This is a genomic window from Paenibacillus sp. 01T431 (genome assembly GCF_056398625.1).
In genome coordinates this window covers 1-57671 of record NZ_JBFTPT010000021.1, presented here as the reverse complement: position 1 = coordinate 57671, position 57671 = coordinate 1, and the positions used below count along the sequence as shown (strand labels likewise).

Here is a 57671-nt window from a genome sequence, read left to right as displayed (position 1 = left end):
GTATTTAGCGGGTCTTTATTTCGGAAACGAGCTGACCATATTGCCGCTGGAGCTGCAAAAATTTACGGACAGCTACAATAAGGTGTACCCGCCGGGCACTCCTGGCAGTCAGTTGAATGAAGCGATCAAGCTGGCTGGAACGCTGCTGACGATTGCACCGCTGCTCATTCTCTACTTTGTGCTTCAGCGCTGGTTTGTAGAAGGCGTTGATCGGGCTGGTATTACCGGYGAGTAAGAGGAGGAGCTTGGGTGAAGAGACTTTTCAAGATTTCGAGTGTTTTTATAGCAATTATCTTATTAATAATGGGGTGCAGCATGGAAAATAAAAAAGAAGCTCCGCAGCAGAAAAATGGGTGGAAGCTCGTATGGAACGATGAGTTTGATGGCAAAGAAATCGATCGGAGCAAGTGGAAGCATGTAACCGGAGGATCAGGCTTTGGGAATAATGAAGATCAGTTTTATACAGAGGATGCGGCCAACTCTTATATTGAAGATGGCAAGCTAGTCATCAAAGCGTTGAAGCAGGAGCATGGGGGCAAGCCGTATACGTCCGCGAAATTAATTACGGAGGGCCATGCAGATTGGACGTACGGTCGGTTCGAGTTCCGGGCTAAGATGCCGCTTGGCAAAGGAATGTGGCCTGCCATATGGATGATGCCGACGGACATGGAGAAATACGGCGGCTGGCCAAGCAGCGGCGAGATTGACATTATGGAGTATCTTGGACACGAGCCTGAGCAGGTGCACGGTACTTTGCATATGGGTAATCCTCACATTTATAGAGGCGGGAAAGTAAGTCTGGAAGATGGAACGTTCGCAGAAGCGTTTCATGACTTTGCTCTGGAATGGACGCCAAGCGGGATGAAGTGGTACGTCGACGATAAGGAGTTTTATCAGACGACGACATGGTTCACGCGCAAGGATGAGGCAGCGGATAACGAGCCATTCCCTGCACCTTTCGATCGTGCGTTTTTCTTGCAGCTGAATTTGGCCGTTGGCGGCAATTGGCCGGGTTATCCAGATGAGACGACGGTTTTCCCGCAAACATTCGAGCTGGAGTACGTTCGGGTGTATCAGCCGGCAGACGGAAATTATGAGACGGCAAACGATACGGCAAAATAGGAATGATAAATGTGAAATGGAGGAGAAACCGATGGATCTTCGTTTGGTACAGCAAGAAAAGATGAACATGATTCAAACGACGATGGAACTGCGCGAGGTAAGCGGAGTGGCAGTCCCGTTTCAAAATGGCATTCCTGTACCGTCATTTGATGCACAGCAGCGTTTGAAGCTTGACTTGAAGGGCATGTGGAAGAAGGAAAGATTTGCTGCGGATCATGATTTCTCATTGTCTGAGCGCAATGATCGGTGGTTCGAGCACGCCCTCCTTGAAGCTGGCGGCCGTACTGAAGTCGACTTTGATGATTCTGCTTGGGCGCAGCGTCAGCTGCCCTTTCCGGAAAATGAAATTCGCGGGAAAGAGGAAGCCAATTCCAGTGAAACGTATCAAGACGGCGTATGGTATCGTCGTACGTTCTGTCTCGATGCAGCATGGGCAAATAAAGCAGTTACACTGCATGCGCTCGCGATCAGCTATGTAGCTGACGTTTGGGTCAATGGGCAGTGGGTTGGCTATCATGAAGGAGGCTTTACCCCTTTTGCACTTGATTTGACCCCTTTTGTGAAGATTGGTGAAGTGAACACAATTGCGCTTCGAATCGATAATCCGCCTTGGGGAAGCCGAGCAGATATCATACCGGCGACACCAGGAACTGATTTTTTTAACTACACCGGTGTGATTCATGACCTATACATTAGCGGAACTACCAAATGCCATATACCAAGAGTAAACATCGTACCGCTTGATATTGAGGGGCGTGTGAAGTTTAGTGTCGTTCTGGAAAACCGTGGAGCTGATGCTGTAGAGGTGAGCGTTAGCGGGCAAATTTTTGATGCGGATCATGAAGCCGATGCATTCTTAAATTCACCTCTCGCAGCGGATATTAAAGGCAAGCAAACAAGATGGACGGGCGATTTAAATTGGACGGAAGCACTAGCTCCTTATGAGACGAGGGTGATGGAAGCGATTGTCCATATTCAAGAGCCTCGCTTATGGGCATTTTGGCAGCCAGAGCTGTATGTAGCGGAATTTGCAGTTGTATATGGGGACCGTACTGCCCAGTTGGATCGTTATGCGTCGCAGTTTGGCGTACGTACAGTTACGACGGAAGGTACAAAGCTGTTGTTGAACGGACGTCCAGCATTTCTTGCCGGTGTTGCTCGCCATGAAGAATGGCCGGATACAGGGCGGTCTGCGACTTGGAAGCAAATTCGAGATGATTTGGTTCAAATGAGGCAGTCCATGCATGTCAATTTTGTTAGAACGGCACATTACCCAAACCATGTATACACGTCGTTATTGACGGATCGGCTCGGCCTTGCAACTGTCAGTGAAATTCCGCTTTGGCAATTCACTCGTGAGCATTTTGAGGCACAGGAGCAAAAACGGCTATCCGATCAAATGTGGAGGGAGATGATTTTCTCCCAATACAACTCTCCTTCCGTTCTGATGTGGAGCACGCAAAATGAATCCGTTGAGGTAGAGCTGCGAACGGTTTACAACAAACGTTTAGTGAAGGACCTGAAACAAAATTATGCGGATGGGCGTCTCACGACCCAAAGTGCGGCAGCAGACCAGCCAGGTGCGCATGATCCTTCCATGGAGCCGCTGGATGTGGCGGGCTGGACGATGTATTTTGGCATATTCCATGGCAGTACGTATTATGAAGGCACAAAAGATTTTCTGCAAAAAGCGCATGAGCTTTGGCCGGACAAGCCGATATGGAATACCGAGTTTGGGCACTGGTCCTCTGATCAGGATACGATGGCGGCAGAGCAGCTGAAAACCTATAAGGAAACGCTGCAGGCGCTGATGGAAAGAGCGGTCATATCTGAAGATGGAGAGGCTCAGCTGAGAAGTGATGGTTTTCTCGTTGGCATCGATTTCTGGATTATGTATGACTGGTACGTGAACCATAACAATTGGATTGATACGTTCGGGATCTATCATATGGATAGAATGACGATGAAGCCGGTTGGAGAAGCGCTGAGTCAGGATTATGCTAGGTACACCGCATTCGAGGGTGGGTTTATTCATCAACCAAATCGTGAATCGCAATAGATATAAGAAGCAATTTTTCTAATATAGGGCGTTATCCTTTCAGCCAAAACCTCATAAAACGAGCCATAGTAATCATTCTATAGGCTCGTTTTGTTTTGCTGATTGGTCTGTTAGTATGGCATACTGAGCAAGACAGATGTGAATCTTTTTTACCAGCAGTCACGTACCTAAGTAAGACGGAAAGAACAAATGGACGACGGAGGCATTCGATGAATAAAGAACAACTTATAGCATTGTTTAATACGGAACAACGGATAGATCAGATCATTGCGGGCTTTCGTCGTGAAGAAGAAGGTGGAATGATTAGGCAGGTTTCCCTTACAGGAGGGGAAGGATATGTAACCTACTCAGCATTAACAAATGAAACGGTTCAACATGCGATTAATGAGCAGCTATCTTACTTTGAGCAATTGGATCAGCGGTTTGAGTGGAAGCTATATGACTACGACCAGCCCGCTAATTTAAAGGATAAACTTCTTGAGCATGGATTTACGATTGGAGATCCCGAGGGATTGCTTGTTATGCAGCTAACAGAAGGAGATTTTATGTTATCCTGTGAAATTCCTTCCTCTATCATACGAATCACAGATGAAGCAGGAATCAATGACATCGTCTTACTGGAAGAAGAAATATGGGGAGAATCACATCGCGAGCTTGGTGAGGAATTAATACGAAATCTGAAAAATGATCCAGATAGCCTGTTCATCTATGCAGCTTATGAAGATGGAAAAGCGGTCAGTGCGGCTTGGATGTATTTGCATAATGGAACATCCTTTGGAAGCTTATGGGGTGGTTCAACCTTGTCGGCTTATCGAAACAAAGGGTTGTATACTTCTTTACTTGCTGTACGAGCACAGGCAGCTTGGGAAAATGGATTCCGCTTGCTAACGGTAGATGCTAGTCCGATGAGTCTTCCTATTCTGAAGAAAAAGGGCTTTGATCTTCTGGCTTATTCTTATCCATGTGTATCGCCAAGTAAAGAGGAAAGGAAGGAGATAGCTTTTGAATAAAATGTTGGAAATACGCAAGGCGGTCGAGGAGCTTTCTACAGATGATGTGAGACAGGCTCTAAAGCTAGTTATGCTTCAAATTGAGATAGCGGAGCAGAATTTAGAGGCTCGAGAAGATCTTTTTAATAATTTGAAAGAACTTTACGATTCATTGCTGAATTCCCAAAACAATAATAAGAGAGAGCTGGATTCGGCTGTCACGAAAATTCATATTGTGTTTGGAGACTCTATTGCAGGCAGTTTGAAACTGGCTATTAAACAGCTTGGGTTAGCGGATTCCAATAAGGTCATGACTCTTAATGAAAGCTTCTCTATAGGCCCAATATGGCAGCTGCATACGGAAGAGGGATGGCATAAGAGAAAGGAGTGGTTTAGAAATCATATTAATGTTGGTTATGACGAATCATATTTTGATATGGAAGAGGAAGCCTTCTCTCACCAAAGCTTATTAGCTCAAATTCCAGAGCAAGCTTCAATTGTCATATGGTGTGGCAACAATGCTCATGAACAGACTGGTATGCGTTATGCGCTTTATTTGCTCAGACACCATTTAAATGGTATTTACGTGTTTAATGCAGAAGAGGCATGCAGCAGAAGGTATAATACACCCGAAACATTCATTAACTATTTGCAATTAGGAGAGGTTCCGGTAGATAAGTTAAAGGCTGTTATAGGTGAAGCAGAGGAAAATGGGCAGACAACTGGCGACATAAGGCAGCAACTGGAGAAGGAATGGCTAGCGCTTGCAGAGTATGATAAGGTGCTGCGTATTTGGAATCAAAGTAAAATTCAACATGTAGATGAAGATTACTTGGATGATTATTTGTTTGAAACGGTAGAGTCGCTGCTGCAGCATAAACCAAAAGATGAATTTATAAAGGCGGCCAGAGTAGTTGGCCAAGCTTTGGGCTATTATGAGCAATGTATTGGAGACAGCTATTTCGAATATAGACTGCGCGAGCTTATTTACGCAGGCAAATTAGAAATCAAGGGAGTGCCTCGTGCAATGAGGTTTTATAGTGTAAGGCTGAAATAAGCCTGCATGCTCTCCCTTTTATTTATCCAGATGGAGCTTTCCCGTCATGTCGACGGGAAGGCTTCTTTGGGCTGTGTATCAGAGCAAAAGTCATGTATTTATTTATAGATTAGATTTTGTAGATTGGCGATAGAGAGTTGGCGTTTGCCCTGTAAATCGTTTGAAAAATATGCTAAACGTATGAATGGATGAGAATTGCAGCTCTTCTGCGATTTGCGAGATCGCTTTCGACGTGCTTCGAAGCTCGGACTTCGCTTTATCCAAGCATAAGTGACGAACATATTCTCCGAGGGGAATGCCAACGGCATTTTTGAATTCCCTTGCGAGATGCGAGCGGCTAATATGGATAGACTTTGCTAGCTGCTCGGGATCATAGTTATAGCGTACCTCACGATGCAGCTGATTCATTACTTCAGTAATCGCATCGTTAAGCGGCCTTGGAGGGGCCTCTGCTGCTAATGCTGGATCAAGAAAATGACGGAGCGTCGTCACAAGCAGCTGTTGAAATAACCCCTCCACCATGGGCAAGCTTAGATAAGCTTTATTTTTAATTTCGGTTATTATATGCTCGAAAAGTGCTTTTACTCTGCTATCTTGATCATGAGCGATTCGTTGAAGCCCAATGCGATAAAATTCAGGATACAAATGGTGGAGCCTCTCCAGCCTAAACCCGATGTAATAGAGCTTGAAAGGCTTATGTTTTCCTGCTAATCCAAAATGGATTTCTTCAGGCTTAGTAAGCAGGAGCTGTCCTTTCTCAATTTCATAAACCGTTTTATCAATTTTGTATTGGCTGTACCCTTCATCCACGTAGCACAATTCGAAATGATCATGATAATGAATCGATGTGCTCCAGTTTTCATAATGGTTCACTCCGAGATAATAAATATGGCTCGCATCAGAATCGAAGGGCAATTCGATTCGAAACTCACCATCGTTTTCAATAACAAGGTGCTGTTTGGGCACCTCGTTCTTCAATGATTTATTTTCACTCATTCGCGTATCCCTTCTCCTCATCATAACAATTACCTTCGATTATACCTTTTCAGCACAAAATCTCAACAAGCAATAATGATCAAAAACTTTAAATCTATGCATGGGATTAAAAAATACAACGTAATTTAACCGGTTTATAATGATCATATGTTTAAAATATGAATGCATGAGGTGCTTAATATGTCTATGAATGGTCAACTCCGTAAAGATTGTCTCCCTGCACAAGAAGATGTCACATTTTTTGCTGAAAATGGTTACTGGATTTCGCCTATTATTTTCTCTGAGGATGAGCTAGCGGAAATCGTTGCGCATCAGGATCGTCTATATCGCGGCGAATACGAGACTGGAAAAGCACCGGTATGCAATTGGCTGGAAGGACAGGATAATCCGCGGGCTCTTAGGAAAACAGATAATTCGCATTGGTCAGATCTGACACTTCGTAACGTAGCAGTAAACGCTACAATCGGAGGAATTGCCGCTGCTTTGATGGAGACGGAAACGATAAGGTTGTTTCATGATCAGCTGCTGTATAAGCCAGGAAGAGGTACAGGTAAGGAAACAGCAAATGTAGGCTGGCACCAAGATTACGCTTACTGGCAATGCTGCGCGGGTCCTACGCTCATTACAGCTTGGGTTGCATTTACGGATGTGGATCTATCGAATGGCTGTATGCAGATGGTGCCGCGCAGCCACCAGTGGGGCTTGTTGAATGTAAATGATTTCTTTGAGCAAAATTTGGAGAAGCAGCAGCAAGCAATGGACATCCCAGAAAACGAAAAGTTTTCAACAGTACCTGTTATTATGAAAGCCGGGCAAGTAAGCTTTCATCATGCATTGACCATCCATGGAAGCGGGCCTAATACGAGTGATCAAGCACGCCGCTCGATGGCGGTTCATCTCATGACGGGTGAAACCAAATATAAATACGATGCAAAGGGCAATAATCATTTTAATGCACAGATGATGAACGGCAGAGAGGGAGAAATATACGAGGGCGAAGCTTGGCCTGTATTGTATACTGCAAAAAGCGAATTGTAAGGCAAGGGAGGCGCTTTTTAACGGCTGCCTGCCTATACTTTTATAGTAGAGTAAGTATATAATCAATACTATAAACTTCGTTAATAAGATGATAAAAATACGCCATTTATGGCGTATTTTTGTTTTTTGCTAATACTTGGCTGCATATAACACTTGGTTTTTGTTCGCGTTTGACAATAGGCAACAATATGAATTAATTTTAATAAAAAGAGCGTGAGTTTTGATCACCCTATCAGGCTGAGATTGGAGAATTTCAAATGTATCGMAATTTAGAAGAATGTGTCATTGATTTAGAGAAAAACGGACATTTGGTTCGTATAACAGAAGAAGTTGACCCGTATCTTGAGATGGCTGCTATCCATATGAAAGTATATGAGGCTGGTGGTCCAGCGCTGCTATTCGAGAATGTAAAAGGCTCTAAATTTCGGGCAGTTTCTAATTTGTTCGGAACGGTAGAGCGCAGCAAATTCATATTCCGCAACACTTGGGAATCGGTGCAAAGTGTGATGGAGCTGCGCAATGATCCCATGAAGGCATTAAAAAATCCGTTTAAGCATGTCAGAACCGGTTTGGCCGCTTGGAAAGCTCTTCCGGTTAAGAAGTCGGGTAGTCTGCCAGTAACCGCGCAGGAAATACAAATTTCGGATTTGCCGCTTATTCAAAGCTGGCCAATGGATGGCGGTGCATTTGTAACCCTGCCTCAAGTCTATACGGAAGATCCGGACAAGCCAGGAATTATGAATTCAAATTTAGGTATGTATCGTGTACAGCTGAGCGGCAATGATTATGAAATGAACAAAGAAATTGGCGTGCATTATCAGATTCATCGCGGCATCGGCGTGCATCAAGATAAAACGAATAAAAAGGGTATCCCTTTAAAAGTAAGCTGTTTTGTAGGCGGCCCTCCAGCACATACGCTGGCAGCTGTTATGCCGCTGCCGGAAGGGCTGACAGAGATGACTGTTGCCGGAATGCTGTCAGGGCACCGTTTCCGCTACAGTTATTTGGATGGTTTCTGTATTAGCAACGATGCTGATTTTGTTATAACCGGAGAAATTCATCAAGGCGAGACGAAGCCAGAGGGACCATTTGGTGATCATTTGGGGTATTACAGTCTTACTCATCCTTTCCCTGTCATGAAAGTTCATAAAGTGTACGCGAAGCCGGGAGCGATTTGGCCATTTACCGTTGTTGGCCGTCCGCCGCAGGAGGATACTGCGTTTGGAGAGCTCATTCATGAGCTGACAGGTGATGCGATTAGACAAGAAATTCCTGGTGTAAAGGAAGTGCATGCTGTAGATGCAGCGGGTGTGCATCCTCTGCTTTTTGCAATAGGGAGCGAACGGTACACCCCTTATCAGCAAGTGAAACAGCCGGCAGAGCTGCTCACCATTGCTAATCGGATTTTGGGTACGGGACAACTAAGTTTGGCCAAATACCTTTTTATTACAGCTGAAGATCAAAGGCCGTTAGATTCACATGATGAAGTGGATTTTTTAACGTATATACTAGAACGTATCGATCTTAGCCGAGACATTCATTTCCATACAAATACGACGATTGATACACTCGATTATTCGGGTACGGGATTAAACAGCGGCAGTAAAGTAGTCATCGCAGCATATGGGGACAAAAAGAGAGACTTATGTACAGAAGTGCCCGATGTTTTAAAAGAAATAAGCGGATTTGAGCATGCGCGTATGGTCATGCCGGGAGTTGTAGTCATCCAAGGCTCTACATTTATGAGTTATGATAGTGCTAAGCAGGAAATGCAATCGTTATGTGATGCTATACAAGAAAAGGGTGCTCTTTCTTCATGCCCTATGATTATAGTAGGTGATGATAGTGATTTCATTAGCGAGACGATTAAAAACTTCCTATGGGTTACCTTTACGCGCAGCAATCCATCACACGATATGTATGGCGTGAATAGTCATTATGAGAACAAGCATTGGGCTTGTGACAATTTGATTATTGACGCTCGTATTAAACCGCATCAAGCACCGCCATTAATTCCAGATCCTTCGGTACTGAAGAGCATCGAGCGATTATTTGTTAAAGGTGCCAGCTTGGGTGGATTGAACATATAGCTTTACAATACACGACACGCCTTTTAAGGCGTGTTTTTTTTGTCATTTTAAGGCCATTTTTGAAATCATCCTCACCTATTTTGTTTGCGAAAATCAATAAAATGATCGAATTTATCATAAAAGCCTGTGAAAGTATAAAAAATCGGGTTTTTATTATATAGTTTCAACATTTTGACAGAGTTAGAATGTAAATGAGCCTAATGAACGGCATTTGCTGCTGAAGATGCAGGACGCTTCAGTGCTAGTTTGCAAAAATTATATCAATTTATTATGGGAGGATGAGCATGTCGCAAGCAACAACGAAGGTAAAGTACACAGCGACTCCGCCGGAGAACAGCCCGAGAAAAAAAACCTTTTTCAACCGCCTGATGAAGCAAATGGATGTGCAATTGATGGTGTGGCCGGGTATTTTGCTGATATTCGTATTTGCCTATATACCTATGTATGGTGTATTGACGGCGTTTATGGATTACAACCTTTTTACGGGATCGAGAATATTCGATAACCCTTGGGTGGGCTTTAAACATTTTGAAGCGTTCCTTACTGCACCTGATATCGCTACGGTCATGAGAAATACACTTGTGATCAGCCTTTTAAAGCTATTAATAGGTTTTCCAGCACCGATTATATTGGCGCTAATGCTTAATGAAGTCAGGCATATGGTGTTTAAGAGAGTCGTACAAACGATTACATATCTACCGTATTTCATGTCATGGGTTATTGTAGGCGGCATGGTTATGGCGTTGCTTTCAACTGAAAACGGCAGTGTCAATATGCTGCTTGAAGGTGTTGGAGCGATAGATGAACCGGTCAACTTCCTGTCCCTAAAGGAATACTTCTGGGGCATACTGGTTTCGACCACGGTATGGAAGGAAATCGGCTTTGGCTCGATTATTTACCTTGCTGCAATCGCAGGTGTAGATCCGCATTTGTATGAAGCGGCAGATATTGATGGAGCCAGCAAGTTTAAGCAAATTTATCTCATTACGATACCAACGATTATGCCGGTTATTATCATCTTTATGATTCTAGCAATGGGGAATTTATTGAGTGCTGGTTTTGAAGATATTTTGATCCTTGCCCAGAATCCAATTCTAAGACCGGTGTCGGATGTTATTGATACTTATGTATATCGGGTCGGCCTGCAGAATGGGAAATTTTCTTACGGTGTTGCAGTTGGTTTATTTAGAGCAGTGATCAGCGTATTGCTCTTGACGGCGGCTAACTACCTAGCCCGTAGGTCCGGCAACGGCTTATGGTAGAACATTACTTCATAACTGGGGGCGAAATCAATTGACTTTCAAGCGTTTGAGCTATAACGACCGAGCTATGGTTGTATGCATATATGTATTCCTCATTCTGTTAGCTTTCTCCGCATTATATCCGTTCTGGAATACACTCGTTGTATCGTTAAATGAGGGAACAGATACAGCCAAAGGCGGCATTACATTTTGGCCAAGGATGTTTACATTTGCAAATTATGAAATTGTTTTTCAAGATGACAAAATTTTAAATGCATTTTACATTTCCTTTAGCCGAACGATCATTGGAACCATATCAGCAACATTTTTGACTGCATTGCTCGCGTATGGCATGTCCAAAAACTATTTAATGGGTCGTGGCTATTATTCCTTTTATTTCATCTTTACGATGTACTTTGGCGGCGGGTTGATTCCAACTTTTCTATTGATTAAATCACTCGGTTTGATGAACAGTTTCCTTGTTTACATTATTCCCGGTCTAATCAGTGTATGGAATATGATCGTTTTCCGAACCTTCTTCAAAAGCTTGCCCGTGGGATTAGAAGAGTCGGCTCAAATTGACGGCTGCAGCAACTGGGGAATATTTTTCAAAATGGCGCTCCCGCTGTCTATGCCAGTAATCGCCACACTTGGTTTGTTTACAGCCATTGCCCATTGGAATGATTGGTTTGCGCCATCGATCTATGTTTCTAATCAAGATTTGCTGCCTATTCAAACGATATTGCGGAAAGTATTGAACTCTAATGTTCTAACGGATGCGATCGGAAATGACAGTATTGCTAGTGAGAAAATGGCATCGAAAGCCCTTACCTCCAAATCTCTTATTAGTGCAATGATTATGATTGTGTCTCTTCCCATTATCGCTGTATATCCTTTTCTTCAAAGATTTTTTATGAAGGGTGTTATGGTTGGATCTCTAAAAGAATAGCTTGTTGACCAGCGGTTTAAGGCGAATGTCGCTTTGGACATATATATTAATCATGAGAGGGGTAAAATCAGCATGAAGAAAATGAAAAAGCCGCTGTTAATGGTAGTCTCTGCGGTGTTTCTACTGGTAACTGTACTTGCAGGATGCAGCAATTCGGGGGGCAATGATCCAAAACCAGCAGCAACAGATTCAGCAACGAACACAAATAAAGGGAGTGAGGCTACAGACGCTCCAGCAGATCAAGCATGGGTATTTGGTTCTAGCCCGATTGAATTCTCAGCTTATACGCACTACAGCTGGCAAGATTTTCCTGACACCATGGATGCAAACCCTTTTTGGAAATACCTGAAAGAAAATAAACAAGTAACGATCAAACCGATTCACGCAAAAGGGAACTCTGCACAGCTGATGCAGACCTTTATGGCTGACTCTAGTCAAATGCCAGATGTTATTTATGGTGATCGTTACAATCCGGATATTGAAAGACTTATTGCAAATGATCAGCTCGTAGCGCTTGATCCTTATCTTGATAAGTATCCGAATTTGAAGAAATATCTTAATCCTAAGTCCATGGAACTTCTTCGTTCCGCGGATGGCAAGCTGTACAAATTCCCTAACTGGTACACAGATAAACCAACTAGTACAGCTGGTTATGTAGTGAACAAAAAAGTGTATGCTGAGCTTGGATCGCCAGCACTTGAAACATTTGATGATTTGTACGCATACCTAAAATTAGTAAAAGAGAAATACACTGATATGATTCCATTGGAACTGGATCGTGGTTCTGAAATTCAAGGACAAGGCGTTGTTTACGCAGGATTTGGTGAAAACAACCTCTACAAATCATTGAGCAGCGATGTACAAGGCGTAATCAAAGAGGATAAGCTCGTTTCATTCTTTACAGATCCTTCTTTCCGTGAGTCTCAAAAATACCTTGCAAAATTGTACCGTGAGAAGCTAATCGCACAAGATTGGTGGACACAAACAAGAGATGTCGTTGCGGAAAAAATCGTAACTGGTAAAGTAGCTGTTTATGCAGGATCAGGCGTTACTACGTTTGCTTCACGCGGAGATTCTGAGCTTAGAAAGGCAGATCCAAATGCTGGTTATTTCATGATTTGGCCTGTTCGCAAAGCTGGACTTGATAAGAACAAAATCTTTGCAGGTGGTTACGATGCACTTGGTTGGAACGTTGTGACGATTACTAAACATGCAAAAGATCCAGAAAAAATCTTCGCAGCACTTGATTGGATGACAGGACCTGAAGGCATGACAATCTCATTCTTCGGACCTGAGGGCGGCAACTGGAAAGGTTTCGATGAAAATGAACAACCAATCTTTACTGAAAACTACAATGAAGAGGAAGTAACAGCAATTCAGGCTGCAAACGATGTTGTTCACATCGTAGGAAACGTATCGTATATCGACCCAGCAAAATTGAAATACGTTAATTCACTGCCATTAGAAAAACAAAACTGGGCAGCACGTTGGCAGAGAGATATTACTTGGCCTTCATCTAATGATACAACAGCGCTTACCAACATTAATATTGAGCCGGATTCTCCATACGGTGATACCAGACAACAAATTGTTGATCTTACTCTTGAGACTCTAGCAGAATCAACTACAGCTAAGAGTGATGCAGATGTTGATCGTATTCTAGATGCAGCTGAGAAGAAAGCTAATTCGTATAAATACAAAGAGCTTCTAGAATGGCGTACTGAAAGATGGCATGCTAACAGAACTATTCTTGGAGAATAATAAGGTTTAATAGTGAAAGAGATCATCCCAAGGGATCCATTTGGATCACTTGGGATATCTCTGTATTTTTGGTTATACTTAACTTTTATATATATAGCTTGCATTTATTTTGATATTATTAAAGGGAGATTTTTCAAAAAATGCTGCTCATATAAGGGGTGCTTGGTCAGTGTACGCGAAGAAAGAGAGGTTCCTGCGGTTCATGTTGGTCTATTTCATTGTTAGTATGCTTGTCGCCTGCAGTGGAGTAGACAGTAAACCAGTTCCAACAACTGATGAGGGAACAACGGAAGAAATACAAATAAATCTACCTCCCGATCAGCTCTATGAACTAGGCAAAGAAAGGCTTGATATTTCTTTTTATGGTCACTACAGTTATTATTCGATGCCGCAGTGGGGCGCAGATCCCTCTTCGAAGTGGATTAAGGATAATCTTAATATTCACATCAAAGGAATCGACGTAGAAGGAAACGGAAAGCAGAAGCTTCGAAAGATGATTGCCAGCAAGCAGCTGCCGGATATCATTTGGGGTGATCGCGGTTATGATCTGGAACGTTTGCGTGAAGCGGGCTTACTCGTACCGCTCGATAACTATATAGATAAATATCCAAATTTAAAAAAATGGGCAGGCACTAAAATTTTAGATTTGCTTCGAGCACCAGATGGACATATTTATTATTTTCCAAATTATTACACTAATAAACCGTACGGCAACGCAGGTTATGTCGTTAATAAACGAATATATCGGGAATTAGGTTCCCCTAAGCTATCTACGACAAATGAGCTTTATGATTACCTCAATAAAGTAAAAGCCAACTATCCTGACGTCGTACCTTTTGAAACAGGAATTGCCAGTGAGGGGCAAGGAATTGATCAATTATTTTCCGCTTTCAAGGAAAATAATTATAGCTTTACTCGCTACTACGCTGTAACGAGTGGAGATAAGATGACATCGATCTATAAAGATGAAGGATTTCGCGAGTCGGCATTATTTGTAGCAAAGCTTGTGCGTGAAGGATTGATTACCTCGGATGCTTGGACCCAAACGGATGATCAGGTAAGTGAGAAGCTTATGAGCGGTAAAGTGGCGGTTTATGCCAGTGCGGACCCTATGCGTCAAGTGATGTTGGCTAATGCAGAGCTTGTAAGGAAAAATCCGGAGGATGGTTATATCTTTATCGATCCTATTTATAAGGAAGGATTGGATCCGAATAAGATTTATCCTGGCACATACAATGTGCTTGGCTGGAATGTCTCTACAATAACGACAAGCGCAAAAAATCCAGAAGCGATATTCGCTATGCTGGATTGGATGACAGGGCCGGAAGGTTCTGCTGTTCAGATGTGGGGCCCGCCGGGGCCAAACGGGTACTGGGATGGCTTCAAAGAAGATGGAATAACGCCAAAATTTACGAGCAAATACACATCAGACCCGGATGGGCTGAGTGAAATACAAGCAATCTCTGGCGAGTTGATTTGGGTTGGCAACACGGTATATCTCGATCAAACCAAAAGCGATTATGAAAAAACATTGCCTGAGGACAAGCGAAACTGGTCTACATATTGGCAGCAAAAGGTAACTTGGGAATCTCAGGGGGATGCAACACCGTTTATCAATTTGCAACCGACTCCAAATTCTGACGAAGGCAGAATTTTTGCCCGGGTGAAAGAAATATGGTTAAGCGCGCGCTCATATGCGATGTACGGGCAAACGGATGAAGAGGTATTAGAGATTTTGGATTTAGCGCATAAGGATTCGATGGAATCAGGTTTTCAAGATTATTTAGATTTTATTACGTCGAAGTGGCAAGAAAACTTAAAAGTATTAAATCAAGAGTAACGTAAATTTGTTAACTTGAAGGAGCTGCTCTTATGTATAAGGTATTGTTAGTCGATGACGAAGAACTCGATCTGGAAGGAATGAAACGGTTTATTCCTTGGTCTGAGCTTGGAATGGAAGTGAAGGGCAGCGTAAATAATGCATTATCAGCATGCGAAATCATAGATGAGCAGCCCATCGATATATTAGTCAGCGATGTTAATATGCCTTATATGTCAGGACTTGAGCTTGCCCGAATTGCACTCGAACGCAAGCCTAATATGCGTATTATATTCGTTAGCGGCTATCAGGAGTTCAGCTACGTACAGCAGGCGTTATCTTTAAAGGCTTACAATTATGTGCTAAAGCCAATGGATGACAATGAATTGGTGTCGTCTTTGTTAAAGGTGAAGCAGGATCTTGATGAGGAGAACAAGCAGCGTGAAGTGGAAGAAGCCTATCAACAAATGATTCCGATTGCCAAAAGCGACTTTTTGATTCATGTGTTGGAAGGATTGGAAACGACGGAGGGCGTTTCCATGTCCAAGCTGATTTTACACTATGGCTTCGATCAATTGAACTGGCCTATCCGTGTTGCGATTATGGAACTGGATAATCAGTCGTTGAGACAAACCGAGAACGCATCTTCACAGAGAGAATGGTCGCGCAACTCTCTTCAAATTGTACATGAAACAATTCAAAAGATAGGCATGCTTCCATACTGCAAGCTGTCATCTCAACGCATTGCTATATTACTGGAAGACAAAGCTATTGGTCAAACCGTCAAAACGTTATGCGATGCGCTTTCGCAGCATCTAACGGTATCGATAACAACCGGCCTCGGTGAAGCAGTTCATTCGATAGAAAAGCTGCAAGTATCGTACCGACAAGCGATAGAAGCTGTTGAAGGCAAGATGTTTCTTGGAAAAGGGGATATCATCAAATATGAAGAAGTCAGAGCGGAACCAGGCATGCTGGACGCTCGGATTCTGGATACACGAATGAAAGCACTATTAAAGGCCATGGAAGGATATGAGCTTGTTCGGATTTACGACGAATTCGAGAACTTGTTTGCATCAGCTTCTAGTCTTCGCTCCAGATTTACTGTTCATCATATGACCAGCTATATTATATGGAAGCTGGATCAATATTTAAGTGAAATGAATGAGGATTTATTTGAACTGCTAGGCATTGATATTCACCATCTCGAAGTTTTAATGCAATTCGAAACGATTAACGATATACGTTCATGGCTTGTAAAGCTCTTATATGAAATTTCTGAACGACTGCAGAAGAAAAACGTCATGAAAGACAGCAAGTTTATACGCAGCGTCACGAAGTCAATTAAGGAGAGGATGAGTGAAAATATTACCCTCAAAGATATGGCGCTGCAGTTTTCTTTCTCGCCTAGCTATATGGGGTTTTTAATAAAAGAAAAGTCAGGTCATACCTTCAATGAACTGCTCGTGCATCTGCGTATGGAGAAAGCATGTGAACTGCTCAATCAACCCGGGATAAAAATTTATGAAGTTGCCGATCAGGTTGGTTATCGTTATCTTCCCTATTTCAGCCGACAATTTAAGGAGAAGTTTGGCATGACACCTATGGAATATCGGAAGAGAGAGAATTGATCAATAATGGGGGAGCTTTAGATGAAAATAGTCCGGGAGAATAGAAAGAGACTCGGATATATGCCGATCGGATACAAGCTTATGCTGTCCTATATGATCTTTATCGTTATTTTGGTCGTTGTCAATTTCTATGTGTCTCATTCGATGTATGACTCTTCCATGCGTAAGCAGACGCGTATGAATATTGAAGGAACGATGGAGCAAATGCGCGACAACGTGAAGTATAAACTAGATGATATTGTCCGAATATCGTCTACACTCTATGATGATTATAATCTGGTTCAGAGCATTCGAGTTGATGAAATAGGCATTGCCAATTTAAATCGAATGAATCAGATCATTAGCCCAAAGCTGGAAAGCGCCTCGAAATCTATTGGGATGAATTTAAGGTTGTCTGTCTACTTTCATAATAAAACGGTGAACCAAATTTATGAGAATAGATGGAAGAAAGACAATGCTGCCGATAACGATGAATCCAAAGAGCAAACCTATGATATTTATCATATGAGCCGCATTCAGGATAAGTTATGGTACACATCCATTCCAAAAGAAGAATACGGCGTGACTATGGAGTGGAAACAGGTTGAAGAGGATGTACGAGATCATCGTATTTCAATGATACGACGTATCGTCGACACCGATAATCCATTGGAAGTTGAAGAGCTGGCTATTATGCGGTTTAGCGTTCAGATGAAGGAGCTGTTTAATAGCGTTGACTTCTCGAAGCTTGGCGACGGCAGCATGCTGTCAGTCGTGGATTCTACGGGGTACGTTATTTTCTCCTCTGGGCAGCTTCCGGAAGGCTCAACCAAACCAGTTTCGAAAATAAACAAAAATGTATCGACAAATGAAAATAGCGATAAGCAAGAATACTTAAGAATAGAAGAAAAATTGCTCAATCAGAATTGGACATTAGTGGCGCAAGTTCCACTTACCATTATCGAGCAGGAAGCTGCGAAGGTACGGGCATTTATTATTTTCATCTGCGTACTAAGCTTTGTTTTGTTAACGTTTGCGGGTGTCTTTATTTCACGTTATTTCTCCAAACGAATTTTGAAATTTGTATCGGTGTTGAATGCTTTCCGCGAGGGGGATTTGCATAAGCGAATTGCCTACAGAGGGAAGGATGAATTCTCTCAAATTGCAACGGCGCTAAACGGAATGGGCGAGGATGTAGAGGCATTAATTAATAAGGTATATTTGACGCAGCTTCAGAAAAAAGAGGCTGAGCTGGAAATGCTGCAGCTTCAGATCAATCCGCACTTTTTATACAATACCCTTTCATCGATCAACCAGCTGGCAAAATTCGGGGAAAATGAAAAACTGCAAAAAATGGTGTTGGAGCTCGCGAAGTTTTATAGACTTACGCTGAATTCAGGCCGTACGATGATTCCAATCGCAGCGGAGATGGAGCAGGCCAACGCATATGTAAGCATACAGAAGGTGAAGTACGGGAAACGTCTGGAAGTATTATTCGAGATTGATGAGAATATATGGCCTTTTGAGACGGTGAAGCTTATTTTGCAGCCTTTCATTGAAAATACGCTTAAGCACGCATGGAGCGGAGATCGCATTCATATTCGGATTGTTACCTATATGGAAGAAAACACAGTGCATTATAAGATAATCGACGACGGGTTCGGAATGCCGCAGGAGCGAATTGATGAAATATTCAGCGGGCTAGATAAAGGGAACATTGGATATGGGATTCGAAATATCGATCAGAGAATCAAGCTTCACTATGGTTCAGAATATGGGGTTTCCATATTCAGTCGTATAGGTATTGGAACAACTGTCCATATAAGGATTCCAGCAAGGAAAAGGAATCTTATTATTCAAGAATGCATTCCAAATATTGCAGGATAAACAACGAAAAAGCCGCGTCCATTAGGAAGCGGCTTTTTGCTTATTAAATTTATTTTCTGGATAAGCGAGCAGTTGGATCAGAAGATATGCATACTTTTGCCGATGGGATAAGAAGTAAGTTTGCTCTTGCTCCGTTATGATCATTTCATAGCAATACACCATTTTATTGGAGGCGATATTGATGTCGATATCTACATTGACGGAGCAAGAAGTACAGTTTTATAAGGAAAATGGTTATGCGCTGCATAAGAAACAGTTGTTTAGCGCAGATAAGATGACAGAGCTGACTAATATTTTTGAGGAGCAATGGGAGCTTGTGGGCCGGAAGCTGAACAGCGAGCTCGATACCCCGCATTTCCGTGATGAGCGTCTACTTAAGTTTCTATTAAGCGATGAAGTGCTTGATCTGGTAGAGCCTTTAATTGGTCCTAACATTGGCTTGTGGTCTAGTCATTTCATCTGCAAAGAGCCGCTTATTGGCAAGCAAACGCCATGGCATGAAGACTCCGCATATTGGAACGGACGACTTAGCCGATTTGATAACATTGTGACCGTATGGCTGGCTATTGACCGCAGCTCTAAGGAAAATGGCTGTATGCGCGTCATCCCGGGAACGCATAACAATGGTTTCTCGGAGTACGAGCAGGTGGATGGCAATGACAACATTTTTGATACGGAAATTCGCAATAAGGATGAGTCAAAGGCCGTTTATTTCGAGCTTGAGCCAGGCGAGTGCTCTGTCCATGATTCTCGCATCATACATGGTGCAGCTCCTAACAAAAGTGAATTCCGCCGCTGTGGTTATACGATGCGTTATTTCTCAACGGATGCGCAAGTCTATACTGAAAAGAACCGTGGTCATAAAATCTGGCTAGCGCGTGGAAAAGATTTAGCCGGCAATCCTTTTGTCAATGTATAATAGGCTTAACAAAAGGGGGGGACAGGTATTGGAATTGAGACGAATAAAAGCGTTGTGGGGAATGCAGGGTAGCTATGAGGAGCTTTTGACATATGCAGCAGAAGCAGGTTACTTTGGAATAGAAGCGCCGCTGCCGCCTGCCTCTGAAGAAAAGTCCTTTAAAGCGGCATTGGAAACAAATAAGCTGGCCTTCATCGCGCAGGTAAGTACACATGATGACCATCTCGATAGCTTCGAGAAACAAGTCATGCGAGCAACGGATTTTAATCCGCTGTTTATTAACTCGCAAAGCGCTAGAGACAGCATGTCAGAAGCGGAGCAGGATCGTTTTTTTGAAGGAGCACTTACAATTGAACAAAGGTCTGGCCTTCAGGTCGGGCATGAAACCCATCGCAGCCGAGCGATGTTTACACCATGGACAACTGCAAGATTGCTGAAGCGTTTTCCTGACTTGCGCATCACTGCAGACTTCAGCCATTGGGTGAACGTATGTGAGTCGCATCTGGATAATCATGCGGATGAGCTTGCTCTTGCTATTGATCGCAGCATACATGTTCATGGCCGTGTCGGATTTCCGCAGGGACCTCAAGTGCCACATCCTGGCGCGCCTGAATACGCATCGGAGCTTGCTTTATTTACAGGCTGGTGGCAGCGGATATTTATGAAGCAAGCTGCGCAGGAAAGAACTTGGACAACTTTTACAGCAGAGTTCGGTCCACCGAATTATATGCCAACGGTGCCCTTTACCAATAAGCCTATTGTTGATTTAATAGAAGTAAATCAATGGATGACCGATTATATGGCTGCCAAATATGCCGAATGGTTTGACCAATAAAAGTCTGATAGGGGGAAATCGACATGAAGTATGAATTAACACCTGAGAGATTGCTTGGTAAAAACTTTATGACCTTGTCATCCCCCTATAAGATTTTCAAACATGTGATCGATAACAAAATTACTGCCCATTGGCATGATTTTTTTGAAATGGGCTTTGTAGTGTCTGGTACAGGAACTCATGTTATAAACGGAGAGCCTTTTCCTTTAGAGAAAGGAATGACTTTTCTGCTGACAACGGCAGATTTCCATGAGATCATCCCAGATGAAGGACAAACGATTCATTTGTTTAATCTTATTTTTGATGAATCATTTATCCGCCCAGAGCTGACAGAAATGTTATTTGAACAGGTATCGCTTCATTTGCATACTTTTCGTGACGAAAGTGCTTGTGAAATTGAAATGGAATTTACTCGGATTTGGAATGAATCACAAATGTGGCAGCTAGGCAGCAGCATGCTGGTGCAGGGAAGTTTTGAGAGAATACTCATCCATCTCTATAGAAATAACGGGCATCAGCGCTTGCTTGACGACTATGTAGCCATTAGCACAATCCCTTCTTCCATTAGAAAGTCGATCATCTATATTCAACACCATTTTCGAGAGCCGCTTTCATTAGATGAAATAGCGAGATATGCTGGAATATCAGCCAATTATTTTAGTGAATGCTTCAAAAAGCATACAGGTACATCATTTCAAGAGCATCTACAAGGAAAAAGGCTTCATTTCGCCTCTGCATTGCTCAGCAGTTCAATCTTGCCGATAACGGAAGTATGTTATGCCGCGGGCTTTAATACATTGCCTAACTTTGAACGAGCGTTTAAAAAAAAGTATGAGAAATCACCTCGAGAGTTTCGGAGAAAATATATTCGGCCATAAATGTGACGTGTAAACCAATATGCCATGTTAGGAGGGTACAGCAGTGAGAAGGAGACTTATACAAGGCACAGCAATTGCTGTGCTTTTATGTTTTGTGTATATTCTCTATGCAGTATGGAGCATTATTTCGTTTGCTAAGGTGAATGAGCTCATTTACACAGATGCCGCAATTGTGCTTGGGGCAGCAGTCTGGGACGATAAACCGTCGACAGTTCTAAAGAACAGATTGAATCATGCCATTTGGCTCTATAACAATGGATACATAAAGAAAATAATCGTTACTGGAGGCACAGGTAAGGGAGATTCCTTGTCTGAAGCGGAAGTGTCAAAACGATATGTTATGCAGTATAAGGTTCCAGGTGAGGATATTGTTCTTGAAGAGCATTCAAAAATCACGGAACAAAATTTAGCTAATGCCCATGCGATAGCACAACAACAACAAATCAATACCTTTACCATCGTCAGCGATCCTTTGCATATGAAGCGTGCTCTTCTTATGACTAGACACTTAGGGATGGATGCTTACTCTTCACCAACTCAGACGTCAGCCTACAAGAGTTTGGGTACTAAGCTTCCTTTTCTTTTAAGAGAAACGTTCTTCTTAACAGGTTATCAGCTGAAAATATTATTTTTAAAGTAAGAGAATAAAAGAAGTCACTTATGATAAATAAACTGCTGTTTCACAGCTCATCTTTTTTGCAGCCCGAAAGTTAAACACTCAATTGGATGAGTTTAACATTCGGGATTTTGTATTTTATTAAGGGTATCGTTTCAGGAAGTAAGGCTGCGTTTAAATGAAAGGAGAGGGAAATGTGTCATCCTAACTGAATAATTATGCCAAAAGCCTCCGATATTAAGGATACGGTTACAGGTTCTTCCTAAATCAAGAAGGATAAACGCAGGAAATCACAGTTGCGGTGCACATCTAAATCCATGTATGGTATTATAATATTAACGATTAAAACAAGTTAAAAGTAAAGCTGCCATAATGAAGGAGTTTTTATTTTGAATGATGCGATGATCATGTTAAAGCAAACAAGTCGTACTTTTTATATTCCCATCAGCAGGTTGAAGTCAGGTTTAAAGGATGCAGTTGCATCCGCTTATTTGTGTATGAGAGCAATTGATGAAATTGAGGATCATGAGACGCTAGCAGATGAGGTGAAAGCAGAATTATTGCTTGGCATTCATGATGCGTTTAGTTCCGATGATGTGATTAATGAATCGCAAAAACTCCTTTCTCCTTATGCAGAAACACTGCCGGAAGTTACGATGAGAATTCATGAATGGGCGCTTTTATGTCCTCCGACGGTTACGAATGTCGTTTATAACCATACAGCGACAATGGCCAAGCAGATGGCTGATTGGGTTCATGAAGGCTGGGATATCCGAACGGAAGAGGATCTGGATAATTATACTTATAGTGTTGCCGGTATGGTAGGGGAAATGTTGTCTGACATATGGTTCTGGCACGATGGCACGAAATCAGACCGAATCAAAGCAGTTGCTTTCGGAAGAGGCTTACAAGCCGTAAATATTCTGCGTAATCGCACAGAGGATCTTGAACGTGGCGTAGACTTTTTCCCTGAAGGCTGGGGACAGAAAGAAATGATTAAGTACACGCGCCGCAACCTGAAGTTGGCGGATTCGTATATATCTGATTTAAAAGGCGGTCCTGCGCTAGAGTTTTGCAAAATTCCGCTTACGCTGGCTCATGCAACCATTAACCTCATTGCAGTTGGCGGTAACAAATTAACGCGAGACGCCGTTATGAAGCTTGTAGGCAGCATTAATTAGAGCTTGTTCTATAAATAAAAGCAAAGCCCATGGGATTCCATGGGCTTTGCTTTTATTTGTTTTTATTCGGATGCCGTGAGATTAACCGTACCAGCTCGACTAGCAAGAGCGGTAATGATACTGTCGAAGGATACGCTAAATAGCGCGGTTCCCAATGTGGTGAGAACTTGTCTTTGTATCGCCGGAGGCCAACAAAGCCATACCAGCTTCCGCCATACTCGAACAGAATGCGTGCCAGCTTCTCTTCTTTTATTGCGTTTTGGCTCTGGCCTACACTCGAAAGTGGAGCCATCCCTAAATTAAATTGCGCATATCCTTCTGTTTTTGCCCACTCCATAAGGCAAATGAACAATTGATCCATCGTTCCATTTGGGGTGGATTTTAAATAGCGCATTAAATCTACAGATAAGGTCGTACCGTCATAGGCAGGCGTCAAAGAAGCGAAAGCAATAATTTGATCATCTGAATTTTTTAATAGCGCAATGGGCGCGAGCTGCAAATAATCTTCATTAAACCATCCGAGAGAATAACCCTTCTCGTGTTTTCCATCCAGCCATTGGTCAGAGATGAACGACAGTTTCTTTAACAACTGCTTATCATGAGGCGGATGTACGATTTCAAATTGAAAATTTTCACGTTCAAAGCGGTTTTTAACCGCCCGAAGACTGGCATTTTGTTTTCCGACAAGCGTGAAATTGTCCAGATGAACCAATGCTTCCTCACCCAGTTTAAAAAAGCGATAGCCGTTTTCGTGATAAAACGGTAAATAGTCAGGTGTCGTTTGATAAAATACAACCTCTACTGCAAACTGATCGGCAAATTGCTGAAACTGTTGAATCGCTTCGCTAATCATGCTTTTGGGACCTAAAGGATCACCGAGCACAACAAGCTTATTTCGAATTTTCGCATAGGGTATTAACACTTGATCCTTCATCGCCCAGAAGAAGCTCTTGTCACCGGTAAAGAGCATATGCGTCAATAAATTTCCTTGTTCCTTTTCAAGAAAAGCTTTTAATTTCAACTGCTCATCCTCGGCTGTTTCTAAAACGGCGAGCGGCTTAGGACGAAACATATAAAGCAAGGATAGGAAGAGCCAAGCAACCAAGAGACCAAATATCGCAGCTATCGTATGCTGGCTTGGATCTATCAGCCATGTGGTGTGAGCCTTTCTTGGCAGATGTTTGAGAAATGCCGGATACGAATGGGATGCGATGAGGTAATAACCATAGGTGATTAAGAGTGTAATAAGCCCCCAGCCTAGCACATTATAAATCCCTACGGGTATAGCCAATCGATAAAATCGATGTCTTGAAATCCATAACAGCAACGCGACAATGAGTAGAAATATAGCTTCCTCGTAATCAAACGCTTTGGCAAGTGCGAAGAAGGAACCAGCACAAAGCAGGAAAAGTGTCCAGTAATAGGCTCGCTTCACTCGAAGTGAAATGCCGCGAGACAGCATGATCAGCATAATGCCGATGATGATGCTTAATTGATGAGACAGCCTCATAATCTGAAACGAAACCAATTCTTCCGTAAAATGTATCCTGTAAAGTAAAGCGGGTGTCGCTGCGGACAGCAGCAATATGACCCCACTCGCAAATACAAGCTTACCGAGTGACCATGCCCCAACCTCGCCGATAAATGCAAATTGTCCCGGCCAGCGCCAAACGCTTTGCCAAATATTTAATGCTCGATCTATGATGCCGCTATCAGACTGCTCCGATCGTTTCCGGTTCATAGGAAACTCGAATGCTGCCATCATAAGGCCGATTAACCATGGCACAAAATAATACAGAATTCTAAACAGAACAAGGATGACCGCGCATTTATCAGGTGGAAAGCCGAGCAGCTGTAAGCCTAATATAGCCGTTAAATCAAAACCACCGATACCGCCAGGCGCCATGCTTATAATGCCGGCTATTGCTGCTAACGTATAAATTCCAAGCGCGTTTGTAAATGTAAGTTCAGGAATAAATGTTGCTCCAATAAGCCAGAAGGTCATACCAGCAAAAAACCATTCCAAAAAGGAAGAACCAACGGAAGCGGTCATAATGCGCCAAGTCAATTGTCCTCGATTCCGATTAATCCATTTGGAGAAAAGCGAAGTTCTTTGAAGCAGCACGAATAGCGGTAAATACAGTGCGATTGCCCACATCGCATAGGTAAGCCATGGATGAGCATTCAGCAATGCTTGAACAGGGAAAATGCCGATAATACACAGCCATGCTAGCAGCGATAGACCTGTAAAAGTTATCGTCGAAAGAAAGGCAACAGAAGCAGCAATACTCCCGATGGGAACCTCTCGATTTCGATATAAAATTGATCGCAGCCCTGCTCCTGTAAGACCCGCAAAACCAATCAAATTGTTTGAGGTGTTTGCAATCCATCCATAACGAATCGTATCCCAAATCCCAATCTTTAAATGAAAATGCTTGCGAATCAACAAGTCATAAGTACTCATGACAGAGACAGCGAGCATGGAGAAACTGAGCAGAAGAAAAATCGTAAATGGGTGCATGTGATGAAACTCATGGATCATTCTTCCCCAGTGGATCTCACGGAACTGTTTTTTTCCTTCGAAGTAAACAAAGGCGATAATAGCAACTGGCAGTAGAAAACGCAGTACTCTTGCACGGTATAGGATGGATACAAGCTTAATTAGATGCAGCTTGTAAGCTATTTCGCGAATCCATTTCATTAATATTCCCCTTATGTATGGTTTGTCCCTTACTATTCATTATTTTGCCATGTGGGACACATAAAGTATAGCCTGCTTACTCATTAATGTTTCCTCAATTAGGAAATTAAACCGAAACGTGAACGACGTGGAACATCTTTTTTAGGGGAAAAGAAAATGCCCAGCGCTCAGAGGCTTTAAAGTTTTTAAACTTTAGTTTCCCTGAAGCTGGACATAAGGTTTAGGCTTGTACATTCGTTTATCCAGTTATAGATGAAGGCAATAATGAATAAACGTTTTTCAGCATAAGCATTTTAGGGCTGAGCTTGAATTTTGAACCAGAGAACGTGCAGCGATCATAATTAAAACGCAGTGATGTTATATGAATCGTGCAGTCTATAAATGAGCAGCCAATATAATGAGAGCCGTCAAAGTATACATCCACGTTTTTAAATGTTTTGTTAATAATATAGTCCATGATTGAATCCTCCTTGTAATGTGAAACAAGCTATTTGATTATATGCAGTTAATTCTATTGTTTATAACCTCTTTTATATGAAATGAAACAAGAGAATTGAAGTTATAGACTAGAAAAAGGAGATTAACGAGCGCAGTCCAGTTAATTTTCGTTGACAAAGCAATCTTACATCCTTATTATTAGTTTGAATTCAAACTAGTTTAGGCGGTGCTCTGAATGGGAAAAGACAATCACATTACTCGTTTTCCTTGGGAGCAAGAGGACAGCAGTACATTGCTTATAAAACTGGCATTTACGAATATTCGGCGTGAAATTGAAACTTCGCTTCGACCGCTCGGCCTCACTCCTCAGCAATCACAGTCTCTTCATTTGCTCGCTATGAAACCAGGCGTGATGAATGCCGACTTGGAGAAGCTGCTATTTATAGACAAATCGAGTGTAACCAGCTTAATCAACGGGATGGTGAAGAGAGGCTGGGTTGTAAGGCGCGCGCATGACTCGGATGCAAGAATGAAAAGAATTTATTTAACCGAGCAAGGGATAGAAATGTCCTTGAAAGCTTCAAATGCTGTTGCACAAGCGAAAGAGAAATCGGACCATTTGCTAACCAAGGAAGAAGCGGCACATCTACATGTTTTACTCAGAAAAATTATTAAAGCGTATGAGTAAGCGATACGCTTGTTATATTCGGACATATAGTTTGAATTCAAACTAAATGCAGTCTAAAACAGGAAAGGACGTAACGGGATATGGAAGTTACAGATAAACAAAAAATAGGCGAGAAGCTGCTGCCTATATTAGCTTTTACATTAGTCTTCTCTATTATGAATGCTTCAATGTTTAATGTTGTTATGCCTGTCATCAGCAAGGAATTTGGCATTACCGCCTCACAGGTGAGCTGGCTGATTACGGGGTATATGATCGTTTTTGCAGTAGGTTCCGTTACTTACGGAAAGCTCGCGGACAAATATCGGCTAAAGGATCTATTGACCTTCGGATTAATTATCTTTGCACTTGGATCGATTGTAGGTTTGCTCGCTTCTGAATATTGGATGATCGTGCTGGGGAGGGTGCTGCAAGCAAGCGGGGCTGCCGTTATCCCAGCTACAGCGATGATTGTCCCAGTACGTTATTTCTCTCCTGAGAAGCGTGGCAGGGCGTTAGGTACGGTTGCGGCGGGTCTTGCTCTTGGAACCGCACTCGCGCCCATTGTTGCCGGAATCGTTACAAGCTTCATCAACTGGAGATTTTTATTTTTAATATCAGTGATTCCGCTGATTGCACTTCCGTTCTTTAGAAAATATTTGGACAACGACAGAGGAAAAGCTCAAAAAATTGACTATTTGGGCGGCATTCTGCTTGGAGGCTCCGTCGCATTATTACTGATGTCCATTTCAGTTGGAAGTTGGTTTATTGCTCTAGGCGGTGCTGTAACACTCGTTTTATTTATTGTTCGCATTCGAACAGCGTCTGAGCCGTTTATCCAGCCCAAGCTGTTCAGCAATAAGAAATATACGTTTGGCTTAATCATGACCTTTCTAGCTACATCGTTAAGCTTTAGCATGCCTTTTGTAACCCCACAGTTTTTGGCGGGACTTAACCAGTTGTCCCCTGCCATTATCGGCTTTGTCATGTTTCCCGCAGCTATTACCTCTGCATTGATGGGGCGACGCGGGGGCAGGCTTGCAGATGAGAAAGGCAACTCATTTTTAGTATACCTTGCGATTTCATTAAGCTTTACTTGTTTCATTTTGTTATCAGTGTTTGTTGGATTATCACCATATCTAATCGTGTTTTTGTTAATATTCGGAAATATAGGTCAAACCTTTATGCAAATTGCGATGTCCAACACGATATCAAGAACGCTTGCCAAGGAGCAAATAGGAGTAGGGATGGGACTCATGTCCTTGCTTAACTTTATCTCGGGAGCAATGACAACAAGTATTATCGGAAAAATGCTGGATTTGAAGCAAACAGCGGTCCATTTTAACCCATTTGCCATTCATAACGGGGCTTACCTGTATAGCAATATTTTCTTTTCCTTAGCAATCTTGGCTGCAATCATTGTTGGCTTGTATTATTTGTTATTCAGACCATCGCGTGATAAAGCAGCTAGGCAGACAAAGCTTGAGAAGACCAAATCATCTTCAACAACCGCTTAGAAGCCAATCGTAAAATAAACGAAGCTCTCTATATTCAATTACATGCAGTGAATGCTGCATTGTAGTTGATTTTGGGGGGCTGTTTGTTTTGAAACAGATCGATTTCATAATAAGGATATAAAATATTTGAATTAGATGAATGATGCGAAAAATGATAAAATTTGACTCTACCTACAAGTGTAATAAATTGGAAATTATATGATTTAACTAGAAGGAGAGAGCGAGATGAGCAAACCTTTAGTCGTAATTGTCGGGGCTGGACCAGGTGTAAGTGCGGGTGTTGCAAGGAAATTCGGTAACGAAGGATTTCGCGTTGTACTTGCAGCGAGGAACACGGATGCTCTGGAAACCTATGTGAAGGAGCTTAATGAAGTCAAGATTGAAGCCTACAGCATTAAGGCTGATGCAGCCGATTCATCATCATTAACTTCTGCATTTGAACAAATTAAGCAGCTATATGGTTCCCCTGATGTTCTGGTTTATAATGCGGCTGTCATATCCAAGACTACACCCACACATTTAACTGAAACGCAACTGCTCGAGGAGTTTAAAGTAAATGTTGTTGGAGCGTTAACGAGCGCGAATCAAGTCATTCCTAATATGATTGAGCATAAGAAAGGGGCAATACTGTTTACTGGCGGCGGATTGGCGCTGGCACCTGCTGCTGAATTGTCGTCATTGTCGATCGGTAAAGCGGGCATTCGCTCTCTTGCTTTCTCACTTTCACAAGAACTACAACCGCATGGCATTTATGTTGGTACCGTAACGATTGCTGGTTTTGTTGCCAAAGGAAGCTTCTATGATCCAGATGAAATTGCGGATCAATTTTGGAATTTATACATCAATAGAAGTGAAGTCGAGTATTTATATAAGCAAGACTAATGGGGAAGAGTAGAAAAAGCATGCCTAAGCCTTATGGTTTGGGATGCTTTTTTTGCTGCTTGACATTTCTAACTGTATGAAATAATATTACAGTATACAAAAAAGTTACAGTTAGTTAGATAAACAGAGGATAACGGGAGAGATGAAATAAATGAAATCAACTTATATGCCATTGTTTGAACAAATGACCTTTAAAAACGGTATTGAATTAAAAAACCGGATTGTTATGGCACCAATGACGAATTTCTCAGCAAACGAAGACGGAACGGTATCGGAGACGGAGCTGGGCTATTATAGCCGCAGATCGGGTGGAGTGGGCCTAGTCATTACAGCTTGTGTTTACGTTTCACCAAACGGAAAAGGATTTCACGGCGAATTTGCAAGCGACAGCGATGACATGATTCCGAGTCTACAGCGCTTGGCAGCAACGATTAAAGAAAAGGGCGCTAAAGCGGTGCTTCAAATTTTTCATGGCGGAAGAGAATGTCCAATTAAACTCGTGCCCAATGGTGATGTGGTAAGTGCGAGCGCTGTAGCTTCGGAGCAGAACGCTGGGGTTACACCTAGAGCATTATTAGATGAGGAAATTGAATCGATTATTCGCGACTTTGGAGAAACGACTAGAAGAGCGATTGAGGCAGGGTTCGACGGTGTTGAAATTCATGGCGCAAACGGTTATCTTGTCCAACAATTTTTCTCTCCGCATTCCAATGTACGTGATGACCGTTGGGGAGGCAATATAGAGAACAGATTGCGTTTCCCATTAGCCGTCGTTGATGAAGTGAAGCGAGTTGTTGCTGCCTATGCGGAAAAACCTTTTCTAGTCGGTTACCGCTTCTCCCCTGAGGAGGCGACTACGCCTGGTATTACCATGTCGGATACATTTAGGCTTCTAGATGAGCTTACCAATAAAGAACTTGATTATCTTCATGTATCGTTAATGGATTTCTGGTCATTGCCTAAACGAGGTGCTGAAGAAACGAAAACGCGTATGCAATGGATAAAAGATCGTGTAGGTCACTCCATACCGATTATTGGCGTGGGCTCCATTCATACCCCAGAAGATGCTGTAAAGGCATTGGATATCGGCATTCCACTTGTAGCGATTGGCCGTGAAATTATTGTTGAACCGGATTGGGTCGAGAAAGTGCAAGAAGGCCGCGAATCGGAAATAAAAACAACGCTCAGCAAGGATGATCAAGATCGGTTGGTCATTCCTACCCCGCTCTGGCAAGCAATTGTTCATACGCCAGGCTGGTTCCCGCTAGGCGATTAATATAGATGACAGGAAAACAGGTCAAGCATTTCTTGACCTGTTTTTTTTGCGTCTTTAATCGATTTAATCTTTTTTTAGTGTATCCAGCACGACAATGAATTGGCAGTTGTTTTAGTACTAAAGTTATTGTATCATTGTCTAATAGGTAGGCAACCTAACTATTTCGCGAAGTAGTTTGGCGGCCAATAGGCCATAATAAATAAAAATGTTTAGGAGTGCAGAGCATATGGAGCAATTGAGTCAGAAGAAAAAGTTAACAATCATGATTGCACTGATGGCAGCTATGTTTTTCGCAGCTATCAATCAGACAATCGTAAGCACAGCTATGCCGCGCATTATTGCCATCTTGGGTGGCATCGAGTATTACACATGGGTTATTACCATCTATATGCTCACATCAACGATTGCTACTGTACTTGTAGGAAAGCTTTCGGATATTTACGGAAGGAAGCCGTTTTTGTTAGTCGGTATCGTGTTATTTATAATCGGAGCCTTCTTATGCGGTACATCAACTACGGTATTCCAGCTCATCACTTATCGTGGTATTCAAGGTATAGGCGGCGGTATTCTTATGTCAGCAACCGTGACGGCGGTTGGTGATTTGTTCGCTCCTAGGGAAAGGGCGAAATGGACTGGATTAATGATGGCCATATTCGGCTTCTCAAGTGTAATTGGACCAACATTAGGCGGCTTTATGGTCGATCATATCGCTTGGAAGTGGATTTTCTGGATTTTCCTACCGCTTGGCATTATTGCATTTGGTATGATTTGGTCCATGTTTCCAAAAACAGCGCGTAAAACAACGGAATCCATTGACTATTGGGGTTCATTATTGCTTTCACTGATGCTTATTGCATTGCTGCTCGGCTTCTCATGGGCAGGTACAAAATATGACTGGGGCTCGCCACAAATTATTGGCATGTTCGCCTCTGCAGCAGTGTTGTTAGTTCTATTGATTCTTGTAGAACGTCAAGCCAAAAGCCCTGTATTGCCTTTGTCGATGTTTAAAAACAGCATTGTAACGATCTCCAACTCCGTCGGTTTCCTTATGAATGCCGGCATGATGGGCGCAATGATGTACCTGCCATTCTTCGTACAGGGTGTGCTTGGTATTTCACCAACAAACTCGGGTTTCGTAAATATGCCGATGTCGATCGCCATGATCTTCCTAAGTGCAATGTCTGGCCGTTGGATTTCCAAATCAGGGAAATACAAACGATTCGCCCTCATCGGTATGCCATTCATGGTCGCGGGAATGCTTATGATGGCATTCATGACTAACGTTGGCGTTGCGGTTGCTGCGATGATCGTATTTGGTATTGGACTTGGTATTTCGATGCCAGTATTTACACTAACCGTTCAAAATGCAGTAGAGCCTTCACAGCTTGGTGTGGCTACAGCTACAGCTACGTTGTTCCGTAACCTGGGCGGTACGATTGGTATTGCAGTTATGGGTACGGTTATGAACTCCACTTTGACCAGTAAGCTGAAGGATGCTGTCGCAGCAGGTCAAGGACCTGATTTAAGTCAAGTAGATGCGGCTACAGCTGAGAAACTGTCTAGTTTCCTTAACCCGCAAATGCTGCTCGATCAACCGAAGCTTAAAGAGCTTCATGCGACGCTGCCGGAACAAATTCAGCCTTTGTTTACACACATCATTGAGATGGTTCGCTCGGTACTGAGCGATTCCTTGACGGTTGTATTCTTGTTCGGTATGTCCTTGCTGATCGTCGCATTTGTACTCGTGTTCTTCTTGAAAGAAATTCCGCTTCGCTCTTCTGACAAGAAAGAAACAGTTAGCGTAGAGCCATCTGAAAAGTTGAAAAAAGAGCCTGCTCTTAATAATTAATAAGAGCGGCTCCTATAGGAGGGATTTCGCTTCCTGCAGCTTGCAGGAAGCGAAATCCCTTTGTTTATTAAAAGTCTTCATTCGTTTTGGCTGAGTCCAAATAGTCGAATACTTGGTTTAACATGACGACAAGCTGATCGCTTTGCTCCTTGCCTAAATGATCGATCATGCCTTTGAACATGGAGATAAAACGGTCTATTGCTTTTTGAGCAATTTCTTCGCCAGTGTCCGTTAACGTTATTTCGGTAATTCTTCGATCTGTGTTATCGGATGTACGAACCACATGGCCAGATGCAATTAAGCTATTAAGCATCTGTGTAACGGTTGGAGAGGTGACTTGCAGCAATTTACTGATTTCTGTAACCGTCGTCCCTGTTGAACCTTTATCATTGCTTTTTTTCACACAAACGAGCATACGAACTTCGCTCGCTTTAAGACCGCCCCACATCGTTTTTTTCCGCCAGTCGGCTTTAGCGAACTTTTGGAAAACATCGATTAAGTCTGTTACATTCTCATATTTATCTGCGGACATTGGATTCACCTCGGTGAACTTATTTTATAAAGTAATTAGGTTACCTAAGTAATTATAGTTATTATGATGACAGGAAGTCAACAAAACAACAGAAATGAGGTGGAACATGAACAACTATGAGGAATGGAAAGAACTGTTTCCGCAATTAAAGGTTGTTTACAAAAAATTAAAAACCGAATGGTATAAAGGAATAGATTGCAGCTTCTCCATTAATCAAACAAGAATGCTTCAACATTTAGATAAACAAAGTCCCATGAAGTCGACGGATCTAGCTGAATTGCTTTTGGTTACCGCGGGCGGGGTTACACTCATCGGGGACAAGCTCGTGGAAAGAGGGCTTATTCGCAGAAATCGCAGCGAGGATGATAGACGAGTCGTATATTTGGAAATTACAGATGAGGGCAAACAATTTGTGAAGGCTTTTAATGAAAATGATGATGCTATTATCCGATATATGAGTGAGAGGATCTCGCAAGAGGATTTGGAGCATTTGAGACGAATATTTACATCGCTTGATGATTAGCGGAATCTAATCGAAACATTTCAGCAGCATGAATTGGAAGGGGAATACGGAAGTATGGTTATGGATCAAATGCAAAAAATGAAAGACATGAAGCAGCAAATCACTCGTTTTCTAATGATGTACAAATTTGCGATTCAAGAGCTTGAGACAAAAGTCGAAATATTAAAGGAAGAGTTTCATTTATTGCATGAATACAATCCGATTGAGCATACAAGCTCGCGCCTAAAGTCGCCCAAGAGCATTGTCGAAAAGCTTTATCGGAAGCAAAGCGAGCTTTCATTTAACGGCATTCGGAATCACATTAAAGATATAGCAGGCCTGCGAATAACTTGCTCTTTTATTTCTGATATTTACCGGATTAGCGATATGTTAAGCAATCAGAGCGATTTGACCTTATTGGAGGTTAAAGACTATATAAAAAATCCGAAGCCAAACGGCTACCAAAGCTTGCATCTGCTCATTGAGGTGCCGGTGTTCATATCGGATCGAGTGGAAAATGTGTGTGTAGAAGTTCAAATTCGAACGATAGCGATGGATTTCTGGGCGAGCCTGGAGCACAAAATCTATTATAAATATAAACAGGCGATACCTCCTCGCTTACTGAATGAACTAAAAGAAGCGGCAGATTCCGCATCCGCGCTGGATCAGAAGATGGAGCGACTGCATAATGAGATCGCAGCCATTAAAGAAGAGCGTGAGGATGATCTGGGCGATGAGATGCTTCGGCTGATCATGAACAATCAAAGCGGCTCCATTCCAAACATGCTGTTAGAGCTTTTTGAGGATGGAGCCAAAAAATAATAGTCGTGAACCATGCATCAGCAACATAAAGTGAGAGTAGTGCCAAAAAGTGCTGCCAAACGAGTGTTGTTGAAAGGTGGTCATGCGGCGATGGTTATTTCAAGCTTTCAAGCCTTTATTCAGGTGTTTGGCTTATCAATCTCCATGAGCTTAGTAGGCGGCCTCATCGGACATTTTGTGAAAAATGGGATTATCGAAATGCCGAAACTCGTCATAGAATATGATGAAGAAGGATTATCCCTTTCTTCAAATTGGTTAGTAAAGTGGATTCAGCGCTGTTATTACTTTGTTATTTTTGTCATCGGCTTTAGAGATCACAGCAATGCGAAAAAAAAGATTTTTTTTGATCTCGGCTTTCTCGGCGATTTGCTGATCGCAATCGGAACGGGCATATTAGCAAAAACAGCGCTGGCTATGGCAAATACATCGGACAACTTTGCAGTCGTGAGCAGTTCATTGCTGGCAGGCTACGCAGGCTTATCTTACCTGAAGAGCAAGCAGAACAAAGAGTTTGCTGATTTGTTTCCTGAAGAAATAGATGATTCAAATCCGCAAACGCCACCGAAATAACATGCAAGTTTACTTAAGTTTTGCGTATAATGACCATAGCTGATAAACCTTTTGCTTAAATATAAGAAAGTATATCATTTTCTCATACTTATCTTATATTTCACCGTCAAAGCTACTTCAGCGTCTAAAGGACGCCGAAGGCGTTTTTGCTTGACTAATCGATTTTTCACAAAAATATCGAAGGAGGGTGGAGCGTGTGGGGAAAATAACGGTCAAAGTGACAACTGAGGAAATGCATGAGCTTAAGAAACTAGCCGAGATAGTCAAAAATCCTCAGCTTCCCATGTCTGACCGTCGCATTGCTAAAACGCAATATGAGTCCATTATCAACTTCGCAAAAAATAGTAACCGCGGCATTATTTCATCTGTATAATTAGAATGGGTTGAAGCCGCTCCGGGATGGAGCGGCTTCTTTTTTTTATGTGATTTGCGCGAACCATACACGAACAGCCGCAAAAATCTTCTGTTGTCCAGGCTCGATTGGTGTGACCATAACATCGGATTGGAAGGTTCTTTGGACAGGGAAGGGTTCAGATGATCTGGAGACTTCCTGAACTTTGCTGGGAACTCCAGAAATGGATGTTCCTAATGCATTTGCGATAGCAGCAGCTTTCAGTCGGGCGTTCTGGACAGCAAGCGACAGGGCCTCATTTTCCAACTGTTTTCTATCGGTAACCGAGAACTGAATGGAAGTGACTGTATTGGCACCGTGAGAAACGGCGGTATCTACTACAGTACCAGTAAGTGAAATTTGATCGATGGTGATTTGCAGGAGATGAGTTACTTTGTAGCCTTGAAAGACTTGCTTCCCGTCCGGGAAATCATACATCATTTCGATTCGATAATCATTCGTTTGGATATGTTCGCGCGGGATGCTTAGCTCGAGAAGGGATTGTATGATATCTGCTGTAATTTGTGCATTTTCGGCTTGTATCGCTTGCAGCTCCTTGCCTTCGGTAACAGCACCAAGGATGACCAAGGCTGTATCTGGAGCAGCCGTAACGATCCCTTCGCCCAAAACTTCAATCGTGGACACGCTTTTGCAGGGAATGGGAATAGCGGTATAGTAGATTTGATTGCCGTACATTGCAGGCTCCTTTCCGTCTTACAGGTTATATATTAATGTATGGAAGGATACCCGCCGAAATGATTGCTTCTTATTTTCTGCTTGCGGATGAAAGCTTAGAAAAGAATACAAAAATGGCGGGCAAGAGTAATCTTGCACCGCCATTTTTTGTGATGAGCTTAAGGAAGCTCTATTGTAACTTCACGCTTGCTTGCAGCTGAACGGAGCACACCGTCGATAATCGCTTGGTTGTACAAAATTTCTGCTCCAGGAATAGGAGCTGGACGATTTTCTGCGATTGCTGCAACAAAGTCTCTTACTTTCTCATCAAACAAGTTTAGCCCATGTTGGATGACAGGAATAGTCGAATGGATATGCTGATCAACGACATCGTGATAAAGCGTCATGCTGCCTACGCTACCATCCCAAACACCGCTCCAAGGGCCTGTGCCTGCTGGAGTGACTTTAAGACCGCCGTCAGTTCCAAGGAACATTGTCGCACCTAATGAATCCATGTGCATAGCCCAGCTGATTTTGTAATTGAGAACGATGTCGCCCTCAAGACGGATCATCGCTACGCCAAAATCCTCAACTTCAAAGTTGGCCGCTTCACGATGGTATTTCGGGTTTGTTCCAAAATGATTTGATGTATAAGCCGATACAGTAAGCGGCTTAGGATAGCCGAGCGCATTAAGCGCCATATCAAGCGAATAGCAGCCGATATCAGCCATTGCGCCAGCACCTGCAAGCTCTTTGGAAATAAAAGTGCCGCCAGGCATACCGCGCCGTCTGCCGCCGCCTGTTTCAACAAAGTAAACGTTACCAAGTTTTCCCGATTGAACAATTTCTTGAATCAACGACATATTGGGATCATATCTCGGCTGGAAGCCTACCGTCAATATTTTCCCACTGCGTTCAGCGGCTTCGACCATATCGATGGACTGCTGGAGTGTGACAGACATCGGCTTCTCTACGAGCACGTGCTTGCCTGCATTCAAAGCGTTTATTGAAGTTTCAGAATGTGCAAAGTTTGGTGTGCAAATGCTGACGCCGTCTAGGTCAAGCTCTAATAGTTTCTTATGATCATCAAAAGCAACGGCTTTTACGAGTTCCTCTTGATCAATAAAAGCTTGTGCTTTTCCTGCTATGCTGTCTGCCACCGCCACGATTTCCACGTGAAGAGGCATTTTTTTATAAGCTGAAGCATGGGCTCTTGCAATACCGCCGCTTCCTATAATTCCGATTCGGATCGTTCTTGTCATTTCAATATCCCTCTTTTCATTGTAGTGATTCTACTTTAGCACAGCTGTATTAGGCATGAAATGGTGAGAAAAGGACATGACATCTACAAAATCATGACATCCGTCCGGATGATGTTGCTTCATTTTGTACAAAAAAATGATCACATTTGTCCATTGCCTCCCCTTGCCCTTTTGTTCTACGATAGATTAGCCACAAATGATAATGGTTATCATTGAATGTGTCATAAAATAGATTAGGAAGGAAGCTGGATATGCTGCGTCGTTTTTTTGCTTATTACAAGCCCTACAAGAAGCTGTTTATTTTAGATTTTTCATGCGCCATTTTGGCTGCATTGCTTGAGCTTGCTTTTCCACTTGCCGTTAACCGGGTTGTGGATGATCTTTTGCCGAGCGGCAACTGGAAATGGATTTTGTATGCTTGTATCGGACTATTAGTCATTTATGTGTTCAGCTCTGCACTGCATTATGTCGTTACCTATTGGGGACATAAGCTCGGAATCAACATCGAGTCCGATATGCGCAAGCAGCTGTTTGATCGTGTACAGAAGCTGAGCTTCCGTTTCTTCGACAATAACAAGACAGGACATCTGGTATCCCGGATGACAAATGACTTGATGGATATTGGAGAGATCGCCCATCATGGGCCGGAGGATTTGTTTATTGCTTTAATGACGCTGACTGGTGCGTTCGGTATTATGCTGAGCATTAACTATCAGCTTGCGTTAATGACCTTTATTATTATTCCGCTGATGATTTATTTGTCGCTGTATTTCAGCCGTAAAATGTCAGCAGCCTTTAATCGGATGTTTTCTGATATCGCTGACTACAATGCACGCGTTGAAAATAACGTGAGCGGCATTCGTGTCGTTCAAGCGTTTGCGAACGAAAAGCATGAAATGGCACGTTTTGCTGAAAATAACGGTCGTTTCCGTTTGACGAAGCTCATTGCATATCGCGTAATGGCATGGAACTCGTCAATCAGCTTTATTCTAATGAAGCTCATTTCTTTGTTTGTACTCGTATGCGGAACTTGGTTCGTTATTCAAGGCGATATGAGCTATGGTGAGTTTATCGCATTTGTTATGCTCTCGAACGTATTTTTAGGTCCGATTAAACAGATTAATTCTGTCATTGAGACGTATCCAAAAGGAATAGCAGGATTCAAACGTTATTTGGAACTACTTGAAACGGAACCTGATATTGCCGATGCGCCGAATGCACAAGTAGTAAGCCATCTCAAGGGTGATATTCGGTTTAACAAAGTGACGTTTGGTTATGAGAATAAAGACAAGGTGCTGCAAGGTCTCAGCCTATCAATCCGCGCAGGTGAGACGGTAGCTCTAGTAGGTCCATCGGGAGCGGGGAAAACAACGTTATGCAGCTTGCTTCCGCGTTTCTACGATGTCGAAGAAGGCTCAATTACGATTGACAACATTGATTTGCGGGATATGACGCTTGAATCACTGCGCTCCAACATTGGGATTGTGCAGCAGGATGTGTTCCTCTTTGATGGATCGATTCGAGAAAATATTGCTTACGGCAAGCTCGGAGCGTCGGAGGAAGAGATTATGCAAGCCGCTCGTCAAGCGCAGCTGGAGGAGCTCATCTTGTCGCAGCCTGAGGGATTGAATACAATGATAGGCGAGAGAGGGGTCAAGCTGTCGGGAGGACAGAAGCAGAGGCTCTCCATTGCACGAATGTTTCTGAAGAACCCGCCAATACTTATTTTGGATGAGGCGACATCCGCGCTGGATACCGAGACGGAAGCGGCGATTCAGCTAGCACTTGCTGAGCTGTCCCGCGGCAGAACGACGCTTGTTATCGCTCATCGTCTTGCTACGATCAAAAATGCTGACCGCATCGTAGTTGTAGCTGAGCAAGGGATTGCCGAGCAAGGCAATCATGATGAATTGCTCGACGCGCGTGGTGCTTACAGCAGGCTTCACCAGGCTCAATTCGGCGCATAAGGGGAATTATGAGGTTTGGTTCAGCAGCTCGGGGAGAAGCAATAGCAGCTTATCCCTTGCTGAGGCATCCTCCTGATTCCAGTCGCGCTCGTCGAGCACGTAACTGAAGCCATTTTTGACAGCAGGAAGGTTTCTCCAGATTGAGCTGTTCACTAATTTCTCCATGGCTGCTTTGGACTCCTCATTTTCGGGCAGCATCATGAATACGCGGTCGCCTGCGTATTGTTGGATGGTTTTTTCTGTAATTTCCTTATAGGGTCTTCCAGATTTCAGAATGTCTTGAACTTTCCCTGTAGGCCGGAAACCGTCTGGATGGTACAGTATAGAGGATAAACCGATATTGCCCATGACAAATAAACGTTCTCCCCGATGATAGATAAAGACAGAAGCTGTTTCGTTAGGCCGAATGCGCGCCTGAAGCTGCTGCCACATCAATAACGTACTGCTATTATAATGAAGAAGCCATTGCTGGGCTTCTTTTTTTTTGCCCAGCCACTCTCCAAGCATGAGCAGTCTCTCATCAAGTGACCCGCGTGAATTATAGGTAAGCGTAGGGGCAAGCTCTGACATTTGTGCGTACAAGCTTTCATCAGAATGGTCGAATATTATTAAGTCAGGCGCTAGAGCAGAAGCCTGTTCCGAATGAAAAGGCTCGCCTTTGCTGATCATATGGCTTCCTACTAGCTGAATGCCAAGCGTATTCATATCTCCAATACTTTCACCACAATAAAAGATGCGATTGGGCTGAGCGGGAATGCTGACCTCGTGACCGTCCCAATCCTTAACGAGTATATTTTGGCGCATCGAAAGGGCATATTGCCTTGGAGAAAAGCCGGTTATAAGACGGAAGCGGCGGCTGAAATAATACTCATCAGTAAAGCCGACACGATCTGCGATATCGCGCAAAGTATTGTCGGTATGGATTAGCCAATCCTTGGACCGACTGATACGAAGCTCATTCAAATAATCAAGCGGTTTCTTGCCAGTCAGCTCCTTGAATATTGAAGTGAACTGCCAAGCAGGTACGTTGGCCATATCGACGAGCTGCTTGACCGTTATTCGGTTCTGAAAATGATTTTGCATATATTGAATCGTTTGTTCAACCGTTTGCGTGGAGCTGCTCATCGAGTCGAATTGCAGGTTATGTTCAAGAACAAATCCGATAAGCTTCTGAAAATGAGTTTGCTGACGATGCGCTTCAATGTTATCGCAGTCCGTAATTCCGGTATAAAGCTGGCTCAGCAAATCCATCCATTGTGCGAGCGGATAAACGCGCAGCTCTTGACGGTTCGGAAATAGCTGCTCCGTATAAAGCACAGGACCTTGGTTCAGCAAATGAAGGATCTGGAAAGAGATGAGGTAATATTCCAATTTGCCGTCGCCTATATTTTCAAATTGATATGCGGTGTTCGGGGATAGAAGGAAAGAACTGTATGACGAGAAAAGGGAACTTTCATTACCCATAAACAGTCTACCTCTGCCGCTCCTCGATATAAGCATCGTATAGCAGGAAGTCACTTTCTCCGCTAATACTTCGCCCTCTGTATGGCAGTACAGCTTCATATCTACAAAATGGAAGCTTAAGGAGCGCAGAGGTAAAGTCTGATGCGTTAATTTAGACATGGCTGTAGCCTCATTTCAGTATTGAGAATCGTTATCAGTTAATCTCATTATAAACAAATAGAAGAAGCTTATCAACCGTAGTTGAAGAGCTTCTTCTATTTCAACTGACGTTAAGCAGCATTTATTTTTTAATAAGTGCTTTTGGCAGCTCTTCTAACAACCATTCTCTAGAAAGTGCGTCGCTGGAAGCTTTGAGCAAATCAAAATTGTACACTTGTCCATTTTTTACGGCAGGGAGCTTGAGCCATAAATCGCTTTTCATAAGCTCGTTCGTTGATTGCTGCGCCTCAGGAGCGACTGGATTCAGAATGAAGATGCGGTCAGCCGCATATTCTGGCAGAAGTTCAGAAGATATTTCTGCAAAACCTTGTTCTTTATCAATGAGATCCTGAATGATTGGTGTTGGCTTTAAACCGCCTTTCTCGTATAAGAATTGCGGCAGCCCAGTACCAGCCATAATAAAGAGGCGGTTGCCAGGATACATTGTAAATACGGCTGCCGTTTCATTTTCTTTAATACCGCTATCGTGAATTTGTTTCCACATATCTGCGGTTTTGACCGCGTGCTCAGCAAGCCAATCCTCAGCTTCTTGCTTCTTATTTAACAAATCCCCTAGCGTACGCATTCTGTCCTCCAGCGTGGCGAAGGAGTTGAACGTAACCGTTGGAGCAACTTTTGAAATAACCTCATACTGCTGTTCGTCCGAATTCGAGAAAATAATAAGATCAGGCTGCAGTGTTAATGATTTCTCGACGCTTAGCGGAAAACCTACGTCCTCGACACCAGTGAGCTGCTGCTCAAATACCGTGCCTTTAATCATATCCTGAATGACGCCGATCGGCTTAACGCCTAGCGCAAGCAAATCACCGGTAGTTTCACCATGAAAGATAACACGCTGCGGAGTAACAGGCACTTCTACCTCATGCTTCGACCAGTCGGTGAAGGAGCGGGTGGTATCGGCTGCTTGTTCCGTTGCTGCAGGTGCTTTTGTTGCTTCTGCAGTTGGACTCGCTGCATTGCCCGAATTTGCTGAATTGCTGCCACAGGCTAGCAATAGGGTTCCCATTAGTGCGAATGTAGCCAAAAGAGCGGCTGATTTTGTTCCTTGATACATTTTAATTCTCCCCCAATAGATGTTATAAGATAATGATAATCATTATCGATATACATTATCGTAATAGATACACGAGCTGTACTCAATGGACAAAGCAAAGAAGTGTTTTTTAGTTTGTCCAAACATGAAGAAAAGTTAAAAGCCGAACACCGCTGTAGGTATTCGGCTTTCATTATATAGAGCTCTTTTTTTATAATATTTTGGACAATTTCCGATATTCACGCGGAGATATTCCTTCATGACGGCGGAATATCCGGCTGAAGTAGTGAATATCGGAATAGCCGACGATGCTGCCGACGTTTTCTATTGAAAGCTCGGATTCCCGAAGTAGCCTTCTAGCTTCTCGGTGACGTATCGATTGAACATATTCGCTAGGAGGCATGCCGGCGATTTGCTTAAACAGCTTCGCGGTATGGTCGATGCTCAAATTCAGCTTTGCGGCGATCGTTGTGTTTGTCCAATTGGCAGCAGGTGATGCCTCTATTTCCTCCATTAACTCGGCAATCCTGCCGCCGTGAAGTGAGGATTGTCCAGCGGATCGAGATGAGGGCAAACGCAGCAAATGGGCCAATATATGTAGCATTAGACCTTTGCAAACCAGCTCATACCCAGTAGGACGCATAGTGAATTCATGAACAAGCTGCTCCATTAATTGTACGCATACGAGAGGCGGCGTGTAGACTGGATGGTCGGATAAGGGAGCCAACCCTTCCACATAAGGCTCATAAATGAATTTATGCGGCAAAACAGCAGCTTCGTTCACAACCATGTCAGCCTCTGTCTGAATATCGAGCTCGTCAAAAAAATCAAAATGAATGCCGAGAAATCGAGCGTTTGGGCTGGAAACGACTTCATTTTGGTGATAGACGCCAGAGGGCAAAAAGATAAGCTGACCAGCTTCAATTTTATAGCGCTGCCCATGCATGGTCGTCGCTGCTTCGCCATGGTACACGTACAGGAGCTCGTAATCATACAATCTACGTCTTGGCAGATCACCCGTTGGCAAGCGCTGGAACTGTGCATAATGGACGCTGGGCGACCACTCGCGAAATGGAGTTGAACGAATGCGTGGAAAGGGAGATTCAGACTTTTCCAAGCGGTAGGCTCCTTTCATTAAGAAAATAAAAAAGAGAACGGAATTGTCCAAAAAATCGCTATTCTAGCTAAATAAATTTCAACGATAATCGTTTATTATAAACGTATTATCACATGTTGTTGCAGCAAATTCAATATAACGTAATTATCTAAAAAGGAGTTTGAACAAATGGAGGTTCCTGCGTTTCAAGAGAGTAAAACCTATCTTTGCAGGCAAGTGCCGATCAGCATCGAAGACGCCGGTTTTGGCGCTATCCATTGGGATAGCTTCGATGCGATTGAACTGGTTGATACGGTCACTGCCATGCAGCCTAAGGAGCGTACGGAAGTAAGAGCATGCTGGAGCCAGAACTATTTGCATATTCGCTATTTATGCAAGGATTCACATGTTGTATCTGATTTTACCATACGCGATGAGCCGCTTTATGAGCAGGATGTCGTTGAGCTGTTTATCGATGAGGTTGGAACTGGGCATCGTTATCTAGAGCTAGAAGTTAGTCCGAACAATGTTGTTTTTGATGCTCTGATTGCGAATGATGGTGAAGCTGAGATCACTTCGACGGACTTAGCATGGAGGTTTGAGGGTATCCAGACGACTGTTGAAACGAGTGGCGATGCTGAACGGATTTATTTTGTGCATATTCCGGTTGAGAATTTCAAGAAGCCTCTCGAGCAAGGATTAAGCTGGAGAGTGAATTTTTACCGAATTGATGAGGATAAACACGGCAACCGTGAATTCCAGGCTTGGCAGGCTACCAAAGCGATAAACTTTCATCTTCCCCGTAAATTTGGCAGGCTGTTATTTATTTAAAACATAAATGTAGGAGGGTTTAACATGAAAAAAGGGATTAATATTTGGTCTTTCAAAGGTGATTCAACCATTGCAGAAAACATTCGTACAGCAAAAAAAGCAGGTTTTGACGGAATCGAGCTGTCATTGAACGAGACGGGCGAGCTTAGCCTAGCAGCTTCCGACAAAGAGATTCAAGAAATCAAAAACGAACTGCAGCAAAATGAACTGGAAATTGCAGGTTTAGCAACAGGCTTGTACTGGTCCTATCCAATGACGAGTGAAAACGCGGCTACACGCGAGAAAGCAATCGATGTGTGCAAGAAACAGCTGGAGCTTGCTGCGGCTCTCGGCGTCGATACCATTTTGGTCATTCCAGGCGCTGTAGGCGTTGACTTTATACCAGGCAGTGAAGTAGCTGACTACGAATATGCATATGACCGGGCGCTGGAAGCGATCGGGAAGCTTGTTCCGTTTGCTGAGAGCGCGGGTGTCTCGATTGGCATTGAGAATGTTTGGAACAAGTTCTTATTATCGCCGCTTGAGATGCGTTCCTTCATTGATGCGCATAACTCAAGTTTTGTAGGCTCGTATTTCGACGTCGGCAATGCGCTGCATAATGGTTATCCTGAGCAATGGATTCGTATTTTGGGTCATCGCATCAAGAAGGTGCACTTCAAGGATTATCGCCGTCAAGCAGGCGGATTGCATGGCTTCGTTGATCTGTTAGCAGGTGATGTTGATTACCCAGCTGTCATGCAGGCGCTTCATGCAATTGGCTATGACAATTATGTAACTGGAGAAATGATTCCGCCATACAATCATCATTCCGAACAAATCATTTTCAACACTTCAAAAGCGATGGATGCCATATTAGGACGTTAGAATTCATCTACTCAAAAACTATTAGGAGGTTTTTAATATGTTAAAGGTTGGTTTAATCGGTTTTGGATTTATGGGTCGGATGCACTTTGACAATTATGTCCGTCTTGCTAAGGAAGGAGCTCCTGTGCAGCTCGTAGCGATTTGCGATTTGCTGATCGAGGAGTTGAAGGAAGGAAAAGCGTCAGGCAACATCGCGACAGAGCAGGACGTCTATGATCTTGCGCCTTACCGTTTGTACGATAATATTGCTGCAATGCTAGAGAATGAGGAACTAGATATCGTCGATATTACGCTGCCTACTAATCTGCATGCTGATTTAACCTGCTCGATGCTTGAGAGAGGGTTGCATGTATTATGCGAGAAACCTGTGGCAGGAAGCTCAGAGGATGGCTGGCGCATGGCACATGCAGCAGAGCGCACAGGAAAAACGTTGATGATCGGCCAATGCCTGCGCTTCTGGCCAGCTTATGAATACTTGAAGGCTTGCGTAGAGGATGGCCGTTATGGAGCTGTTACGGGCGGTTATTTCTTCAGAGGCTCTGCCGCGCCAAAGGGTTGGTTTCTGGATGGCAGCAAAAGCGGAGGCTGTTTACTGGACATGCACATTCATGATGCAGACATGGTTCACTGGTTATTCGGCAAGCCGGAGAAGGTATCAACGATTGCGCGCAATGTCATTCCAGGCAGCGGCTATGATGTCGTGTCTACTCATTATATTTATCCAGATGGCAAGGTGCTGAATGCTCAGGCAGATTGGACGCTGGAAGGCGACTTTGGCTTCGCCATGACGTATCGCGTTAATTTTGAAGGCGGAAATCTCATTTTTGAAAATGGGCAAGTGAAAGTTAATCCAAATGATGCGCCGGGCTTTATTGCTGAATTGTCGGAGGATATGGGTTATTATCGTGAAATCAAATATTTTATTGAATCCATTCATGCGGGGCAGCCAGTTTCGATTTGTGCACCTGAGAGCGCGGTAGGCACGCTTGAAATTATTGAAGCAGAGCTGCGCTCTGCAAATGAAGGCGGGACGCTAGTATCCTTGTAAAAGGCCTAGCATTCACTTAGCAGCCGGATAAGCTCGTTAAAATGAACAGACAAAACAAAAGCAAGACAGCAGCCGCCTTGTTTAGAGGAGGAATTGCTGTCTTGCTTGTTTGTTTAAGAAGGAGTTTATTGGGCAAGCCGTTCATCGCTGCGTTCCGTGGCAGGGAGCGGAGTACGCTTGACTTTGACTTCCTGAAACATAATTTTGTTAGATAGAATGTATTCCGGCGTTTTCCGGTGGGAATGAGATTCACGGAACGCCTCGCTTTTTGTCCAGTTGTTAAAGTCATCTCTGGATTGCCACCTTGTAACGATGGAAACCTCGTCATAGTCCTTTAGGTTTTGCGTGAGAAGCACCTCAAGCCCCAGAAATCCTTCCATTTCCTCGACTTTGCCTACCCGATCAAAACGTTCAACAAGCTTTTCTCCTTCGCCCTTCGTAATTTGCGATACATTCGTCACAATGATCATCGTTTCTTCCTCCTCATCGGTTTTGGGTATAGGAATGATTATGGGATAACGTTCAGCAAAGCTAATTCTCGCATCCAAATCAAATACGGAGCGCATGAAACGAGGCGTAATGATGGTTCGTGGTTCTCCAGCGTCAGCAAGCTCCCCTTCTTTCATGGCAATCATATAATGGCAATAAGCGGCTGCCTGCTGCAGATCGTGCAGAACCATAACGATCGTCGTTCCATATTCCCGATTTATTTTGGCGAGTGTCTCCAGCACCTCGAGCTGATGACACATGTCCAGATAGGTAGTTGGCTCATCTAACAAAAGAATTTCGGTCTGCTGCGCTAAAGCCATGGCGATTCGCGCCTTCTGCTGCTCGCCTCCGGAGAGGGTGTGAAACATTCGGTCTTCGTGCCGTCGAATGCGCATTGCCCGCAATGCCCAATCAATGATACGTTCATCCTCCGTAGTTAGCCGCTGACGGAAGCTTTTTTGGTAGGGAGCACGCCCATAAGCGACCAGCTCGCGAACGGTCAGCGAAGGAAGCATATTTTTGGCTTGCGTCAGCATGGAAAGACTTTTGGCATATTCGGATCTTTTATAATCGCTCGTACTCTTCTCATTAATGAGAATGCTGCCGCTATCTGGAGTCAGCAGACCCGAGATTAATCTAAGCATCGTTGATTTGCCTGAGCCGTTTGGCCCGACTATCGCAGTTATTTTACCTTTAGGGATTTCCATATTAACATCTGACAACTTGAACATGCCTGCTTCAAGCGTTAACGAATGGGTTTGAATCGCCTTCATCGCCAGTTACTCCTCCTCAGCAAATACAAAAAGAACGGTGCGCCGATGCAAGCTAATAATATGCCAACCGGCAGCTCAACAGGGTCAAATAAAGAACGAGCCGCAGCATCGGCAATGACGACTAGAGCAGCACCGGTTATTATCGATACTGGCAGCAAATAACGGTAATCGTCGCCAATTAGAAGGCGGACCATATGGGGCACAACCAGCCCAACGAAGCCAACAAGACCTGCGGCGCTTACTGCAATTCCTGCAAGCAGAGCAGATAAGAGAATAAGCAGAAGCCGCTGCAACTCCACTTTTTGTCCCAGCAAGCGAGCAGAATCGTCGCTGAGCAGCAGCAGATTGGCTGATTTGATCGCTGGTATCGTAAGAAGTAGGCCGACGAGCGCGTAAGGCAGCATAAAGCTGAAATGATGCCAGCTTCGTCCATTTAATCCGCCGGAAAGCCAAGGAAGCACAGCTTGAACCCGGTCGCTGTAAACGACCATCACGCCATTCATAACGGCCCCCACGAGCGCGTTTACTGCAACACCGGCTAATACAATCTTAATAGGCGAAGCACCTTTATCCCATGAAAGAAAATAAATAATTAGACTTGCAGAGAGGGCGCCAACAAAAGCAGCAGCTGGCAATAAAAAGCTGAATTGCGGCAGCATCACCATCGTGATGACAGCAGCGAGACCGCCACCTGCCGAAACGCCAATAATACCGGGATCGGCAAGTGGATTGCGCATGACACTTTGCAGAATTGCTCCGGATGCAGCAAGGCATGCGCCTGTCAACAAACCAATTAATACTCTAGGGAGCCTAAGATCAAGCAATATCACGGAGTGAGCTGATGAATCGCCTGTGATAAGAATGCTCCATATCTCGTGCAGTGGAATCGTGATTGATCCAGATATTAACCCGATAAGAACGCTTAAAAGCAGAAATATGGGTGAGATGATGAAGGCCAGCTTACGTCTTTTTGTACGTGTTTCTTTATTCATAATCCTTATTTAGCATCCTTTCAGTTAGGCACTTCTTTCAGCAAGCGGTCCATAAGCTCAAGTGCTTCGATTACACGAGTTCCAGGGTTAGTACCGAACAGGTCCTGCGGCAGCACTTCAATACGCTGCTGCTTGACGGCGGATATGCTGCTCCATGCAGAATTAGTCTCCATTTCACGAATGAAGCTGTTCTTGATTTCCTCGGGATTGCCATGCGTCATGAAAAAAATGATGTCGGGGTCTGCTTCAACAACACGTTCTGCGTTTAGCTGCGCGTATTGCGGGAAGCTCTGCAGCCTCGGATAATCCGAAGCGATATTTACTCCGCCAGCGGTTTCGAGAATGTTGCCGCTCAAGGAATTAGGAAGTGCTGCCATGAATGTACCTGGAGCTCCATATACAAGCAGCGCTCGCGGCTTGTTGGCTTCATCGGTATGTTTATAAACAGCAATCTTATCAACAATGTTGGCGATAATTGCTTGTGCCTGCTCTTCTTTGCGAAGAAGTTGGCCTATCAGCTCAATCTGGCGGTTAATGTCGTCGATGGAGTTGGCACCCGTCAACAGGAGCTGTACACCGATTCCTTGAAGAACGGGAATATCCTTCTCATTCATTGGATAATTGCCAAGCACGACATCAGGGCGAAGCAATGCTATTTTTTCCAAATCAACCTCGTGAGCATTTCCGATTTGTTCAGCTTTGAGGACTGCCCGATTAACGGGCTGAGCGGATGTTGTAGGCCGGCCGACTAGATTTCCTCCTAAAGCTGCCACAATATCAGCTTCGCCGCTGCCCAGTGCAACAATTTTGGCGGGAGGTTCCTTAAAGGCAATTTGGCGTCCTGCAAAGTCTTTTACTATCAGACTTCCATCGCTCATTTCTGAAGAGCTGCCTTTGCCGATACTGCATCCTGTAAAAACGATCAACAGAAGCACAGCAAATAGGGGGAGACAAGTTCTCATAACAATTGCAGTACCTCCAAGCTAAATGCTATTGATAATCAGTCTCAATGATCTCTTCGAGAGTATAATGCTTAAAAACAGAGGACGTCAATACCTAAAAAGGAATTATATAGAAAATAACTAATTTTCTTTTTTTGTGTTGACAAAATGTGGGCATGCATGATAGTTTCATTCCTGAGAATGGCGTTTCCAGAAATGGGGATGCATTCTGCAGCAGATTGCTTTTTTTTTAATTGTACAATGATAATGATTATCATAATCAAAATAACTTTTTATTGATAATGATTATCATATTCATGATGTGAGAGAGAGCCATTCGGATAATCTGCTGCGAGCTTGGATGTCAGGAGTAAAGGAGGAGAAGAGAATTATTCGCAAGTTTGGAGTGCTGGCTTTCTTCATCATGATTACTTTACTCGTTGTTCCGTTTGCACCTGAAGCACATGCGGCTGAACTGGCTGATGGTACGTACTCGATAGACTATGTTGTCAAGAAAGCCGAAGATGAATCGGTATCGATGGCAAATGACTATTGGGAAAAACCAGCCAAGCTGATTGTGACCAAAGGAGCTTTGCAGGTACAACTGCAAATAAACCATAGCTCATGGGTAACGGAATATAAAGTTCCGAGTGACGGCGGGTACATAGATACGGCTATTGTATCTAGCAACGAAGCTGACAATACGAGAATTGTTAAGTTCGGAATTGCTGATCTTACAACGCCGTTAGAGTCCAAGATCCACGTAACGGTAGAGGATATTGATTACGATCACAGCTACACGATTCGTCTAGTTTTCGATTCTAGCAGTCTGAAGCAGATCAGCAAAGCGGAGGCCCCTGTCAAAGAAGAAAAGAAACCAGCAACAACCACGAAAGAACCAAAAAAAGAGACCGATGCAAAGACAGGTACAACAGCTCCTCAAACCACAAATAAGGTGACAGAAAAACCAAAGGTTGAGGTAGATAAGCCGAGCTCTGAAACGGTCGATTCTAAAAAAGAAGATTCTAAGAAAGAGATACAGGTCGAAGCTTCGCCTGCTCCAACCGTTAGTCCGATAGCGGCTGAAGCTGAAGGGCAATCATTGCCTAAGGAGACTTTAACCCCATCTACACAAGAGTCAAGCTCTTCAGAGGATACCCTAGCAGTGGACTCTGCGGAGACAGCTGTTCACGAAGAGCCGAAGGCCGATGTTCAGCTTATTGGGGCTGATATGGATACACCTGCACCAGGTGAAGCTGCGCAGCAGTTGTCAGATGCGGCTTCTTCTAAGCGCGTGTTGTCACCGCTTGTTATTTCCCTAATCATTATTGTTGTCGGAGTAGCCTTTATCTTATTGAGCAAAACCAAATTCGCTAAAAAATAAGGAGTGTTCTAAATGGTAAAATCGATGAAAAAAACAAGTTTCGTTATGTTAATGCTCGTAATGGCTTTAGCTCTAGTTGTTCCATCTGCTTTCGCAAGTACTGGTGTAAGCTATGTCGTTCGCAACGCGGGAGATACAGCCAATTCTTATGCTGATGCCTATAAAGTAGGCGATGCAGTTGTAGCAAGCAATGGCACAACGACAACGGTTACATTCTCTGGTTCAAGCTTCATTCAATACTTGCAAGTGCAAGACCCTGCTACTGGAACATACAGCTATGCAGCTGCTAATTATACAGGCGGCAACGTTGAATTTACATTTGAAGTGGCTGATTTCACACCGAACCAAGTTGCCAAAATCCACGTTGTCGTTCCGCCATCACCAGGATTTGAAGGCTACAATACGGTTCATACAATCCAATTCAATTGGAGCGTTTAAGCATCAGCGAGCTCTACGGTTAGAATAGCGCTTTAAAAATAACAGGAGAGCAATGCTGCGGCATGTTTCGCTCTCCTGTTCAAAATGCAAGGGTACATAAGCGATAGCAGTTAAATGACGAAGGAGTGTTTTTTGAAATGCAAATGAAATTTCGCCGATTGACGGCGCTGCTCATGGCGCTCGTATTGTTGCTGTCGGCCTTTCCTGTGAGTGCAGCGGCGGGAGTAACGCCAAATGGGGAGTATAGTGTTCCTTATCTTTATGTGAAGGATGGGAGCAATGAACGATCAATCATTAACGATTATCTAAATCCAAGCACAGGCAAATTGATTATTACTAATGGCAGTGCAAAGTTTCAGCATGAGGTTACGCAGTATACTTCCTTTCATCATTTTTCTGCTAAGTTACCAGGTAAAGACAAAGCAGTAATCAATGGGAACACAATCAACGGCATAGAAGGGTATCAAGTCGTTGCTGCTCAGCCAGCAGGGGACGGCTTAGATCCGGATCACGTCGTTGTTAGCTATGATATTGAGAACATGCAAGAGAAACAAGAAATTTTGATTCATATCGTCATTCCTTCAGTAAATTATGACAATTGGTATAATGTTCAGCTTCAGCTGGATATCTCAGGTCTACCCGTTGATGGAGGCGGCAATGGGGGCGGAGGCGAGACGGGTGCTGTAACATTAGAGCAGCTTGAAGCTTTATTTACAACCTCGAATGAGCTGCTGAATACAACGACGGAGGGAACTGGCGATGGCTTCTATTTGCTAGGCTCCAAGGCTACTTTTCAAAATACGATCACTCAGGCAAGAAGCATTGCCGATAGCGCTGGCGTTTCCAATCAAGAGCTGATCAAGGCTGCTTACCTTGTTCTGCAAGAGGGAAAAAAGAAGTACGAGGCTGCTCGGCTTGTCGTGAATAAAGCGAATTTAGTACGTGCGTTAGAAGAGATTTCAGCTTTTGCGACAACGGTAAAAAATATAGGGACAGCAAATGGAGCTTCAGTCGCTCATGGGGTATTAACGGATGGTGAGTATTCGGTTGGAGCGAGCGTAAGGCTTGGGCAATGGATTGTGGACGCTCAGACTGTTGCTGCTGATCCGCAAGCATCTCAAACAGCCGTCAATAATGCTTTAAATGTTTTGACTGCGAATGTGGAGGATTTGAAAAAGCAGCAGTACAAGAAGGAGATATTACCGCTGCTTGTGCTGGACCCTGAAACAGGAGAAATATCCAAACACAATAAAGATTTCAAAACAGAAGTAAGTATGTTTACTCAATCGGCAGCGCCTTATTTTCAAGCGTATGCTCACGTTGTTTTTGCAGAGCCGATGGAAATTGCACCTGAATTAACGTTATATGGACAAAGCGCAAACGGCGAGATTTCCTCTAGTACGCTGACAGGTTATAAAACGCTTATTCAAAAGGGCTATGAAGGACTGATACAGGCCTATCAGTTTGCCGCAAGACATCAAAAGGCAGACGATTCTATTTATCAAGGCCTATCAAAACTAGAGTACACAATTGGAACAGAGAAGAGAACAGTACTATTCAGCTATAATGCCAATCATCTTAATGCCTTAAACGCTTCGATCACTACAGCGCGTCAACTACATGATTCCGCTGTTGTTGGAACGGCTTCTGGGCAATATGAGGAGGCGGCAAAAGAATCATTGCTTTCTGCTATTCAATTAGCTGAACAAACAGGGAAGAAACTCAATTCTACACGTCCAGAAATTGCTAATGCGGCAAAGATTTTAGAGAAATCTGTTCAAGTTTTCAAAGGAAGCCAGATTCGCAATATTTCTTTCGCAGCCCTGCATGCAACAAATGCAGCGTTATCGAGCATGGACAGTTACTTCCTCAAGCCGGCTTCTGTTACGTCCAATAACGGTGAGACTTATGTATCTTTTTCAATAAAGGACAGCAGCGTCGTTACAGAGTTTAAAGTTGCTCAGAACAGCATACTCACAGATGTGACCGTTGTCAGTGAAAACAAGACAGAAAATACGAGGGTTATCAAATTTAAAGTGGATGATTTAACGGCAATTGTGCCAGGGCAAGTTCGAATCATTATGCCAAACGTAATTGACCCGCGTACAGGCAAACCTTATGATGCGACTCATAACATTCGTCTGTTGTTTGACAATGGCGATCCTGCAGTATTGAAGGCAGCTATTGCGGCAGCGAAGGCGGCTCATGATGGAGCAGCCGCAGGTACAGGTGTTGGGCAATATCCGCAATCAGCGAAAGACGCACTGCTTAGTGCAATTACAGCAGCGAACGCTGTCGCAAACAGCATATTGTCTACAAAGCAGCAGCTCATTGATGCAGAAGGCACGCTGGATCAAGCGCTTCGTGCTTTCCAAGCGACAAAAATTGTCGTTGTTGATCCGGTCAAACCGACAGAACCGGGAGCACTTGCGGACGGCAAGTATTTGATTGATATTCAGTTTTTAAAACAAGGTACTACACAAACATCGGTGATGGATGAATATGTAGCACATCCTGCTCGTTTGCTCGTGCAAAATGGTGTGAAGCTTGTACAAGTGAATCTAAAGCAAAGCAAGGAAATTACCGGATTTACGATTGGCGGCTCTACGCCAACAACGATCGAATCCGATGCTTCCGCTAACACAAGACGAGTACAATTTACAGTAGCCGATCTACCGGCTAAGCTGGATGGCTGGGTGAAAATAGATTGGCCAGAAGTGAAGTACCATCATGAATACAGCATTCAAATTCAGCTTGGGGCAATAACGCCAGTAGCAAGCTGGGACTCTGATTCATTTGGCTCTGTGGTGCCAAGAGAGACGCCAGAAGAAATTGAGAAAAAGAAAAAGGAACAAGAGGAAAAAGATAAGCTGGCTGGCAAAGATGCAACGGCTGCATTTAAAGATTTAGCAAACAACTGGGCGAAAGATGCCATTAATCGCGCATTGAAGCTAAACATCGTTCAGGGTTATCCGGATGGAAGCTTTAAACCGAATGCAACGGTCAATCGTGCAGAGTGGACGGTTATTCTCGGCAGAGCTCTGAAGCTGGAAGGCAAGAACGCTTCAACAGCTTTTGCAGATATGAAAAACATTCCTACTTGGGCACAGTCCTTTATCGAGCAAGCGGTAGCAGCAGGCATTATTAATGGCTATGAGGATCAGACATTCCGTCCAACGCAAAATGTAAACCGTACGGAAATTGCAGTCATGATCGTAAGAGCACTTCATTTGCCGCTGGAAGCAGCGGATTCGCTTAATTTTGCGGATGCAGCGGAAATCCCTTCCTACGCTAAGGCTTACATTGCTACGGCAGTGAAGTACGGATTAATTAAGGGACTGGACCAAAATCAGTTCGGCGGAACGAAGTCCGCAACAAGAGCTGAGGCGATTACTCTCGTTTTGCGCGCTGTCGATTATTTGGAAGCGAAAGCAGCAGAACAAGAAAAGGCGAAAACGGCATAAGCAGCAGCAAGGGCGGTAGGTTCCAGCTGTTGCAGAGCTTGAAGCGGGTGATTTAAACAGATGGCATAGGAGGACCCTGATTAGCGGGTGTCCTCTGTGCTGTTTTTAAGGAGGTAAGAAGGAAATGCGCTATCGATTTATGAAGGGGTTATCCCTGCTGTTACTTGCTGCGATGATGGCAGGCTGCGGAACGCTTGGAGCGGGAAGCGGCTCGACAGCAGCGCCAACTGCTGCGCCGTCTGCAAACTCTTCGGCAAAAGTAGCGGCTTCGGGCTCTGTATCCGAGGAGTCTAGCCAACGCATCGTGTCAACAACCGTAGCGATTACACAAATTATGGATGCGCTTGAGCTTGATTTAGTTGGCATACCGAAAAGCGTGAAAACGCTGCCGGAGCGTTACAGCACCGTTACTAAAGTCGGAAATCCAATGAGTCCTGATATGGAGATGGTTAAATCCTTGAAGCCGACGGAGGTGCTGTCTGTCTCGACGCTGCAATATGAGCTGGAGCCTGTATTTGAGAGTGCAGGGTTAAAGGCTGATTTTCTAAATTTAACGAGTATCTCGTGCATGCAAACTGAAATTACAGCGCTCGGAGAACGGTATGGGCGGGAAACTCAGGCTGCTGCAATCGTAAATGAACAGAAGGAAATGCTGGCTGCCATCACTCGGAATACAAAAGGTAAAGAAAAACCGACGGTGCTGATCCTGCTTGGTGTGCCTGGCAGTTATTTGGTGGCGACGGAGCATTCTTACATCGGAGATCTTGTTCGTTTGCTTGGAGGAGTAAATATCGTGCAGGGCGAGCAGGTTGAATTTTTGGCTTCCAACACGGAATATTTGCAGAAGGCGAATCCGGATGTCATTTTGCGAGCAGCGCATGGCATGCCGGCTGAGGTTGTGAAAATGTTTGATGAAGAATTCAAAAAAAATGATATCTGGAAGCATTTTGAAGCGGTAAAGACGGGGCGTGTATATGATTTGGAGGAAACATTATTTGGCACGACGGGTAATTTGGCTGTTGTCCAAGCACTCACCGCGCTCGCTCCAATGCTTTATCAGGATTATAAATAAGGATGTTTTTTCATGCCAAAAACAATATTCAGCTTCATCGCAATTACGCTGCTCCTTCTGGCAACCATCGTATACTCCATGACGACTGGAAGCATCAGCGTAGGATTTGTTGAACTCATGAAAGGGTTGCTTGGCTCGCCAAGTGAACAGGTAGAGGTTGTTCGCGACCTGCGGCTGCCACGTATAATCGTTGCTTTACTGACAGGGGCTGCTCTAGCTGTGTCTGGTGTACTGCTGCAAGCCGTAATGCGCAATCCGCTGGCGGATGCAGGCGTTATCGGCATTTCATCAGGGGCAGGCTTGGTTTCTTTGCTGCTCGTAACGATATTCCCGACATTGTTTTTTTGGATGCCGCTGTTTTCATTTGTTGGAGGAGCAATAGCTTGCCTATTGGTCTATTCGCTTTCGTGGCGCTCTGGACTCAGTCCACTTCGGCTTATTCTGGTCGGTGTGGCGGTTAATGCTACATTTACAGGTCTTGGGCAGTCTTTTAATTATCGCGGCAGCTATGCGGTAACTAGTGTGAATCAAGCGATTTCCTCTATTTTTACAATGAAAACCTGGGATGATGTACATATGTTGGCGCTGTATGGCGGTGTAGGCTTGTTACTCTCGATGCTGCTTGGCTCATGGTGCAATACGCTTGTTTTGCAAGATCGAACCGCTCAAAATCTTGGTTTGTCTGTTATGAAAGTAAGGCTGCTCGTTTCGGTTGTTGCCGTGCTTTTGGCTTCTGTTGCAACAGCTATTGGCGGGTTAATCGTGTTTGTCGGCTTGCTCGTCCCACATATCGCGAGGCTGCTCATTGGCTCAGACCATAAAGTGCTGCTGCCTTTCTCTGCGATTGGCGGAGCATGGCTCATTTTGACTGCGGATACGCTTGGCCGTACTCTTTTAGCTCCGACAGAAATTCCAGCTTCGATTGTCATGACAGTCATCGGCGGTCCTTTTCTCATCTTTTTGCTGCGAAGGAGCGAACGCGTCCATGGACATTAATGAAATAAGGTTTTCATATGACAAAAAAACTTTCCATTTGAACGGAATAACCTGCCATATTGCGGAAGGCCAGATTACGACGATCATTGGTCCAAATGGCTGCGGCAAGTCAACTCTGCTTGGTGTAATGGCGAAAAATCTTCGGCCAAGCGAAGGTGAGGTGCTGTTGAATGGGAAGAAGCTCGCACAATTTAAGCCGAAGGAGCTTGGCAAGAAGCTGGCCGTGGTGCATCAGCAGCAGGAAGCACCTGCAGATTTGACTGTAGAGAAATTGGTTCGCTTTGGTAGATTGCCGCATCGGGGGCGGTGGGGACAAGAGAGCGAATTAGATGATGAAGCCGTGGATTGGGCGCTCAACTGCACGAATCTGCTGAACAAGCGAAAGCAAAGTTTAGCGCATTTATCTGGCGGCGAACGCCAGAGAGCTTGGATCGCAATGGCGCTGGCACAGCAAACCTCGCTGTTATTTTTGGATGAGCCAACGACGTATTTGGATATCTATCATCAAATCGAAATATTAGAGTTAGTAAAGACGCTGAACCGCAAGCATGGAATTACGATAGTAATGGTTCTGCATGATATGAATCAGGCCATTCGATACAGCGACCATATTATTGTGATGAAATTAGGATGCATCGTAGGAGAAGGTGCGCCTGAGACAGTCGTGACAGCGGAAACGATTAAGCAAACGTATGGCGTTGATGTTGTGATGAAAAAAGACGGGAATACCGGACTGTATATGGTTCCATTAGGAATTTAAGCGTGTGTATAGTACTTCTTATTTTCATGAAAGAGAGCATTAAGTGCATATATGTTCTTACAGCGCAAAAAGTAACAATCTTAAGTGTCTGTAAGAACCAATAGGTTCTTACAGAGCCCAAGTGAAGGGTGGTTGCCCGCGAAAGAGAGCATTAAGTGCATATGTGTTCTTACAGAGCAAAAAGTAACATTCATAAGYGTMTGTAAGAACCAATAGGTTCTTACAGAGCTCGAGAGCAGCCGGGTTACTCACAAAAGAGAGCATTAAGCGCATATGTGTTCTTACAGAGCAAARAGTAACATTCATAWGTGTCTKTAAGAACCAATWGKTTCTTAMAGAGCYCGAGTGAAGGGTGGTTACTCACAAAAGAGAGCATTAAGCGCATATGTGTTCTTACAGAGCAAAAAGTAACATTCATAATGTCTGTAAGAACCAATAGGTTCTTACAGAGCATGGGTGCAGCCGGGTTACTCACAAAAGAGWGCATTAAGCGCATATGTGTTCTTACAGAGCAAARAGTAACAWTYATAWGTGTCTKTAAGAACCAATWGGTTCTTAMAGAGCCCAAGTGAAGGGTGGTTGCCCGCGAAAGAGAGCATTAAGCGCATATATGTTCTTACAGAGCAAAAAGTAACATTCATAAGTGTCTGTAAGAACCAATAGGTTCTTACAGAGCTAGAGTGCAGCTGGGTTACCCGCGAAAGTGAGCATT

The 57671-nt window shown here is 43.7% G+C and carries 49 protein-coding genes (1 of these 49 running past the window's edge); 37 read left to right on the top strand and 12 right to left on the bottom strand.

The features are described 5' to 3' along the window. The 5 genes from AC1DM9_RS29205 to AC1DM9_RS29185 form a co-directional block, all read left to right on the top strand. A protein-coding gene (locus AC1DM9_RS29205) for a carbohydrate ABC transporter permease (RefSeq protein WP_477583572.1) crosses the window boundary here: on the top strand, positions 1-235 show its 3' portion. 701 nt of this gene lie to the left of the window's left edge; 235 of the gene's 936 nt are visible here — the last part of the coding sequence; its start codon lies beyond the left edge, outside the window; the stop codon is at positions 233-235. An 80-nt stretch (positions 236-315) separates the two neighbouring features. Beyond that, complete coding sequence (locus tag AC1DM9_RS29200; protein ID WP_477583570.1) at positions 316-1122, top strand: glycoside hydrolase family 16 protein; 807 nt, start codon at positions 316-318, stop codon at positions 1120-1122. Between the two features lie 31 nt (positions 1123-1153). Further along, the gene (locus AC1DM9_RS29195; RefSeq protein ID WP_477583567.1) at positions 1154-3181 is read left to right on the top strand and encodes a glycoside hydrolase family 2 protein; all 2028 of its coding nucleotides are present in this window, start codon (positions 1154-1156) and stop codon (positions 3179-3181) included. Between the two features lie 209 nt (positions 3182-3390). Then, positions 3391-4191 (top strand): GNAT family N-acetyltransferase, encoded by an 801-nt coding sequence (locus AC1DM9_RS29190; RefSeq protein ID WP_477583565.1) that lies wholly within the window; start codon positions 3391-3393, stop codon positions 4189-4191. 1 nt (position 4192) lies between these two features. Then, positions 4193-5227: a DUF1835 domain-containing protein gene (locus AC1DM9_RS29185; protein ID WP_477583620.1), complete on the top strand. Its 1035-nt coding sequence runs from the start codon at positions 4193-4195 to the stop codon at positions 5225-5227. 102 nt (positions 5228-5329) lie between these two features. Here the strand turns inward: AC1DM9_RS29185 and AC1DM9_RS29180 are convergent, their stop codons facing one another. Then, a complete protein-coding gene (locus tag AC1DM9_RS29180; protein ID WP_477549928.1) occupies positions 5330-6223 on the bottom strand; it encodes an AraC family transcriptional regulator in 894 nt (297 codons plus the stop codon). A 180-nt stretch (positions 6224-6403) separates the two neighbouring features. Between AC1DM9_RS29180 and AC1DM9_RS29175 the strand changes: the two genes are divergently transcribed. The 13 genes from AC1DM9_RS29175 to AC1DM9_RS29115 all read left to right on the top strand — a co-directional run bounded on the left by AC1DM9_RS29175 (position 6404) and on the right by AC1DM9_RS29115 (position 23047). Then, positions 6404-7261 carry a phytanoyl-CoA dioxygenase family protein gene (locus tag AC1DM9_RS29175; protein WP_477583563.1) on the top strand — a complete coding sequence of 286 codons (858 nt, stop codon included), beginning with the start codon at positions 6404-6406 and terminating at the stop codon, positions 7259-7261. Between the two features lie 257 nt (positions 7262-7518). Next, a complete protein-coding gene (locus AC1DM9_RS29170) occupies positions 7519-9351 on the top strand; it encodes a UbiD family decarboxylase (protein ID WP_477583561.1) in 1833 nt (610 codons plus the stop codon). Between the two features lie 284 nt (positions 9352-9635). Then, on the top strand, positions 9636-10613 hold the full coding sequence (locus tag AC1DM9_RS29165) for an ABC transporter permease (protein ID WP_441885359.1): 978 nt from the start codon (positions 9636-9638) through the stop codon (positions 10611-10613). A 67-nt stretch (positions 10614-10680) separates the two neighbouring features. Then, positions 10681-11541: a carbohydrate ABC transporter permease gene (locus AC1DM9_RS29160; RefSeq protein ID WP_076270966.1), complete on the top strand. Its 861-nt coding sequence runs from the start codon at positions 10681-10683 to the stop codon at positions 11539-11541. Between the two features lie 72 nt (positions 11542-11613). Then, positions 11614-13302 carry a type 2 periplasmic-binding domain-containing protein gene (locus AC1DM9_RS29155; protein ID WP_441885361.1) on the top strand — a complete coding sequence of 563 codons (1689 nt, stop codon included), beginning with the start codon at positions 11614-11616 and terminating at the stop codon, positions 13300-13302. A gap of 202 nt (positions 13303-13504) precedes the next feature. Then, entirely contained in the window at positions 13505-15142 is a 1638-nt protein-coding gene (locus AC1DM9_RS29150) for an extracellular solute-binding protein (RefSeq protein ID WP_477583618.1), read from the top strand. Between the two features lie 32 nt (positions 15143-15174). Next, positions 15175-16752: a response regulator gene (locus AC1DM9_RS29145; protein ID WP_477583559.1), complete on the top strand. Its 1578-nt coding sequence runs from the start codon at positions 15175-15177 to the stop codon at positions 16750-16752. 21 nt (positions 16753-16773) lie between these two features. Next, complete coding sequence (locus tag AC1DM9_RS29140) at positions 16774-18618, top strand: sensor histidine kinase (protein ID WP_339203793.1); 1845 nt, start codon at positions 16774-16776, stop codon at positions 18616-18618. 181 nt (positions 18619-18799) lie between these two features. Further along, on the top strand, positions 18800-19537 hold the full coding sequence (locus AC1DM9_RS29135; protein WP_083682577.1) for a phytanoyl-CoA dioxygenase family protein: 738 nt from the start codon (positions 18800-18802) through the stop codon (positions 19535-19537). A gap of 28 nt (positions 19538-19565) precedes the next feature. Then, complete coding sequence (locus AC1DM9_RS29130) at positions 19566-20372, top strand: sugar phosphate isomerase/epimerase family protein (protein WP_477583557.1); 807 nt, start codon at positions 19566-19568, stop codon at positions 20370-20372. A 23-nt stretch (positions 20373-20395) separates the two neighbouring features. Then, on the top strand, positions 20396-21250 hold the full coding sequence (locus AC1DM9_RS29125; RefSeq protein ID WP_477583555.1) for a helix-turn-helix transcriptional regulator: 855 nt from the start codon (positions 20396-20398) through the stop codon (positions 21248-21250). A 43-nt stretch (positions 21251-21293) separates the two neighbouring features. Continuing rightward, entirely contained in the window at positions 21294-21890 is a 597-nt protein-coding gene (locus AC1DM9_RS29120) for a YdcF family protein (protein WP_441885371.1), read from the top strand. A 377-nt stretch (positions 21891-22267) separates the two neighbouring features. After that, positions 22268-23047, top strand: a complete 780-nt coding sequence (locus AC1DM9_RS29115; RefSeq protein ID WP_076270964.1) for a squalene/phytoene synthase family protein — start codon at positions 22268-22270, stop codon at positions 23045-23047. A 52-nt stretch (positions 23048-23099) separates the two neighbouring features. Here AC1DM9_RS29115 and mprF read toward each other — a convergent pair whose 3' ends face one another. Together mprF and AC1DM9_RS29105 are read right to left on the bottom strand one after the other, a co-directional pair. Further along, entirely contained in the window at positions 23100-25748 is a 2649-nt protein-coding gene (mprF, locus tag AC1DM9_RS29110) for a bifunctional lysylphosphatidylglycerol flippase/synthetase MprF (RefSeq protein ID WP_477583553.1), read from the bottom strand. Positions 25749-25986: 238 nt separating this feature from the next. Then, positions 25987-26205 (bottom strand): hypothetical protein, encoded by a 219-nt coding sequence (locus tag AC1DM9_RS29105; protein WP_441885375.1) that lies wholly within the window; start codon positions 26203-26205, stop codon positions 25987-25989. Between the two features lie 216 nt (positions 26206-26421). On the opposite strand from AC1DM9_RS29105, the gene AC1DM9_RS29100 reads away from it, so the two are divergent. From AC1DM9_RS29100 to AC1DM9_RS29080, 5 genes are all read left to right on the top strand, one after another. Beyond that, positions 26422-26874, top strand: a complete 453-nt coding sequence (locus AC1DM9_RS29100) for a MarR family winged helix-turn-helix transcriptional regulator (RefSeq protein WP_441885377.1) — start codon at positions 26422-26424, stop codon at positions 26872-26874. A gap of 80 nt (positions 26875-26954) precedes the next feature. Further along, entirely contained in the window at positions 26955-28367 is a 1413-nt protein-coding gene (locus AC1DM9_RS29095; protein ID WP_441885379.1) for an MFS transporter, read from the top strand. A 225-nt stretch (positions 28368-28592) separates the two neighbouring features. Then, the gene (locus AC1DM9_RS29090) at positions 28593-29249 is read left to right on the top strand and encodes an SDR family NAD(P)-dependent oxidoreductase (RefSeq protein WP_477583550.1); all 657 of its coding nucleotides are present in this window, start codon (positions 28593-28595) and stop codon (positions 29247-29249) included. A 151-nt stretch (positions 29250-29400) separates the two neighbouring features. Next, positions 29401-30525 (top strand): NADH-dependent flavin oxidoreductase, encoded by a 1125-nt coding sequence (locus tag AC1DM9_RS29085; RefSeq protein WP_477583548.1) that lies wholly within the window; start codon positions 29401-29403, stop codon positions 30523-30525. 226 nt (positions 30526-30751) lie between these two features. Continuing rightward, entirely contained in the window at positions 30752-32374 is a 1623-nt protein-coding gene (locus AC1DM9_RS29080) for an MDR family MFS transporter (protein WP_477583545.1), read from the top strand. 67 nt (positions 32375-32441) lie between these two features. Here AC1DM9_RS29080 and AC1DM9_RS29075 read toward each other — a convergent pair whose 3' ends face one another. Continuing rightward, positions 32442-32906, bottom strand: coding sequence for a MarR family winged helix-turn-helix transcriptional regulator (locus AC1DM9_RS29075; protein WP_441885387.1), 465 nt, complete (start codon positions 32904-32906; stop codon positions 32442-32444). 106 nt (positions 32907-33012) lie between these two features. On the opposite strand from AC1DM9_RS29075, the gene AC1DM9_RS29070 reads away from it, so the two are divergent. The 4 genes from AC1DM9_RS29070 (at position 33013) to AC1DM9_RS29055 (ending at position 35173) form a co-directional block, all read left to right on the top strand. After that, positions 33013-33429 carry a MarR family winged helix-turn-helix transcriptional regulator gene (locus AC1DM9_RS29070; protein WP_076270900.1) on the top strand — a complete coding sequence of 139 codons (417 nt, stop codon included), beginning with the start codon at positions 33013-33015 and terminating at the stop codon, positions 33427-33429. 60 nt (positions 33430-33489) lie between these two features. Then, entirely contained in the window at positions 33490-34230 is a 741-nt protein-coding gene (locus AC1DM9_RS29065; RefSeq protein WP_477583543.1) for a GTP pyrophosphokinase, read from the top strand. A 12-nt stretch (positions 34231-34242) separates the two neighbouring features. Further along, positions 34243-34800, top strand: coding sequence for a hypothetical protein (locus AC1DM9_RS29060; protein ID WP_144376882.1), 558 nt, complete (start codon positions 34243-34245; stop codon positions 34798-34800). Between the two features lie 196 nt (positions 34801-34996). Further along, positions 34997-35173: a hypothetical protein gene (locus tag AC1DM9_RS29055; protein WP_161807520.1), complete on the top strand. Its 177-nt coding sequence runs from the start codon at positions 34997-34999 to the stop codon at positions 35171-35173. A 45-nt stretch (positions 35174-35218) separates the two neighbouring features. Here the strand turns inward: AC1DM9_RS29055 and AC1DM9_RS29050 are convergent, their stop codons facing one another. After that, positions 35219-35887, bottom strand: coding sequence for an SIMPL domain-containing protein (locus tag AC1DM9_RS29050; protein WP_477511073.1), 669 nt, complete (start codon positions 35885-35887; stop codon positions 35219-35221). Between the two features lie 158 nt (positions 35888-36045). Continuing rightward, positions 36046-37128 (bottom strand): Gfo/Idh/MocA family protein, encoded by a 1083-nt coding sequence (locus tag AC1DM9_RS29045; RefSeq protein WP_477583540.1) that lies wholly within the window; start codon positions 37126-37128, stop codon positions 36046-36048. 251 nt (positions 37129-37379) lie between these two features. Here AC1DM9_RS29045 and AC1DM9_RS29040 point away from each other — a divergent pair, with 251 nt between their 5' ends. Then, positions 37380-39095: an ABC transporter ATP-binding protein gene (locus AC1DM9_RS29040; RefSeq protein WP_076270895.1), complete on the top strand. Its 1716-nt coding sequence runs from the start codon at positions 37380-37382 to the stop codon at positions 39093-39095. A 6-nt stretch (positions 39096-39101) separates the two neighbouring features. On the opposite strand, the gene AC1DM9_RS29035 is transcribed toward AC1DM9_RS29040, so the two are convergent. The 3 genes from AC1DM9_RS29035 to AC1DM9_RS29025 form a co-directional block, all read right to left on the bottom strand. Next, positions 39102-40718 carry a helix-turn-helix domain-containing protein gene (locus tag AC1DM9_RS29035; RefSeq protein WP_477583538.1) on the bottom strand — a complete coding sequence of 539 codons (1617 nt, stop codon included), beginning with the start codon at positions 40716-40718 and terminating at the stop codon, positions 39102-39104. Between the two features lie 121 nt (positions 40719-40839). Then, positions 40840-41832: an ABC transporter substrate-binding protein gene (locus AC1DM9_RS29030; RefSeq protein ID WP_477583536.1), complete on the bottom strand. Its 993-nt coding sequence runs from the start codon at positions 41830-41832 to the stop codon at positions 40840-40842. Positions 41833-42022: 190 nt separating this feature from the next. Then, positions 42023-42928 (bottom strand): AraC family transcriptional regulator, encoded by a 906-nt coding sequence (locus AC1DM9_RS29025; RefSeq protein WP_477583534.1) that lies wholly within the window; start codon positions 42926-42928, stop codon positions 42023-42025. 168 nt (positions 42929-43096) lie between these two features. On the opposite strand from AC1DM9_RS29025, the gene AC1DM9_RS29020 reads away from it, so the two are divergent. Genes AC1DM9_RS29020 through AC1DM9_RS29010 form a run of 3 tightly spaced genes read left to right on the top strand, consistent with a single transcriptional unit; the run spans position 43097 to position 45650 of the window. Then, positions 43097-43738, top strand: coding sequence for a carbohydrate-binding family 9-like protein (locus AC1DM9_RS29020; RefSeq protein WP_477583532.1), 642 nt, complete (start codon positions 43097-43099; stop codon positions 43736-43738). Positions 43739-43762: 24 nt separating this feature from the next. Then, a complete protein-coding gene (locus AC1DM9_RS29015; protein ID WP_339203771.1) occupies positions 43763-44602 on the top strand; it encodes a sugar phosphate isomerase/epimerase family protein in 840 nt (279 codons plus the stop codon). Positions 44603-44639: 37 nt separating this feature from the next. Next, positions 44640-45650 (top strand): Gfo/Idh/MocA family protein, encoded by a 1011-nt coding sequence (locus tag AC1DM9_RS29010; protein ID WP_339203770.1) that lies wholly within the window; start codon positions 44640-44642, stop codon positions 45648-45650. Between the two features lie 125 nt (positions 45651-45775). Here AC1DM9_RS29010 and isdG read toward each other — a convergent pair whose 3' ends face one another. Genes isdG through AC1DM9_RS28995 form a run of 3 tightly spaced genes read right to left on the bottom strand, consistent with a single transcriptional unit; the run spans position 45776 to position 48866 of the window. Beyond that, positions 45776-46912, bottom strand: coding sequence for a heme oxygenase (gene isdG / locus AC1DM9_RS29005; RefSeq protein WP_477583529.1), 1137 nt, complete (start codon positions 46910-46912; stop codon positions 45776-45778). After that, positions 46909-47904 carry a FecCD family ABC transporter permease gene (locus tag AC1DM9_RS29000; protein ID WP_441881775.1) on the bottom strand — a complete coding sequence of 332 codons (996 nt, stop codon included), beginning with the start codon at positions 47902-47904 and terminating at the stop codon, positions 46909-46911. Before AC1DM9_RS29000 ends, isdG begins: the two co-directional genes overlap by 4 nt. A 20-nt stretch (positions 47905-47924) precedes the next feature. Further along, positions 47925-48866, bottom strand: a complete 942-nt coding sequence (locus AC1DM9_RS28995) for an ABC transporter substrate-binding protein (RefSeq protein ID WP_477583527.1) — start codon at positions 48864-48866, stop codon at positions 47925-47927. A 301-nt stretch (positions 48867-49167) separates the two neighbouring features. On the opposite strand from AC1DM9_RS28995, the gene isdC reads away from it, so the two are divergent. From isdC to AC1DM9_RS28965, 6 genes are all read left to right on the top strand, one after another. Further along, the gene (gene isdC, locus AC1DM9_RS28990) at positions 49168-50229 is read left to right on the top strand and encodes a heme uptake protein IsdC (protein WP_477583525.1); all 1062 of its coding nucleotides are present in this window, start codon (positions 49168-49170) and stop codon (positions 50227-50229) included. Between the two features lie 12 nt (positions 50230-50241). Beyond that, positions 50242-50667 carry an NEAT domain-containing protein gene (locus AC1DM9_RS28985; RefSeq protein WP_076270885.1) on the top strand — a complete coding sequence of 142 codons (426 nt, stop codon included), beginning with the start codon at positions 50242-50244 and terminating at the stop codon, positions 50665-50667. Positions 50668-50804: 137 nt separating this feature from the next. Further along, a complete protein-coding gene (locus AC1DM9_RS28980) occupies positions 50805-54131 on the top strand; it encodes an NEAT domain-containing protein (RefSeq protein WP_477583523.1) in 3327 nt (1108 codons plus the stop codon). Between the two features lie 124 nt (positions 54132-54255). Continuing rightward, positions 54256-55203, top strand: coding sequence for a heme ABC transporter substrate-binding protein IsdE (isdE, locus tag AC1DM9_RS28975; RefSeq protein WP_441881761.1), 948 nt, complete (start codon positions 54256-54258; stop codon positions 55201-55203). Positions 55204-55215: 12 nt separating this feature from the next. Further along, positions 55216-56199 carry a FecCD family ABC transporter permease gene (locus tag AC1DM9_RS28970; protein ID WP_430054374.1) on the top strand — a complete coding sequence of 328 codons (984 nt, stop codon included), beginning with the start codon at positions 55216-55218 and terminating at the stop codon, positions 56197-56199. After that, positions 56189-56959: an ABC transporter ATP-binding protein gene (locus AC1DM9_RS28965; RefSeq protein WP_441881757.1), complete on the top strand. Its 771-nt coding sequence runs from the start codon at positions 56189-56191 to the stop codon at positions 56957-56959. The genes AC1DM9_RS28970 and AC1DM9_RS28965 overlap by 11 nt, the downstream gene beginning before the upstream one ends. Positions 56960-57671 lie beyond the last annotated feature (712 nt).

Coding starts and splice junctions, on each gene's coding strand:
- isdG (WP_477583529.1), bottom strand. CDS start 46,912: ATGAAGGCGATTCAAACCCATTCGTTAACGCTTGAAGCAGGCATGTTC.
- AC1DM9_RS29190 (WP_477583565.1), top strand. CDS start 3,391: ATGAATAAAGAACAACTTATAGCATTGTTTAATACGGAACAACGGATA.
- AC1DM9_RS29125 (WP_477583555.1), top strand. CDS start 20,396: ATGAAGTATGAATTAACACCTGAGAGATTGCTTGGTAAAAACTTTATG.
- AC1DM9_RS29115 (WP_076270964.1), top strand. CDS start 22,268: ATGATCATGTTAAAGCAAACAAGTCGTACTTTTTATATTCCCATCAGC.
- AC1DM9_RS28965 (WP_441881757.1), top strand. CDS start 56,189: ATGGACATTAATGAAATAAGGTTTTCATATGACAAAAAAACTTTCCAT.
- AC1DM9_RS29000 (WP_441881775.1), bottom strand. CDS start 47,904: ATGAATAAAGAAACACGTACAAAAAGACGTAAGCTGGCCTTCATCATC.
- AC1DM9_RS29200 (WP_477583570.1), top strand. CDS start 316: ATGGAAAATAAAAAAGAAGCTCCGCAGCAGAAAAATGGGTGGAAGCTC.
- AC1DM9_RS28980 (WP_477583523.1), top strand. CDS start 50,805: ATGCAAATGAAATTTCGCCGATTGACGGCGCTGCTCATGGCGCTCGTA.
- AC1DM9_RS29150 (WP_477583618.1), top strand. CDS start 13,505: ATGTTGGTCTATTTCATTGTTAGTATGCTTGTCGCCTGCAGTGGAGTA.
- AC1DM9_RS29035 (WP_477583538.1), bottom strand. CDS start 40,718: ATGTCTAAATTAACGCATCAGACTTTACCTCTGCGCTCCTTAAGCTTC.
- AC1DM9_RS29095 (WP_441885379.1), top strand. CDS start 26,955: ATGGAAGTTACAGATAAACAAAAAATAGGCGAGAAGCTGCTGCCTATA.
- mprF (WP_477583553.1), bottom strand. CDS start 25,748: ATGAAATGGATTCGCGAAATAGCTTACAAGCTGCATCTAATTAAGCTT.
- AC1DM9_RS29070 (WP_076270900.1), top strand. CDS start 33,013: ATGAACAACTATGAGGAATGGAAAGAACTGTTTCCGCAATTAAAGGTT.
- isdE (WP_441881761.1), top strand. CDS start 54,256: ATGCGCTATCGATTTATGAAGGGGTTATCCCTGCTGTTACTTGCTGCG.
- AC1DM9_RS29045 (WP_477583540.1), bottom strand. CDS start 37,128: ATGACAAGAACGATCCGAATCGGAATTATAGGAAGCGGCGGTATTGCA.
- AC1DM9_RS29040 (WP_076270895.1), top strand. CDS start 37,380: ATGCTGCGTCGTTTTTTTGCTTATTACAAGCCCTACAAGAAGCTGTTT.
- AC1DM9_RS29020 (WP_477583532.1), top strand. CDS start 43,097: ATGGAGGTTCCTGCGTTTCAAGAGAGTAAAACCTATCTTTGCAGGCAA.
- AC1DM9_RS28970 (WP_430054374.1), top strand. CDS start 55,216: ATGCCAAAAACAATATTCAGCTTCATCGCAATTACGCTGCTCCTTCTG.
- AC1DM9_RS29080 (WP_477583545.1), top strand. CDS start 30,752: ATGGAGCAATTGAGTCAGAAGAAAAAGTTAACAATCATGATTGCACTG.
- AC1DM9_RS29105 (WP_441885375.1), bottom strand. CDS start 26,205: ATGGACTATATTATTAACAAAACATTTAAAAACGTGGATGTATACTTT.
- AC1DM9_RS29160 (WP_076270966.1), top strand. CDS start 10,681: ATGGTTGTATGCATATATGTATTCCTCATTCTGTTAGCTTTCTCCGCA.
- AC1DM9_RS29135 (WP_083682577.1), top strand. CDS start 18,800: ATGTCGATATCTACATTGACGGAGCAAGAAGTACAGTTTTATAAGGAA.
- AC1DM9_RS29155 (WP_441885361.1), top strand. CDS start 11,614: ATGAAGAAAATGAAAAAGCCGCTGTTAATGGTAGTCTCTGCGGTGTTT.
- AC1DM9_RS29100 (WP_441885377.1), top strand. CDS start 26,422: ATGGGAAAAGACAATCACATTACTCGTTTTCCTTGGGAGCAAGAGGAC.
- AC1DM9_RS29180 (WP_477549928.1), bottom strand. CDS start 6,223: ATGAGTGAAAATAAATCATTGAAGAACGAGGTGCCCAAACAGCACCTT.
- AC1DM9_RS29085 (WP_477583548.1), top strand. CDS start 29,401: ATGAAATCAACTTATATGCCATTGTTTGAACAAATGACCTTTAAAAAC.
- AC1DM9_RS29015 (WP_339203771.1), top strand. CDS start 43,763: ATGAAAAAAGGGATTAATATTTGGTCTTTCAAAGGTGATTCAACCATT.
- AC1DM9_RS29010 (WP_339203770.1), top strand. CDS start 44,640: ATGTTAAAGGTTGGTTTAATCGGTTTTGGATTTATGGGTCGGATGCAC.
- AC1DM9_RS28985 (WP_076270885.1), top strand. CDS start 50,242: ATGGTAAAATCGATGAAAAAAACAAGTTTCGTTATGTTAATGCTCGTA.
- AC1DM9_RS29060 (WP_144376882.1), top strand. CDS start 34,243: ATGCATCAGCAACATAAAGTGAGAGTAGTGCCAAAAAGTGCTGCCAAA.
- AC1DM9_RS29165 (WP_441885359.1), top strand. CDS start 9,636: ATGTCGCAAGCAACAACGAAGGTAAAGTACACAGCGACTCCGCCGGAG.
- AC1DM9_RS29195 (WP_477583567.1), top strand. CDS start 1,154: ATGGATCTTCGTTTGGTACAGCAAGAAAAGATGAACATGATTCAAACG.
- AC1DM9_RS29065 (WP_477583543.1), top strand. CDS start 33,490: ATGGATCAAATGCAAAAAATGAAAGACATGAAGCAGCAAATCACTCGT.
- AC1DM9_RS29075 (WP_441885387.1), bottom strand. CDS start 32,906: ATGTCCGCAGATAAATATGAGAATGTAACAGACTTAATCGATGTTTTC.
- AC1DM9_RS29090 (WP_477583550.1), top strand. CDS start 28,593: ATGAGCAAACCTTTAGTCGTAATTGTCGGGGCTGGACCAGGTGTAAGT.
- AC1DM9_RS29050 (WP_477511073.1), bottom strand. CDS start 35,887: ATGTACGGCAATCAAATCTACTATACCGCTATTCCCATTCCCTGCAAA.
- AC1DM9_RS29030 (WP_477583536.1), bottom strand. CDS start 41,832: ATGTATCAAGGAACAAAATCAGCCGCTCTTTTGGCTACATTCGCACTA.
- AC1DM9_RS28995 (WP_477583527.1), bottom strand. CDS start 48,866: ATGAGAACTTGTCTCCCCCTATTTGCTGTGCTTCTGTTGATCGTTTTT.
- AC1DM9_RS29185 (WP_477583620.1), top strand. CDS start 4,193: ATGTTGGAAATACGCAAGGCGGTCGAGGAGCTTTCTACAGATGATGTG.
- AC1DM9_RS29140 (WP_339203793.1), top strand. CDS start 16,774: ATGAAAATAGTCCGGGAGAATAGAAAGAGACTCGGATATATGCCGATC.
- AC1DM9_RS29175 (WP_477583563.1), top strand. CDS start 6,404: ATGTCTATGAATGGTCAACTCCGTAAAGATTGTCTCCCTGCACAAGAA.
- AC1DM9_RS29145 (WP_477583559.1), top strand. CDS start 15,175: ATGTATAAGGTATTGTTAGTCGATGACGAAGAACTCGATCTGGAAGGA.